47 protein-coding genes and 1 pseudogene (1 of these 48 running past the window's edge) are annotated in these 56,774 nt (G+C 73.4%); 19 read left to right on the plus strand and 29 right to left on the minus strand.

The annotated features are described in order from the left end of the window. The 5 genes and pseudogenes from ACFYWQ_RS33135 to tkt all read right to left on the minus strand — a co-directional run. A pseudogene (locus ACFYWQ_RS33135) lies at window positions 1-425 on the minus strand (glucose-6-phosphate isomerase); the annotation flags it as partial. A gap of 1 nt (window position 426) precedes the next feature. After that, complete coding sequence (gene opcA, locus ACFYWQ_RS33140) at window positions 427-1,353, minus strand: glucose-6-phosphate dehydrogenase assembly protein OpcA (RefSeq protein ID WP_389521636.1); 927 nt, start codon at window positions 1,351-1,353, stop codon at window positions 427-429. After that, on the minus strand, window positions 1,350-2,894 hold the full coding sequence (gene zwf, locus ACFYWQ_RS33145) for a glucose-6-phosphate dehydrogenase (protein ID WP_389521638.1): 1,545 nt from the start codon (window positions 2,892-2,894) through the stop codon (window positions 1,350-1,352). Before zwf ends, opcA begins: the two co-directional genes overlap by 4 nt. Next, the gene (gene tal, locus ACFYWQ_RS33150; protein ID WP_389521640.1) at window positions 2,891-4,036 is read right to left on the minus strand and encodes a transaldolase; all 1,146 of its coding nucleotides are present in this window, start codon (window positions 4,034-4,036) and stop codon (window positions 2,891-2,893) included. The genes zwf and tal overlap by 4 nt, the downstream gene beginning before the upstream one ends. Window positions 4,037-4,055: 19 nt before the next feature. Further along, window positions 4,056-6,149: a transketolase gene (gene tkt / locus ACFYWQ_RS33155; protein WP_389521641.1), complete on the minus strand. Its 2,094-nt coding sequence runs from the start codon at window positions 6,147-6,149 to the stop codon at window positions 4,056-4,058. Window positions 6,150-6,305: 156 nt separating this feature from the next. Here tkt and ACFYWQ_RS33160 point away from each other — a divergent pair, with 156 nt between their 5' ends. Next, window positions 6,306-7,217, plus strand: a complete 912-nt coding sequence (locus tag ACFYWQ_RS33160; RefSeq protein ID WP_389521643.1) for a helix-turn-helix domain-containing protein — start codon at window positions 6,306-6,308, stop codon at window positions 7,215-7,217. 55 nt (window positions 7,218-7,272) lie between these two features. On the opposite strand, the gene ACFYWQ_RS33165 is transcribed toward ACFYWQ_RS33160, so the two are convergent. Both ACFYWQ_RS33165 and ACFYWQ_RS33170 read right to left on the minus strand, forming a co-directional pair. Further along, window positions 7,273-8,679, minus strand: coding sequence for a glycoside hydrolase family 16 protein (locus tag ACFYWQ_RS33165; protein ID WP_389521645.1), 1,407 nt, complete (start codon window positions 8,677-8,679; stop codon window positions 7,273-7,275). Between the two features lie 221 nt (window positions 8,680-8,900). Then, entirely contained in the window at window positions 8,901-11,255 is a 2,355-nt protein-coding gene (locus ACFYWQ_RS33170) for an ATP-binding protein (RefSeq protein ID WP_389521646.1), read from the minus strand. 453 nt (window positions 11,256-11,708) lie between these two features. On the opposite strand from ACFYWQ_RS33170, the gene ACFYWQ_RS33175 reads away from it, so the two are divergent. After that, entirely contained in the window at window positions 11,709-12,392 is a 684-nt protein-coding gene (locus ACFYWQ_RS33175) for a DUF4232 domain-containing protein (protein WP_389521648.1), read from the plus strand. Between the two features lie 282 nt (window positions 12,393-12,674). Here ACFYWQ_RS33175 and ACFYWQ_RS33180 read toward each other — a convergent pair whose 3' ends face one another. The 3 genes from ACFYWQ_RS33180 to ACFYWQ_RS33190 all read right to left on the minus strand — a co-directional run bounded on the left by ACFYWQ_RS33180 (window position 12,675) and on the right by ACFYWQ_RS33190 (window position 15,615). Continuing rightward, complete coding sequence (locus tag ACFYWQ_RS33180) at window positions 12,675-13,976, minus strand: Ig-like domain-containing protein (RefSeq protein ID WP_389521650.1); 1,302 nt, start codon at window positions 13,974-13,976, stop codon at window positions 12,675-12,677. Between the two features lie 341 nt (window positions 13,977-14,317). Continuing rightward, the gene (locus tag ACFYWQ_RS33185) at window positions 14,318-15,076 is read right to left on the minus strand and encodes an IclR family transcriptional regulator (protein WP_389521652.1); all 759 of its coding nucleotides are present in this window, start codon (window positions 15,074-15,076) and stop codon (window positions 14,318-14,320) included. Between the two features lie 113 nt (window positions 15,077-15,189). After that, window positions 15,190-15,615, minus strand: coding sequence for a MarR family winged helix-turn-helix transcriptional regulator (locus ACFYWQ_RS33190; RefSeq protein WP_389522021.1), 426 nt, complete (start codon window positions 15,613-15,615; stop codon window positions 15,190-15,192). 244 nt (window positions 15,616-15,859) lie between these two features. Between ACFYWQ_RS33190 and ACFYWQ_RS33195 the strand changes: the two genes are divergently transcribed. The 4 genes from ACFYWQ_RS33195 (at window position 15,860) to ACFYWQ_RS33210 (ending at window position 19,743) form a co-directional block, all read left to right on the plus strand. Further along, a complete protein-coding gene (locus ACFYWQ_RS33195) occupies window positions 15,860-16,777 on the plus strand; it encodes an SDR family NAD(P)-dependent oxidoreductase (protein WP_389521654.1) in 918 nt (305 codons plus the stop codon). An 11-nt stretch (window positions 16,778-16,788) separates the two neighbouring features. Then, on the plus strand, window positions 16,789-17,664 hold the full coding sequence (locus tag ACFYWQ_RS33200) for an amidohydrolase family protein (RefSeq protein WP_389522022.1): 876 nt from the start codon (window positions 16,789-16,791) through the stop codon (window positions 17,662-17,664). Window positions 17,665-17,676: 12 nt separating this feature from the next. Next, entirely contained in the window at window positions 17,677-19,182 is a 1,506-nt protein-coding gene (menE, locus tag ACFYWQ_RS33205; protein ID WP_389521656.1) for an o-succinylbenzoate--CoA ligase, read from the plus strand. Window positions 19,183-19,287: 105 nt separating this feature from the next. Continuing rightward, entirely contained in the window at window positions 19,288-19,743 is a 456-nt protein-coding gene (locus tag ACFYWQ_RS33210) for a MaoC family dehydratase (RefSeq protein ID WP_389521658.1), read from the plus strand. Between the two features lie 37 nt (window positions 19,744-19,780). Here ACFYWQ_RS33210 and ACFYWQ_RS33215 read toward each other — a convergent pair whose 3' ends face one another. Continuing rightward, window positions 19,781-21,448 carry a PHP domain-containing protein gene (locus tag ACFYWQ_RS33215; RefSeq protein WP_389521660.1) on the minus strand — a complete coding sequence of 556 codons (1,668 nt, stop codon included), beginning with the start codon at window positions 21,446-21,448 and terminating at the stop codon, window positions 19,781-19,783. Window positions 21,449-22,032: 584 nt separating this feature from the next. Between ACFYWQ_RS33215 and ACFYWQ_RS33220 the strand changes: the two genes are divergently transcribed. Then, window positions 22,033-23,376, plus strand: coding sequence for a 6-phospho-beta-glucosidase (locus tag ACFYWQ_RS33220; protein ID WP_389521661.1), 1,344 nt, complete (start codon window positions 22,033-22,035; stop codon window positions 23,374-23,376). 80 nt (window positions 23,377-23,456) lie between these two features. Beyond that, a complete protein-coding gene (locus tag ACFYWQ_RS33225) occupies window positions 23,457-26,555 on the plus strand; it encodes an alpha-mannosidase (protein ID WP_389521663.1) in 3,099 nt (1,032 codons plus the stop codon). A 419-nt stretch (window positions 26,556-26,974) separates the two neighbouring features. Here the strand turns inward: ACFYWQ_RS33225 and ACFYWQ_RS33230 are convergent, their stop codons facing one another. Then, window positions 26,975-28,144 (minus strand): ATP-grasp domain-containing protein, encoded by a 1,170-nt coding sequence (locus ACFYWQ_RS33230; protein ID WP_389521664.1) that lies wholly within the window; start codon window positions 28,142-28,144, stop codon window positions 26,975-26,977. A 335-nt stretch (window positions 28,145-28,479) separates the two neighbouring features. Here ACFYWQ_RS33230 and ACFYWQ_RS33235 point away from each other — a divergent pair, with 335 nt between their 5' ends. Next, complete coding sequence (locus ACFYWQ_RS33235; RefSeq protein ID WP_389521666.1) at window positions 28,480-29,340, plus strand: metallophosphoesterase family protein; 861 nt, start codon at window positions 28,480-28,482, stop codon at window positions 29,338-29,340. Then, on the plus strand, window positions 29,337-30,026 hold the full coding sequence (locus tag ACFYWQ_RS33240) for a 4'-phosphopantetheinyl transferase (RefSeq protein ID WP_389521668.1): 690 nt from the start codon (window positions 29,337-29,339) through the stop codon (window positions 30,024-30,026). Before ACFYWQ_RS33235 ends, ACFYWQ_RS33240 begins: the two co-directional genes overlap by 4 nt. 41 nt (window positions 30,027-30,067) lie before the next feature. On the opposite strand, the gene ACFYWQ_RS33245 is transcribed toward ACFYWQ_RS33240, so the two are convergent. Continuing rightward, a complete protein-coding gene (locus tag ACFYWQ_RS33245) occupies window positions 30,068-30,307 on the minus strand; it encodes a hypothetical protein (RefSeq protein WP_389521669.1) in 240 nt (79 codons plus the stop codon). Between the two features lie 238 nt (window positions 30,308-30,545). On the opposite strand from ACFYWQ_RS33245, the gene ACFYWQ_RS33250 reads away from it, so the two are divergent. Next, window positions 30,546-31,571 carry an alpha/beta fold hydrolase gene (locus ACFYWQ_RS33250; RefSeq protein ID WP_389521671.1) on the plus strand — a complete coding sequence of 342 codons (1,026 nt, stop codon included), beginning with the start codon at window positions 30,546-30,548 and terminating at the stop codon, window positions 31,569-31,571. A 158-nt stretch (window positions 31,572-31,729) separates the two neighbouring features. Here ACFYWQ_RS33250 and ACFYWQ_RS33255 read toward each other — a convergent pair whose 3' ends face one another. Together ACFYWQ_RS33255 and ACFYWQ_RS33260 are read right to left on the minus strand one after the other, a co-directional pair. After that, a complete protein-coding gene (locus ACFYWQ_RS33255) occupies window positions 31,730-32,272 on the minus strand; it encodes a toxin-antitoxin system, toxin component (protein WP_389522024.1) in 543 nt (180 codons plus the stop codon). 32 nt (window positions 32,273-32,304) lie between these two features. After that, window positions 32,305-32,955, minus strand: a complete 651-nt coding sequence (locus ACFYWQ_RS33260; protein WP_389521673.1) for a helix-turn-helix domain-containing protein — start codon at window positions 32,953-32,955, stop codon at window positions 32,305-32,307. Window positions 32,956-33,184: 229 nt separating this feature from the next. Between ACFYWQ_RS33260 and ACFYWQ_RS33265 the strand changes: the two genes are divergently transcribed. After that, window positions 33,185-33,853, plus strand: a complete 669-nt coding sequence (locus ACFYWQ_RS33265) for a hypothetical protein (protein ID WP_389521675.1) — start codon at window positions 33,185-33,187, stop codon at window positions 33,851-33,853. Between the two features lie 53 nt (window positions 33,854-33,906). Here the strand turns inward: ACFYWQ_RS33265 and ACFYWQ_RS33270 are convergent, their stop codons facing one another. From ACFYWQ_RS33270 to ACFYWQ_RS33285, 4 genes are all read right to left on the minus strand, one after another. Further along, complete coding sequence (locus tag ACFYWQ_RS33270) at window positions 33,907-34,794, minus strand: ABC transporter ATP-binding protein (protein WP_389521677.1); 888 nt, start codon at window positions 34,792-34,794, stop codon at window positions 33,907-33,909. Between the two features lie 61 nt (window positions 34,795-34,855). Then, entirely contained in the window at window positions 34,856-35,635 is a 780-nt protein-coding gene (locus ACFYWQ_RS33275) for an ABC transporter permease (protein WP_389521679.1), read from the minus strand. Then, window positions 35,632-36,405, minus strand: a complete 774-nt coding sequence (locus ACFYWQ_RS33280) for an ABC transporter permease (protein WP_389521680.1) — start codon at window positions 36,403-36,405, stop codon at window positions 35,632-35,634. The genes ACFYWQ_RS33275 and ACFYWQ_RS33280 overlap by 4 nt, the downstream gene beginning before the upstream one ends. Next, the gene (locus tag ACFYWQ_RS33285; RefSeq protein ID WP_389521681.1) at window positions 36,402-37,373 is read right to left on the minus strand and encodes an ABC transporter substrate-binding protein; all 972 of its coding nucleotides are present in this window, start codon (window positions 37,371-37,373) and stop codon (window positions 36,402-36,404) included. Before ACFYWQ_RS33285 ends, ACFYWQ_RS33280 begins: the two co-directional genes overlap by 4 nt. A gap of 133 nt (window positions 37,374-37,506) precedes the next feature. Between ACFYWQ_RS33285 and ACFYWQ_RS33290 the strand changes: the two genes are divergently transcribed. Further along, on the plus strand, window positions 37,507-38,373 hold the full coding sequence (locus ACFYWQ_RS33290; protein WP_389521683.1) for an IclR family transcriptional regulator C-terminal domain-containing protein: 867 nt from the start codon (window positions 37,507-37,509) through the stop codon (window positions 38,371-38,373). Here the strand turns inward: ACFYWQ_RS33290 and ACFYWQ_RS33295 are convergent. From ACFYWQ_RS33295 to ACFYWQ_RS33305, 3 genes are read right to left on the minus strand one after another with little or no spacing between them, the layout of a single operon-like run. After that, window positions 38,288-39,238 (minus strand): PDR/VanB family oxidoreductase, encoded by a 951-nt coding sequence (locus tag ACFYWQ_RS33295; protein ID WP_389521685.1) that lies wholly within the window; start codon window positions 39,236-39,238, stop codon window positions 38,288-38,290. The genes ACFYWQ_RS33290 and ACFYWQ_RS33295 overlap by 86 nt on opposite strands. Continuing rightward, entirely contained in the window at window positions 39,235-39,405 is a 171-nt protein-coding gene (locus ACFYWQ_RS33300; RefSeq protein ID WP_389521686.1) for a hypothetical protein, read from the minus strand. The genes ACFYWQ_RS33295 and ACFYWQ_RS33300 overlap by 4 nt, the downstream gene beginning before the upstream one ends. Then, complete coding sequence (locus tag ACFYWQ_RS33305) at window positions 39,402-40,469, minus strand: Rieske 2Fe-2S domain-containing protein (protein ID WP_389521688.1); 1,068 nt, start codon at window positions 40,467-40,469, stop codon at window positions 39,402-39,404. Before ACFYWQ_RS33305 ends, ACFYWQ_RS33300 begins: the two co-directional genes overlap by 4 nt. 226 nt (window positions 40,470-40,695) lie before the next feature. Here ACFYWQ_RS33305 and ACFYWQ_RS33310 point away from each other — a divergent pair, with 226 nt between their 5' ends. Then, entirely contained in the window at window positions 40,696-41,154 is a 459-nt protein-coding gene (locus ACFYWQ_RS33310; RefSeq protein WP_389521690.1) for a hypothetical protein, read from the plus strand. Here ACFYWQ_RS33310 and ACFYWQ_RS33315 read toward each other — a convergent pair. The 3 genes from ACFYWQ_RS33315 to ACFYWQ_RS33325 all read right to left on the minus strand — a co-directional run bounded on the left by ACFYWQ_RS33315 (window position 41,093) and on the right by ACFYWQ_RS33325 (window position 44,614). Beyond that, window positions 41,093-42,922, minus strand: coding sequence for an FUSC family protein (locus ACFYWQ_RS33315; RefSeq protein WP_389521691.1), 1,830 nt, complete (start codon window positions 42,920-42,922; stop codon window positions 41,093-41,095). The genes ACFYWQ_RS33310 and ACFYWQ_RS33315 overlap by 62 nt on opposite strands. 71 nt (window positions 42,923-42,993) lie before the next feature. Further along, on the minus strand, window positions 42,994-43,755 hold the full coding sequence (locus ACFYWQ_RS33320; protein WP_389521693.1) for an IclR family transcriptional regulator: 762 nt from the start codon (window positions 43,753-43,755) through the stop codon (window positions 42,994-42,996). 94 nt (window positions 43,756-43,849) lie between these two features. After that, window positions 43,850-44,614, minus strand: coding sequence for an SDR family NAD(P)-dependent oxidoreductase (locus ACFYWQ_RS33325; protein WP_389521694.1), 765 nt, complete (start codon window positions 44,612-44,614; stop codon window positions 43,850-43,852). A gap of 259 nt (window positions 44,615-44,873) precedes the next feature. Here ACFYWQ_RS33325 and ACFYWQ_RS33330 point away from each other — a divergent pair, with 259 nt between their 5' ends. From ACFYWQ_RS33330 to ACFYWQ_RS33350, 5 genes are all read left to right on the plus strand, one after another. Continuing rightward, the gene (locus tag ACFYWQ_RS33330) at window positions 44,874-45,620 is read left to right on the plus strand and encodes an SDR family NAD(P)-dependent oxidoreductase (RefSeq protein WP_389521695.1); all 747 of its coding nucleotides are present in this window, start codon (window positions 44,874-44,876) and stop codon (window positions 45,618-45,620) included. A gap of 166 nt (window positions 45,621-45,786) precedes the next feature. Next, entirely contained in the window at window positions 45,787-47,139 is a 1,353-nt protein-coding gene (locus ACFYWQ_RS33335; protein ID WP_389521697.1) for an MFS transporter, read from the plus strand. 42 nt (window positions 47,140-47,181) lie between these two features. Then, the gene (locus tag ACFYWQ_RS33340; RefSeq protein ID WP_389521699.1) at window positions 47,182-47,475 is read left to right on the plus strand and encodes a YciI family protein; all 294 of its coding nucleotides are present in this window, start codon (window positions 47,182-47,184) and stop codon (window positions 47,473-47,475) included. A 201-nt stretch (window positions 47,476-47,676) separates the two neighbouring features. Next, window positions 47,677-48,483, plus strand: coding sequence for an IclR family transcriptional regulator (locus tag ACFYWQ_RS33345; protein WP_389521701.1), 807 nt, complete (start codon window positions 47,677-47,679; stop codon window positions 48,481-48,483). 457 nt (window positions 48,484-48,940) lie between these two features. Continuing rightward, window positions 48,941-50,680 (plus strand): FAD-dependent oxidoreductase, encoded by a 1,740-nt coding sequence (locus ACFYWQ_RS33350; protein ID WP_389521703.1) that lies wholly within the window; start codon window positions 48,941-48,943, stop codon window positions 50,678-50,680. 108 nt (window positions 50,681-50,788) lie between these two features. Here the strand turns inward: ACFYWQ_RS33350 and ACFYWQ_RS33355 are convergent, their stop codons facing one another. The 4 genes from ACFYWQ_RS33355 to ACFYWQ_RS33370 form a co-directional block, all read right to left on the minus strand. Beyond that, on the minus strand, window positions 50,789-51,352 hold the full coding sequence (locus ACFYWQ_RS33355) for an ABC transporter substrate-binding protein (protein WP_389521704.1): 564 nt from the start codon (window positions 51,350-51,352) through the stop codon (window positions 50,789-50,791). Window positions 51,353-51,583: 231 nt separating this feature from the next. Continuing rightward, window positions 51,584-52,960, minus strand: a complete 1,377-nt coding sequence (locus ACFYWQ_RS33360; protein WP_389521706.1) for an MFS transporter — start codon at window positions 52,958-52,960, stop codon at window positions 51,584-51,586. 330 nt (window positions 52,961-53,290) lie between these two features. After that, window positions 53,291-54,964 carry a PucR family transcriptional regulator gene (locus tag ACFYWQ_RS33365; RefSeq protein WP_389522025.1) on the minus strand — a complete coding sequence of 558 codons (1,674 nt, stop codon included), beginning with the start codon at window positions 54,962-54,964 and terminating at the stop codon, window positions 53,291-53,293. 544 nt (window positions 54,965-55,508) lie between these two features. Beyond that, window positions 55,509-56,774 carry the end of a CHAT domain-containing protein gene (locus ACFYWQ_RS33370; protein ID WP_389521708.1) on the minus strand. 2,256 nt of this gene lie beyond the right edge of the window, so the window shows 1,266 of its 3,522 coding nt (coding positions 2,257-3,522); its start codon lies beyond the right edge, outside the window — the gene reads right to left on this strand; the stop codon is at window positions 55,509-55,511.

The following is a 56,774-nucleotide window of genomic DNA, read 5'->3' on the forward strand; positions in this document are numbered from 1 at the left end:
GTGTGCCCGGTCCAGGCACCCGAGCGGACCCGGCCGGCGAAGTCCGCCATCTTGTCCAGCACCGCGTGCACCGCGGGGACCACGTTCTCCCCGTCGACCTCGACCACCGCGTCCCGCGGGGCCCGCAGCGCGGTGTGCAGCACCGCCCGCCGCTCGGTGGTGTTGATCCGCTCCCCGCGGAACATGGCGTCCCGCAGGCCGAACACACCGGTCGCGGCGGCGAGTTCCCGCAGCAGGGCGAGGGTCTCGTCGGTGATCAGGTTCTTGGAGTAGTCGATGCGCAGGTCACCGACGCGCACGACGTAGCGTTCCGCGCGCCCGGGGTCGGCGGCGAACAGTTCGCGCAGGTGCGGCAGCCCCTGGGCGCGGTGGTCCGCCAGGGCGGTCCACTCGGGCCGGCGGGTGAGCCGGGGGGTGTCGGACATCTCAGCCGTTCTCCTTGGTGCCCTCGCCGCGCAGGGCGACGGCGTACATCTCGTCCGCGTCGAGGCGCCTGAGCTCCTCCGCGATCAGTTCGGAGGTCGAGCGGATCTTCAGCGCGAGGGTGCGCGGGGGCTGGCCGGGCAGGGTCAGCGTGGCCAGCGGGCCCTCGGGGCGGTCGATGACGATCTCGCCGTTGTCGGTGCCGAGCCGTACGGCGGTGACGACCGGGCCCGCCGTCTCGACCCGCTCGACGGGGACGCCCAGCCGCGCCTCCAGCCAGCGGGCGAGCAGCTCCGCGCTCGGGTTCTCGGCCTCGCTCTCGACGGCCCCCGAGGTGATCGGCAGCCGCGCCTGGTCCAGGGCCGCCGCCAGCATCGAGCGCCAGGGCGTCAGCCGGGTCCACGCGAGGTCGGTGTCGCCGGGCGCGTAGGACTGCCGCCGGGCCTCCAGCGCGGCCAGCGGCCGCTCCACGGCGTACATGTCGGTGATCCGGCGCTGGGCCAGCGCGCCGAGCGGGTCCTTGGCGGGGTTCTCGGGCGCGTCCACCGGCCACCACACGACGACCGGCGCGTCCGGCAGCAGCAGCGGCAGGACGACGGAGTCGGCGTGGTCGGACACCTCGCCGTAGGTCCGCAGGATGACCGTCTCGCCGGTGCCGGCCTCGGAGCCCACCCGCACCTCGGCGTCCAGCCGCGACTGCGTGCGCTCCCGCGGGGTGCGGGCGTGCCGCTTGATGACGACCAGGGTGCGCGAGGGGTGCTCGTGCGAGGCCTGCTCGGCGGCCTTGTAGGCGTCGTAGGCGTTCTCCTCGTCCGTGACGATGACCATCGTCAGGACCATGCCCACGGCCGGTGTGCCGATGGCGCGGCGGCCCTGCACCAGCGCCTTGTTGATCTTGCTTGCCGTGGTGTCGGTCAGGTCGATCTTCATGGCCTGCGCCAGCTCCGTCCGTCTCGTGCGAGCATCTCGTCGGCTTCCTCGGGGCCCCAGCTGCCCGCCGGGTACGTGGCCGGCCTGCCGTGCGTGGCCCAGTGGTCCTCGATCGGGTCGAGGATCCTCCAGGACTCCTCCACCTCCTGGTGGCGCGGGAACAGGTTGGCGTCACCGAGCAGCACGTCCAGGATGAGGCGTTCGTACGCCTCGGGGCTGGACTCCGTGAAGGACTCGCCGTACGCGAAGTCCATCGTCACGTCCCGGATCTCCATCGAGGTGCCCGGCACCTTGGAGCCGAAGCGGACGGTGACGCCCTCGTCGGGCTGGACGCGGATGACGATGGCGTTCTGGCCGAGTTCCTCGGTGGCCGTCGTGTCGAACGGGGAGTGCGGCGCCCGCTGGAAGACGACCGCGATCTCGGTGACGCGGCGGCCCAGGCGCTTGCCGGTGCGCAGGTAGAACGGGACGCCCGCCCAGCGGCGGTTGTCGACGTTCAGCCGGACGGCCGCGTACGTGTCCGTCGTGGAGGCGGGGTCGATGCCGTCCTCCTCCAGGTAGCCGCGCACCTTCTCGCCGCCCTGCCAGGCGCCCACGTACTGCGCCCGCACGGTGTGCTCGCCGAGGTCCTCCGGGAGCTTCACGGCCTTGAGGACCTTCAGCTTCTCGGTGAGCAGCGAGTCCGCGTCGAAGGAGGCGGGCTCCTCCATCGCGGTGAGCGCCATCAGCTGGAGCAGGTGGTTCTGGATGACGTCACGGGCCGAACCGATGCCGTCGTAGTAGCCCGCGCGGCCGCCGATGCCGATGTCCTCGGCCATCGTGATCTGCACGTGGTCGACGTACGAGCGGTTCCAGATCGGCTCGAACATCTGGTTGGCGAAGCGCAGCGCCAGGATGTTCTGGACGGTCTCCTTGCCCAGGTAGTGGTCGATGCGGAACACCTGGTCGGGCTCGAACACGTCGTGCACGATCGCGTTCAGCTCCCGGGCGCTCGCCAGGTCGTGGCCGAACGGCTTCTCGATGACCGCCCGCCGCCACGAGCCCTCGGGCGCGTTGGCCAGGCCGTGCTTCTTCAGCTGCTCGACGACCTTCGGGAAGAACTTCGGCGGCACGGACAGGTAGAAGGCGAAGTTGCCGCCGGTGCCGCGCGAGGCGTTCAGCTCCTCGACCGCGTCGCGCAGCTGCTTGAACGCGGTGTCGTCGTCAAAGTCGCCGGGGATGAACCGCATGCCCTCGGCGAGCTGCTGCCAGACCTCCTCGCGGAACGGCGTCCGCGCGTGCTCGCGCACCGCGTCATGGACGACCTGCGCGAAGTCCTGGTCCGCCCAGTCGCGGCGGGCGAATCCGACGAGCGAGAAGCCCGGCGGCAGCAGACCCCGGTTGGCGAGGTCGTAGACGGCCGGCATCAGCTTCTTGCGGGACAGGTCGCCGGTCACGCCGAAGATGACGAGCCCGGACGGTCCGGCGATCCGGGGCAGGCGCCGGTCGCGGGGATCCCGCAGTGGGTTCACCCAGGTACCGGCGGTGGGTGCCGTGCTCATTCCGCGTCAACTCCCTTGCTGTTCAGCGACTTCGTGACCGCGTCCAGAAGGTCCTGCCACGCGGCCTCGAACTTGGCGACACCCTCGTCCTCCAACCGGGTGACCACCTCGTCGTAGGAGATGCCGAGCTTCTCCACCGCGGCGAGGTCGGCGCGGGCCTGGGCGTAGCCGCCCGTCACCGTGTCGCCGGTGATCGCGCCGTGGTCGGCGACGGCGTCGAGGGTGGCCTCCGGCATGGTGTTCACGGTGCCGGGGGCGACCAGGTCGTCCACGTACAGCGTGTCCTTGTACGCCGGGTCCTTCACCCCGGTGGACGCCCACAGCGGACGCTGCTTGTTGGCCCTGGCTCCGGCGAGGGCCGTCCAGCGGTCGCCCGCGAAGACCTCCTCGTACGCCGCGTAGGCGAGGCGGGCGTTGGCGAGCGCCGCCCGGCCCTTCAGCGCCAGGGCCGCGTCGGTGCCGAGGACCGTCAGACGCTTGTCGATCTCGGCGTCGACGCGGGAGACGAAGAAGGAGGCGACGGAGTGGATCGCCGACAGGTCCCGGCCCGCCGCCTGCGCCTTCTCCAGACCGGCCAGGTAGGCGTCCATGACCTCGCGGTAGCGCTCCAGCGAGAAGATCAGCGTGACGTTGACGCTGATGCCCAGCCCGACGACCTCGGTGATCGCCGGGAGGCCGGCCTTCGTCGCCGGGATCTTGATCATGACGTTGGGGCGGTCGACGAGCCAGGCGAGCTGCTTGGCCTCGGCGATCGTGGCCGCCGTGCGGTGGGCGAGGCGGGGGTCGACCTCGATGGAGACCCGGCCGTCCCGGCCGCCGGTGGCGTCGTGCACCGGACGCAGGACGTCGGCGGCCGCGCGTACGTCGGCGGTCGTCATCATCCGTACGGCCTCGTCGACGGTGACGCCCCGCTCCGCCAGCTCGGCGAGCTGCTCCTCGTAGCCCTCTCCGGAGCCGATGGCGGCCTGGAAGATGGACGGGTTGGTGGTGACGCCCACGACGTGCCGGCCGGCGACGAGTGCGGCGAGGTTGCCGGACGTGATCCGCTTGCGCGACAGGTCGTCCAGCCAGATCGACACGCCTTCGTCGGAGAGGCGCTTGAGTGCTCCCGCGGAGGCGGATGCTTCGGTCACAATGATCATCTTCTTTCTGGCGATCGGATCAACCACGCGCGGCGGCCGGCTCGGTAGTTGAATTGAATACAGCCGTGGCTGCTGCGGCGACGTTCTCGGCGGTGAAGCCGTACTCGGCGAACAGGGTCCCGGCGTCGGCGGAGGCGCCGAAGTGCTCCAGGGAGACGATGCGGCCCGCGTCCCCCACGAATCGGTACCACGTCAGGGCGATGCCCGCCTCGACGGCGACGCGGGCCTTCACGGACGGCGGCAGGACGCTGTCGCGGTAGGCGGCCGGCTGCTCCTCGAACCACTCCACGGACGGCATCGACACCACCCGGGTGCCGATCCCCTCGGCCTCCAGCAGCTCACGGGCCGCGACGGCGAGCCGCACCTCGGAGCCGGTGGCGATCAGGACGACGTCCGGGGTGGCCGTCGAGGACTCGGCCAGGACGTAACCGCCGCGTGCCGTGTCCTCGTTCGGCGCGTAGGTCGGCACGCCCTGCCGGGTGAGGGCGAGGCCGTGCGGGGCGGGCTTGGTGGAGTGGCGCCGGAGGATCTCGGCCCAGGCGATCGCGGTCTCGTTGGCGTCGGCCGGGCGGACCACGTTCAGGCCGGGGACGGCGCGCAGGGAGGCGAGGTGTTCGACGGGCTGGTGGGTGGGGCCGTCCTCGCCCAGGCCGATGGAGTCGTGGGTCCACACGTAGGTCACCGGCAGCTGCATCAGCGCGGACATGCGGACCGCGTTGCGCATGTAGTCGGAGAAGACGAGGAAGGTGCCGCCGTAGACGCGCGTGTTGCCGTGCAGGGCGATGCCGTTCATCTCCGCGGCCATCGCGAACTCGCGGATGCCGAAGTGGACGGTACGGCCGTAGGGGTCCGCCTCGGGCAGCGGGTTGCCGGCCGGGAGGAACGACGACGTCTTGTCGATCGTGGTGTTGTTCGAGCCCGCGAGGTCGGCGGAGCCGCCCCACAGCTCGGGGATCACCGCGCCGAGCGCCTGGAGCACCTTTCCGGAGGCGGCGCGGGTGGCGACCGGCTTGCCGGGCTCGAAGACCGGCAGCTTCTCCTCCCAGCCCTCCGGGAGCCGGCCCGCGACGACCCGGTCGAACAGCTCCGCCCGCTGCGGGTGGGCGTCGCGCCAGGCGGCGACCCGCTTGTCCCAGGCGGCGTGCGCCTCGGCGCCCCGGTCGAGGGCGGCCCGGGTGTGGGCGAGGACCTCGTCGGCGACCTCGAAGGTCCGCTCCGGGGCGAAGCCGAGGACGCGCTTGGTGGCGGCGACCTCCTCCTCGCCGAGCGCCGAGCCGTGGGAGGCCTCGGTGTTCCGCGCGTTCGGGGCCGGCCAGGCGATGATCGTGCGCATGCCGATGATGGAGGGCCGCCCGGTCTCCGCCCGCGCCGCCTCCAGCGCCGTGTACAGGGCGTGGACGTCGATGTCGCCGTTCTCCGCGGGCTCGATGCGCTGGGTGTGCCACCCGTAGGCCTCGTACCGCTTCAGGACGTCCTCGGAGAAGGCGGTCGCGGTGTCGCCCTCGATGGAGATGTGGTTGTCGTCGTAGAGGAGGACGAGGTTGCCGAGCCGCTGGTGGCCGGCGAGGGAGGAGGCCTCGGCGGAGACGCCCTCCTGGAGGTCGCCGTCGGAGACGATCGCCCAGACGGTGTGGTCGAAGGGCGACTCGCCCTCGGCGGCGTCCGGGTCGAACAGGCCGCGCTCGTAGCGGGCGGCCATCGCCATGCCGACGGCGTTGGCCAGGCCCTGGCCCAGCGGGCCGGTGGTGGTCTCGACGCCGGCCGTGTGCCCGTACTCGGGGTGACCGGGCGTCTTCGACCCGTGCGTGCGGAACGCCTTGAGGTCGTCCAGCTCCAGCTCGTAGCCGGCCAGGTAGAGCTGGGTGTAGAGGGTCAGCGAGGTGTGGCCCGGGGAGAGGACGAAGCGGTCACGTCCCGTCCACTCGGGGTCCGCCGGATCGTGCCGCATCACCTTCTGAAAGATCGTGTACGCGGCGGGCGCCAGGCTCATGGCGGTGCCGGGGTGGCCGTTGCCCACCTTCTGCACGGCATCCGCGGCCAGCAGGCGCGCGGTGTCGACGGCACGCCGGTCGAGTTCGGTCCATTCGAAGCTGTCCGGTGTCTGCGTGCTCATCTTCAAGAAGTCCTCGGTCCGAGCGAAGCTGCTGGTCTGACGCGTTCAAAAGTAAAAGTCTGACTTTTTCGACGGAAGGTCCCTGTGTGTCAGGCTGTGGTGAAAGTGGGACACCCCGGTGGGTCCGGGGCGCGGACGAGGTGGCACGGGACGGACATGGCGGACACAACGGTCCAGGACGGCGGTGGGATCGGCGGTGGGGCCGGCGGCGGGATCAGGACCTTCCCCTTCCCGGTCGACCGCAGCGTCGGCGGGGTGGGCATGCAGGTCGGCCCGATGGGCACCGGCCGCACCTGGCACGCCGACGTGCCCCTGGACCGGGTGCACCGGATCGACTTCCACGTCGTACTGCTCTTCACCGACGGTCCCGTCCGTCACATGGTCGACTTCACCGAGTACGAGGCGGCGGCGGGTGACGTGCTGTGGATCCGCCCGGGTCAGGTCCACCGCCTCTCGAAGTCGAGCGAGTACCGCGGAACCGTCCTCACCATGCAACCCGGCTTCCTGCCCCGCGCCACGGTCGAGGCCACCGGCCTGTACCGCTACGACCTGGCGCCCCTGCTCCACCCCGACGCGGCCCAGTGGGACGGCCTGCGCGCGGCCCTCGCCCAACTGCGACGCGAGTACGAGGACGACTCCACCCTGCCCCTGAGCCTGCACACCGCGGTGCTGCGGCACTCCCTGACCGCGTTCCTGCTGCGCCTGGCGCATCTGGCGGCCAGCTCCGCGGAGGCGGCCCGCCGCCGGGCGGACACCACCTTCACCCTGTTCCGGGACGCCGTGGAGCGCGGCTTCGCCACCAACCACAGCGTCAGCGCCTACGCCGACGCGCTCGGCTACTCCCGCCGCACCCTGGTGCGGGCGGTCCGTGCCGCGACCGGCGAGACGCCCAAGGGCTTCATCGACAAGCGGGTCGTCCTGGAGGCGAAGCGGCTGCTGGCCCACACCGAACTGCCGATCGGCCGGGTCGGCGCGGCGGTGGGCTTCCCCGACCCGGCGAACTTCTCCAAGTTCTTCCACCAGCACACGGACACGACTCCGGCGGCGTTCCGCGCGGAACTGCGCTGAACGCCGCCGGGCCGGTCCCTCCGCGGCCGCCGCGGTCCCGCCGGCCGCCGTGCTCTCAGTGGCCGAAGTCGAACCAGTTCACGTTGACGAAGTCCGACGGCTGACCGCTGGTGAAGGTCAGGTAGACGTCGTGGGTGCCGGTGACCGAGGTGATGTTCGCCGGGACGGTCCGCCACGACTGCCAGCCGCCCGTGGAGGCCACCGCGAAGCTGCCGACGGGCGCGTTGCTCCGGCTGTCCAGGCGTACCTCGACCAGCCCGCTCACGCCGGCCGCCGCGCCGCTCGCGACCCGGCCGTAGAACTGGGTGGCCGCCGTGGAGCCGAAGTCCACGCCCTGGAAGAGCGCCCAGTCGCCGTTGGCCAGGGAGCCGATGTTCTGCCCGCCGCCGGTGTCGGTGGTGGTCTCGGTGCTCACGCCGGACTGGCCGTCGTAGGACTCGGCCTGGATGGCGGCGTAGGCGTCACGGCCGCCGGTCGGGGGAGGCGTGGTGCCGCCGCCGTCGCCCGAGGCCTGGAGCACCTGTACGTAGTCCACCACCATGGGGACGCCGGAGCGGGTGTCGGCGTCGAGGCCACCGCCGAAGGCGTCGGGGAAGCCGCCGCCCATCGCCACGTTCAGGATGATGAAGAAGCCGTGGTCGGTGGCGTTGTTCCAGGTCGTGGCGTCGACCTGGTTCGCGGTGACGGTGTGGAAGGTCACGCCGTCGACGGAGAAGCGGATCGCCTCGGGGGTCACCGAGCGGTCCCACTCCAGCGTGTACGTGTGGAAGCCGGACTGGCAGGTGGTGTTCGGACACGCGGTGGTGTTGCCGATGCCGCTGGTCTCGTTGCACGGGCCGCCCGGGCTGGTGCCGCAGTGGATCGTCGACCACACCTGGTTCAGGCCCTGGACGTTCTCCATGATGTCCAGTTCACCGACGGACGGCCAGTTCTGGTAGTTGCCGCGGTAGGGGGCGCCCAGCATCCAGAACGCCGGCCAGTAGCCCTCGGCCGCCGTGCCGGTGACGTTCGGCATCTGCAACCGGGCCTCCACGCGCAGCTTGCCGCCGGACGGGGGCTGGAAGTCGGTGCGGTTGGTCTCGATACGGCCCGAGGTCCAGTTGCCGGCGGAGTCGCGCAGCGGCGTGATGCGCAGGTTGCCGTTGCCGTCGAGCGAGACGTTGCCCGTGCTGTTCGTCATCGTCTCGACCTCGCCGGTGCCCCAGTTGGCGGGGCCTCCCGGGTACGAGGTGCCGGTGGCGTACTGCCAGTCGGCGGTGTCGACGCCGGTGCCCGCGGCGCCGTCGAAGTCGTCCAGGAAGACCTGCGTCCAGCCCGAGGGGGGTGTGGGCGCGGAGGCGTTCGCGGACGGGGAGGCGACCGTGGCCGCGGCCGCCGCGAGGGCGAGCGTGCCGACGGCGGCGACGAGCGCCCGCCGGAGCGGGCGCCGTCGTCTGCGGGGGGTGCCGGAGGTGTCACTCATGGGTGTGCCTCTCGGGTACGGAGTGGGGTGTGCGGGGGCTTCGGGCAGCGCTCCGGGGACCGTCTGAGAGCGCTCTCAAAGTGGCCCCCAATGTGCTCCCGGGCACTCCGGCCGTCAAGAGGTGAAACAGGGAAAGTCCGTTGCCCGTCAGTGAGTTCACTCCGTGAATGGGGGCGAATCGGCCGGGCGTCGCGACGGCGCGGAGATCCGTCAGAGGCGCCCTAGCCGGGCCGGCCGGTGGTCAGTTCGTCGAGTGCCAGCAGTGCGGCGGCGGCGTCGCCCTGGAGCGGACTCCTCAGCGCGGCGAGGGCGTCCCGGGCCGCGAGCAGTGTCCGGCGGGCCTCCGGATGACGCAGCGCGCTCAGCACACGGCCCAGGTCGAGCCGGGCCGGTTCGGTCCAGGTCGGGCTCTGCGCGGCCTCGAAGTGCGCCAGGGCCCGGCGCAGCGGCGCCTCCGCCTCGTGCCATCGGCCCAGGGCCGCCAGGTCGTTCCCGATCTGCTGGTGGGCGACGGCCTGGTACATCGCGGCCAGCTCGTCGGGCAGCCCCGAGGTGCCGGCCTCGCAGAGCCGCGCACTGCGGCGGTGGATGTCCAGCGCCTCGTCCGCCCGGCCGGCCTGGCGCAGGTAGGTGCCGAGGGAGTTGAGGACCGTGAGCTCGGCCAGCCGGGCCTGCGGGGAGGACTGCGCGCCGAAGCAGCGGGCGGCCTCGCGCAGGCGCGCATGGGATTCCTCCGCCCTGCCCAGCCGGTGCAGGGCGCCGGCGCCGTAGCCGAGCGCCCAGCCCACCTGGAGTTCGTCCTCGCCGGCACGGGCCGCCACGAGCGCGGCGTCGGCGGTCGTCAGGGCGGCGTGGGAATCCTGGACGCAGAGGTTGTAGGCCCAGGCGAGGTAGTTCAGGTGGACCGCCTCCTCCCGTGTGCTGCCCAGGGCGCGGGCCGCGTCGGCGGAGCGCCGGAACACCTCCACCCACAGCTCCCAGTGCTGGTTGAGGTCGGAGAACCAGTGCATCGCCTCCGCCGTGTCCACGACCTGCCGGTGGTCACCGGCGTCGTGAGCACGACGCAGCGCGGCGAGCCACTGGAAACGCTCGGCCTCCAGCCAGGCCCGCGCCTCCTCCCGGCCGACGGGCGCTCCGGCGGGGTCCGGGTCGCCGTGCGGGGCGTCCTGGTGGTGCTCGGCATCGAAGCGGAGGGCGGCGGCGGTGGCCCGGCGCAGCATCCACCGGGCGGCCCGGTCCAGCGCGGCCTCCCGCTCCGACGGGCCGTCCTCGGCTTCCGTCAGCTCGGCGGCGTACAGCTTGAGCAGGTCGTGGAACCGGTGGCGTTCGGCGACGGGGTCGCTCTGCAACAGCCCGGCGTCGGTCAGTTCCTCGGCGCAGGCGACCGCGTCGGCGTGGGGCAGGCCGGCCAGGAGTGCCACGGTCTCGGGGCTGAAGTCGGGTCCGGCGGCCAGCGAGGCGCGGCGCAGGAAGGTCCGTGTCCGCGGCGGCAGCTGACGGTACGACAGCGCGAAGGCGGCGCGCACCCGTAGGTCCCCGGCCTCGAGGCCGTCCAGGCGCCGCCCCTCGGCGGTGAGCCGGGCGACGAGCTTGCCGAGGCGCTCGTGCGGCCTGCTCAGGAGTCGCTGGCCCGCGATCCGGACGGCCAGCGGCAGGTGTGCGCACAGGTCGGCCAGGTCGCGGGCGGCCTGGGCCTCCGCCCGGACCCGTTCCGGGCCGACGATGCGGGTGAGGAGTTCGACCGCTTCCTCGCGCCGCAGCAGGGCCAGGTCGGTCCGGTGCACCGATTCCAGGCCCGGCAGGGCGTTCCTGCTGGTGACGATCGTCAGCGACGGGCCGTCGCCGGGCAGCAGGGGACGGACCTGGGACTCGTCGGCGGCGTTGTCCAGGAGCAGCAGCACCCGCCGGTCACCGGCCACGGACCGCCACAGGCCGGCCCGGTCGTCCGTGTCGGCCGGGATCGCGGCGTCGGCGACGCCCGACGCCCGCAGCAGCCTGGCGAGCGCGTCGCGCGGTGTGGTCGGCTCGGGATCCATGCCGTGCAGGTCGAGGGCGTACTGCCCGTCCGGGAAGCGCGGCGCGAGCCGGTGCGCGGCGTGCACCGCGAACGCGGTCTTGCCGAGACCCGGCTGGCCCGCGACCACGTTCACGACCGCACGGGTGGGGCCGGCGTGTTCGGCCAGGTCCAGGAGGCGGGCGAGGGCGGTGCCGCGGGCCGTGAAGTCATGGATGTCGCGCGGCAGGGCCAAGGCGGTGTGGACGGCCGGTGCGGAGGCCGGTGCGGAGGCCGGTCCGGAGGCCGGTGCGGAGGCCGGTCCTGAGGCTGTCCGAGGACGGCCCAGGGCGGCGGCCTTCTCCAGCCGTTCGGCGGTGGCGTCGTCCAGTCCGAGCCCTTCGGCCAGTGCCTGCACGGTGCGGCGCTGCGGTCCGCGGGTCCGCCCCCGTTCCATGTCCGCCAACGCGCGCACGCTCACGCCGCAGACGTGGGCCAGCGCCTCCTGGCTGAGTCCGGCGCGCGTCCGCAGGGCGCGCAGCTGCTGCCCGAAGTCCCCCGTGGCGGGTGTGCCACTCCACACAGTCGATGTCCCCGATCCCCGGACCCGTCCGCACGCGAGCCCCGGCAGAAGTATGGCCGACGGTACTTCTGCCGGTTGAACCGCCTGGGCCGCCGACCCGGGGCGTGATCGACTGAAGGCGGGCGAGGGACGGACCGATGCGCTCCCGCCCCATGTGGTCCGCGTCCGCGCGGACCGCTGGCCGTCACACGGGGGATCTCACATGAACAGCACCACGGAGCGGTTCTCTGCCCTACGGGAACGCCGACGGCGTGCAGCCGCGTGGCCTGCCGGCCGATGAACGACGGCGCGCACTCCGACGCGCGTCTCCACCCCGTCCGCACGTTCGTTTACACGCCGGCGCCCGGTCATCGTCCGGGCAAGGGCGGCCGCGAACCGAGGAACGGCGGCAGCTCGACAGACGGCCGACGGCAGCACGCCGCGGCCCCGCACCACTGACAGGGAACCATCTCCATGAACGCACTGCGTCACCGCTCCGCCCTGCTCGCCGCCGCGGGCACGGCAGTCCTCGCGCTGTCCCTGACCGCCTGCCAGGACGACACGGACGCCGCGTCGGCGTCGGGGGCGACTGCTTCGGCGGCAGCCGGGGCGGCTCAGGGACAGGCGACCGGCTCCACGGCCGCGGCCGGCTCGGCGGAATCCGACGGGTCCTCCGACGCCGAGGGGTCCACCGGCGCGAGCGGCTCCGGCACGACCGACGCACAGGCCTCCACCAGCACCCCGGTCTGCACCGCGGGCGACGTCGCCGTCACCGCCGCCCTCCAGGACGGCCCGCCCTACACCCACATCGTCCTGACGGCGAAGAACACCTCCGGCGGCTCCTGCCGGCTGACGGGCTTCCCGCACATCCAGTTCCTGGAGAGCCACAAGCAGGACGTCCCGGAGGTGGCCAAGAGCAAGCCGGCCGCGCCGGTCGTCCTCCAGGCGGGCGAACCGGCCTACGCCCTGGTGAAGCTCTCGGACGGCGGCACCGACGAGGAGAACGAGCCCGTCTCGGCGTTCTCCGTCCAGCTCGACGGCGACTCCACCGTCATCGCCGTCACCGCGCCCGGCAGCGAGGGCATCGCCGTCGACCCGGCGGCGGCCCTCACCGGCTACTGGACGCCCGAACTGCGCAACGGCGCCGACGACTTCTAGGGCCTGTCGTTCGGATCAGGTCGCGGGACGCCGACGGTGCCGTGTCAATCGGGCGAGCGGGGTCTGGTGCGTGCGGCTGCAAGGCGGAGGAGGGCGTCGACGCGATGGGGGTCCCTCCCGCGCGAGCGCAGCCGAGCGTGGGGGAGTCGGCAACCGACGACAACGCCGCAGACGTGCGTGCCAGACCCCGCGTCCGCGGCATGATCCGAACGACAGGCCCTAGGTCCCGCTGCCACCTTCCCGTCCTCGCCCGCCGGCGTGGACGGGAAGGTCACGACGGGTCTAGAGCGCGCTGCCCGCCTTCCAGTCGGCCCAGGACATGTTCCAGCCGTTGAGGCCGTTGCCCGGATCGACGGTGGACCTGGTCGAGTTCTCGACGACCACCACGTCGCCGAGCATCGAGCTCTCGTAGAACGCGTAGCCGGCCACGGAGCCGTCGGCCGCGCCCTGCGCGTCCCGCAGGCCGATGCAGCCGTGGCTGGTGTTCTCGCCGCCGAACACCGAGGCCGACGCCCAGTAGTTGCCGTGGATGAAGGTGCCGGAGGAGGTCAGGCGCTGGGCGTGCGGCACGTCCTCGATGTCGTACTCGTCGCCGAGGCCGATCGTGGAGGACTCCATCCGGGTCTCCCGGAACCGCTCGCTGATCACCATGATCCCGGACCAGGTGGGGTGCTCGGCGTCACCGCCGCTGACGGGATAGGTGGCGACGGTCGCGCCGCCCCGCCGCACCACCATCTCCTTCGCGGCGAGGTCCACCGTGCTGATCTGCTCGCGGCCGATGTGGAACGTGACGTCCTTCGACTGGGTGCCGTAGACGCCGCTCGCGCCCTCGACGTCCTTCAGCCGCAGGGAGAGCGTGACGGTCGTGCCGGCCGCCCAGTACGTCTCCGGGCGGAAGTCCAGCCGGGTGTCGCTGAACCAGTGGCCCACGACCTCGACGGCCGGGGAGGCGGTCACCGTGATCGCCTTCTGCACGGCCGCCTTGTCCGTCACGGCGTGCGTGAAGTTGACCGAGACCGGCATGCCTACGCCGGAGGTGGAGCCCGCCTCGGGGGTGAAGGCGCCGATGAAGGTGGCGCCGGGCGACTTGGTCTTGAAGGTCGTCGTCTGCGCCTCGGCGCCGTCCGCCTGCGCGGTGACCGTGTACTTGGTGCCCGAGGAGGGGTTGCGGGCCGACGTCCACCGGGTGCGGGTGTCGTCGTAGGAGCCCGTCAGGGTGGAGCCGTCGTTGCCGGTCACCGTCACGGAGGTGAGGGTGCCGTCCGTCACGGTCACCTCCACCGGGCTGGTGAAGGCTGCCTTCTTCGTGCCGTCCGCGGGGGAGACCGAGATCACCGGGGGCCGCGCGGCGGAGACCTGTGCGGTCGGGGTGGCCGTCGCCCGGGCCGCCTCCGTCTGCGCCGCCGTCTGCTGGGTCACCTGGGACGCCCGCGATCCGGCCGTCGTCCCGGGGGTGCCCGCCGACGCCGTGCCGCAGCCGGCGAGCGCGACGGCCGGTACGGCACCGAGCGCGGCCAGCACACCACGCCGCGACCACCTCCCCGGCTGCTGCTCGGACCGGTTCGATATGTGCGGGACGCCCACGACACGCCTTCCTCAGATGTCCATCTTTGCGCCTGCATCATGCGACTTCTTCCTGGGTGAATCCTTTGAATCGTCGGTAAGGAATCTGAGATTCCGGTGAGGACGGCTGCCGGAGGGGCGATCGGGAGGGGCTGCCGGAGGGTCGAGCAGGACTGGCTGCCGGAGGGTGGACCGGGAGGGGCTGCCGGGGGGTCGAGCAGGAGCGGCCGCCGGAGGGTGGACCGGGGCGGGCTGCCGGAGGGTGGACCGGGACGGGCCGCCGGAGGTCCGACCACGACCGGCCGCCGGAGGGCCGGCCGGGGCGGGATGCCGGAGGCCCGCCCGGACCCGGTCGCCCGGTGTCACGGGGCGGCCGGGTCCGGCTGCCAGCCCAGTGCGCGGGAGATCCCGCGCGCCGCGAGCCGCACGGCCGGCACCAGCACCGGCACCCGCGCGTCCGCGTAGGGCACGACCACCGACACGGCGGCGGTCACCGCGCCGCCCGGGCCGCGCACCGGGGCGGCCACCGATACGGCGTCGTCGGTGACCTGGCGGCTGCTCACCGCCACCCCGGAGCGCCGGACCTCGGCCAGCACCCGGCGCAGTCGCGCCCGGTCGGTGATCGTGTGGCCGGTGTAGGCGCACAGCGGTGACGCGCAGTAGGCCTCCTGGAGGTCCGGTCCGCCGTGCGCCAGCAGGACGAGACCGACGCCGGTGACGTGCAGCGGCCAACGGGCGCCGACGCGGATGCGGACGCCGACCGCCGCACGGCCGGAGAGCCACTCGGTGTAGACGACCTCGGTGCCGTCCCGCACCGCCAGCTGCACGTTCTCGTGCGTGGCCTCGTACAGGTCCTCCAGGTAGGGGAGCGCGACCTGGCGCAGGGCGAGGCCGCGCGGGGCGAGTGCCGCGACCTCCCACAGGCGCAGCCCCACGTGGTAGGCGCCGGACCCGTCCCGCTCCAGGGCGCCCCAGCCGGTGAGGGCGGTCACCAGGCGGTGGGCGGTCGTCAGGCTCAGCCCGGCCCGTCGGCTGATGTCGGTGAGGGACAGCGCCGGGTGCGCGTGGTCGAACGCGGCGAGCACGGACAGCAGCCGGTCGGGCGCGGAGCGGGCGGTCATGGCCAGGGGTTCCTCGACTTCACTGTCACGGTGCCGGACTTGTCACGGTGCCGGATCCCGGTCTCCGGTGAAGTTAGGCAGCCGCCGCCCGCCCGTCAATCGTGGGCACGCCCTCAGCCCAGGCCGTCCTCCGCGACGCGCAGCAGCAGGGCGTGCAGCGTCTCGCGTTCGGCCGGGCCGAGCGCGGCCAGCAGGTCGTTGGTGACCCGCAGGCCCGCCTCGTCGGTGCCGCGCAGGAAGGCGCGCCCGTCCTCGGTGAGGACGACGATCCGGCTGCGGCGGTCGTCCGGGGCCGGGCGCCGCTCGGCGAGGCCCAGCTTCTCCAGGTCGTCCACCAGGCCGACGATGGCGCTCGGGTCGTAGCCGAGCCGTGCGCTCAGTTCGCGCTGGAGCGCGCCCTCGGTGCCGGCCAGGAACCGCAGCACCGCGTAGTGGCGCAGGCGCAGCCCCGACTCGTGCAGGAACGTGTTGAACAGCTGACCCGAGCGCAGGCCCAGGCGGTAGAGCAGGTAGCCGGTGTCCGCGTGCAGCCCGCGCATCCACGGCTCGTCGGCGTCGATCGGTGCGGCGTTCACGGCGTCGGGCTGGCGGGCGATGGCGGGCTCCCCGGTGTCGGGCCCCGGACGGGGCGGTGCGTCGTGCGCAGTCCAGCATGGCCCACCCGCGGGGAGACAACAACTATTGACGACAACAATTATTGCTCTTAGCTTCGATCTCGAAGCCGCACCCCGCGTCTCCGAGCAGAGCAGAACCTCCCGTGTCACCGCGTGAAGGGACTCACCCGTGCCCAGCATCGATCTCACCGGCAAGGCCGCCGTCGTCACCGGCAGCGGCCGGGGCCTCGGCCTCGCCTACGCGCACGCCCTGGCCGCGCACGGCGCGTCCGTGGTCGTCAACGACGTCGACGAGGCGGTCGCCGAGCAGGCCGTGAAGTCGATCACCGAAGCGGGCGGCACCGCCGTCGCCGAGGTGGTCCCGGTCGGCACCGCCGAGGCCGCCGACCGGCTCGTGAACCGTGCCGTCGAGGAGTTCGGCCGGCTGGACGTCCTGGTCACCAACGCCGGCATCCTGCGCGACAAGGTGCTGTGGAAGATGACCGACGACGACTTCGACGCCGTGATCGCCACTCACCTCAAGGGCACCTTCACCTGCGCCCGCGCCGCCGCCGTACGGATGCGCGAGCAGGGCGAGGGCGGCACGCTGATCCTGGTCGGCTCCCCGGCCGGCCAGCGCGGCAACTTCGGCCAGACCAACTACGCCGCCGCCAAGGCCGGCATCGCCGCGTTCGCCCGCACCTGGTCCATGGAGCTGGGGCGCGCCGGCATCACCGTCAACGCCATCGTCCCGGTCGCCGCAACCGCGATGACCGAGACCATCCCCGCCTTCGCGCCGTACGTCGAGGCGATGCGCCACGGCGAGCCGCTGCCGGACTTCCTGCGCAAGGGCGAGGGCTTCGGCACGCCCGAGGACTGCGCCGCCCTGGTGCCGTTCCTGGCCTCCGAGGCCGCCCGCGGGATCACGGGCCAGGCCATCGGCATCGGCGGCGACAAGGTGGCACTCTGGTCGCACCCGCAGGAGATCCGCGCGGCCTACGCCGACGGCGGCTGGACCCCCGAGACGCTGGCCGACGCCTTCCCCACGTCGGTGGGCGCCGAACTCCAGACGGTCGGCATCCCCGCGCCCAAGGTTCCGGGGGCGTGATGACCCACTCCCTGAACGTCGACGAACTGGTCGCCATCGACGTCCACACCCACGCGGAGGTCTCCTCGAAGGGGCACGCCTCCCTGGACGACGACCTCCACGAGGCCTCCTCCGCCTACTTCAAGGTCGAGGGCAAGCGGAAGCCGAGCCTCGAGGAGACGGCCGCCTACTACCGCGAGCGGAACATGGCCGCCGTGATCTTCACCGTGGACGCCGAGTCCGCGACCGGCACGGCCCCCGTCCCCAACGAGGAGGTCGCCGAGGCGGCCGCAGCCAACGCCGACGTCCTCATCCCCTTCGCCTCCATCGACCCCTTCCGGGGGAAGGCGGGCGTGAAGCAGGCCCGGCGCCTGGTGGAGGAGTACGGGGTGAAGGGCTTCAAGTTCCACCCCAGCATCCAGGGCTTCTTCCCCGACGACCGGTCGGTGGCGTACGGCCTGTACGAGGTGATCGAGGAGACCGGCACCATCGCCCTGTTCCACACCGGCCAGACCGGCATCGGCGCCGGCGTGCCCGGCGGGGGCGGCATCCGGCTGAAGTACTCCAACCCGCTGCACGTCGACGACGTCGCCGCCGACTTCCCGCACCTGAAGATCATCCTGGCGCACCCGTCGTTCCCCTGGCAGGACGAGGCCCTCGCAGTCGCCACCCACAAACCCGGCGTGCACATCGACCTCTCCGGCTGGTCGCCGAAGTACTTCCCCCCGCAGCTCGTGCAGTACGCCAACACCCTGCTGAAGGACAAGGTCCTCTTCGGCTCCGACTTCCCCGTCCTCACCCCCGACCGCTGGCTCGCCGACTTCGCCAAGCTGACGATCAAGGACGAGGTCAGGCCGAAGATCCTCAAGGAGAACGCCGCCCGCCTGCTCGGGCTGACCACACCGTAAGGGGCGTCACCGATGCGCAACGAGGGACTGGGATCGTGGCCCGCACGCCGGGCCCGCAAGACCCCCCACCGCACCGCCCTGGTCCACGGCGAGCGGTCGACCGACTACCGCACCCTGCACACGCGTACCACCCGGCTGGCCCACGCCCTGCGCGCCCGGGGCGTGCGCCGCGGCGACCGCATCGCCTACCTCGGCCCGAACCACCCCTCCTACCTGGAGACCCTGTTCGCCGCCGGCACGCTCGGCGCGGTCTTCGTCCCCCTCAACACCCGTCTGACCGGCCCCGAGATCGCCTACCAGCTCGCCGACTCCGGCGCCAAGGCCCTCCTCCACGCCCCCTCGCACACCGGCCTGGTCGCCGGACTGCCCGGCAGCACCGACGTACGGACGTACCTCGAGGTCGGCGCCGAGTACGAGGCGGCGCTGGCGTCGGCCGCCGAGGAGCCGATCGACGAGCCCGTCGGCGCCGACGACACCTGCATCATCATGTACACCTCGGGCACGACCGGCCGGCCCAAGGGCGCCATGCTCACCCACGGCAACCTGATCTGGAACGCCGTCAACGTCCTCGTCGACACCGACCTGATCGCCGACGACCGCGCCCTGGTCTCCGCGCCGCTGTTCCACACGGCCGGCCTGAACATGCTGACGCTGCCGGTGCTGCTGAAGGGCGGCACCTGCGTCCTGGTCGAGGCGTTCGACCCGGAGACCACCTTCGACCTCGTCGAACGGCACCGCGTCACGTTCATGTTCGGCGTGCCGACCATGTTCGACCGGATCGCCCGCCACCCGCGCTGGGCCGACGCCGACCTGTCCTCCCTGCGCATCCTCACCTGCGGCGGCTCCCCGGTCCCCACCCCGCTGATCGAGGCCTACCAGCGCCGCGGCCTCACCTTCCTCCAGGGCTACGGCATGACCGAGGCCGCCCCCGGGACCCTCTTCCTGGACGCCGAGCACGCCGTCGCCAAGGCGGGCTCGGCGGGCGTGCCGCACTTCTTCAGCGACGTCCGGGTCGTCCGGCCCGACCTGGCGCCCGTCGAGCCGGGGGAGACCGGCGAGGTCGTCGTGCGCGGACCGCACGTCATGCCCGGCTACTGGGGCCTGCCCGAGGAGACGGCCGCCTCCTTCACCGACGGCTGGTTCCGCAGCGGGGACGCCGCCCGGGTGGACGACGACGGATACGTCTACGTCGTCGACCGCATCAAGGACATGATCATCTCGGGTGGGGAGAACGTCTACCCCGCCGAGATCGAGGACCTGCTCCTCGCCCACCCCGACATCGTCGAGTGCGCGGTCATCGGCGTGCCCGACGAGGAGTGGGGCGAGGTGCCGCGCGCGGTGGTCGTCCCCCGCGAGGGCGCCGCGCTCGACCCCGACGAGGTGCTGGCCGGCCTCTCCGGCCGGCTCGCCAAGTACAAGATCCCCAAGTCGGCGGTGGTCGCGGACGCACTCCCGCGCACCGCCTCCGGCAAGCTCCTGAAGTCCCGGGTGCGCCGGCGCTACGGCGACGGCTCCTGACGACTCCTCACTCCTCCTCCCACCTCTCGGCCCTTCCCGGCAACTCCCACCGACTCCCACCGACTCCCACCGACTCCCACCGACTCCTGACGAAGGAACGATTCCATGAGCATCACCGTCGACGGTCTCGACGCACTGAAGAAGCTGGCCGGCAGCGACCTGGGCACCAGCGAGTGGATCGAGGTCACCCAGGAACGCGTCGACACCTTCGCCGACGCCACCGGCGACCACCAGTGGATCCACGTGGACCCCGAACGCGCCAAGGACGGCCCGTTCGGCGCCCCCATCGCGCACGGCTACCTCACGCTCTCCCTCTTCATCCCGCTCTTCACCGAACTGCTCGACGTCCGCGGCGTCACCACGAAGGTCAACTACGGCCTGGACAAGGTGCGCTTCCCGTCCCCCGTGACGGTGGGCTCACGCGTACGCCTGGCCGCCCGGCTGACCGAGGTCGCGGACGTGCCCGGGGGCGTGCAGATCACCGTCGACGGCACGATCGAGATCGAGGGCGGGACGAAGCCGGCCGCGGCGCTGCGGAGCCTGTCCCGCTTCTACGCGTGAGCCCGCTTCTACGCGTGAGCCCTCCCGGCGGGCGCGCTCAGCCCACGACGTCCACGAAGACCGGGTTGGAGTAGAACCAGGTGTCGGCCCACGGGTCGCCGTCCCCCGGCGTGTGCGGGACCGGCCCGTGCGGGTCGACGGCGGCGCCCAGGTACCCGGCGCCGTGCCGGTTGCCGTCGCTGCCGCGCAGCCGTACGTAGAAGGACTCGTCGCCGGCGGTCAGCGGGACGCGCAGGGTGTACCTCCCCGTACGGCCGCCGACGTCCCGGGTCGCGACGACCCTGGTGTCCGGCGCCCGCCAGGCGTCGCGGTCGGCGGCCGGGCCGCGCACCGCGCCGCGGATGACGTCCACGTGCGCCAACTCCGGCAGGATTCCCTGCGGGTTGGGCCGGGAGGCGGTGGTGACGGTGACGCTCAGGGTGAGCCGCTCACCCCTGCGCACCCGCAGCCGGCCGCCGAGGGTGACGCCCCGGCCGTGGTCGCGCTCGCGCGTCAGCCGCACCTCCAGCCCGTCCAGCAGGTGCCCGTGGTCCACCCAGACCCGGCCCGCGCGCAGGCCCGCCATCACCGGGCGGTAGCCGTGCCGGGTGACGCCGACGTGCGTGCGGCTGAACTGGCCGGGCCAGAAGTCGCTGCCGGGCTGCGCGGTGCCGGTGTCCACCGGGTCCGGCAGCCGGCCGGTGTCGTCGAAGGTCCGGCCCGCCGGCCAGTCGCCGTTGCGCAGGGTGTCGAAGACGACCCGGTGCGCGTCGGAGTTCGAGGTGACGGAGAACAGCCCGCCCTCGGCCAGCAGCGCGTCCCACAGCCCGCCGACCGTCGCCGTCGCCCAGTCGAACCCGCCGTAGGTGAGGTAGGCGTCCGCCGGGTAGCCCGCCCAGGACTGGGCGGAGGGCTTGTTCTCGTACTCGCCCCGGACGGAGGCGGTGCCGCGCAGGCCCGGGATCGCCGCGCCCTGGGCGCCCGGCGCGCCCTCCATGCCGATCACGATGCCGGGGGCCGCGTCCCGCCAGCCGCGGATCTCGTGCGGGGAGTCGATGCCCAGGCGCATCGGATGGTTGGCGAGCACGAGGACGTCGTCGACGTAGCCGGTGCGCCGCTGCTCGGCGAGCCAGCGGAGGGCCGCGACGGCGTGGGCCTCGTAGCGGGCGGTGTCCGCGGCGCCGGCGGCGCCCTCCGTGTACCCGAGGAGCTTGCCGTCGTAGGCGTTCTCGAACCGGGTGAGCAGGTCGACCTCGTGCGGACCGGGGGCGGCGAAGACCGTGGCGTGCTCGGCGGCCGGGATGTACCACTCCAGGCCCTGGAAGATCAGCTGGCGGGGGTTCTCCGCGCGGGCCCTGACGATGTCGTCGTGCTCCAGCGGCGCCCCGTACCGGGCGTGCCCGACGTTGGAGTGCTCGGTGAACACCATCCAGTCGAGCCCGTACCCGGCGCCCGCCGCGGCCAGCTGCGAGAACGTGTACTTGGCGTCGTGGCTGTAGACGGAGTGGACGTGGTGGTCGCCGACGAGGTAGGCCAGCCGCGGGTCCTCACCGCCGAGGTGCCGTCCGGCGGCCGACGCGGGCGCCGCGGTGGCCGACCCGAGCGCGAACGAGGCACCGAACAGGCCCGCGGCCCGCAGGAGCCGGCGCCTGGAGGCGCCCTGCGGGTCGAGGGCGGCGGGGGAGACGGACGGGTCGGCCCAGACGGGCAGCTGCTGCTCGGTCATGACTCTCTTTCGACATGCGCGGGGGCGCCGACGGCGGTGCCACGGCCGTCGGGGAGCCCGGCGGCTCCGTACCCGGCCGGTCGTCCGTCGTGCACATGCCGGAGGATCGCCCGGCACCGGAACTCCCCGGTGAACCCACCCTGAAGCCCCGGCATGGCAGAGAAGGCGGCCCGGCGACGGTGACCATGGCCCTGACCGGGGACAACGAGTAGCGTTCACGGCGTGCCGGTGGAGCGACGCCGCCACCGATCCGTCCTGCGAGGGGTCGTAGACGTGGAGGTTCGGCTGGAGTGGTCTGGGCCGGTCGGCCTGGCTGTGGTGGCCCGGACTGGTCGGTTTGGCTGTGGTGGCCAGGGCCCGGCGGTGATCGCCGCGCCGGTGGGCGGTCGTGGTGGCCTGGCGGATGGTCGTGGTGGCCGGGCGGATGGACGTGGCGCGCGGCCCCTTCCCGGCGGCCGCTGATGGACGCGGCCGCGCGGCCCCCTCCCCGGCGGCTGGCGACGAACGAGGCGAGCGGCCCCCTTCCGGGCGGCCGGTCATGGCGAGGCGGGGTGCGAGGTGCTCCCGGTGGGAAAGGTGCAGGCGTGAAACTGACGATTCTGGGCGGTGGCGGGTTCCGCGTGCCGCTCGTGTACGGAGCGCTCCTCACCGACCGCGCCGAGGGCCGGGTCACCGACGTCGTCCTGCACGACCTGGACGCGGGCCGGCTGCACGCGGTCGCCCGGGTGCTGGCCGAGCAGGCGGCCGGTGTGCCGGACGCCCCCCGCGTGACCACCACGACCGACCTGGACGAGGCCCTGCGCGGCGCCGCCTTCGTCTTCTCCGCGATCCGCGTCGGCGGCCTCCAGGGCCGCGCCGACGACGAACGCGTGGCCCTCGCCGAGGGTGTCCTCGGGCAGGAGACGGTCGGCGCCGGGGGCATCGCCTTCGGCCTGCGGACGGTCCCCGTCGCCGTCGGCATCGCGCGGCGCGTCGCCCGCCTCGCCCCCGACGCCTGGGTCATCAACTTCACCAACCCGGCCGGCCTCGTCACCGAGGCCATGTCCCGTCACCTGGGCGACCGCGTCATCGGCATCTGCGACTCCCCGGTCGGCCTCGGCCGCCGTCTCGCCCGGGTGCTCGGCGCGAACCCGCGCGACGCCTTCGTCGACTACGTCGGCCTCAACCACCTGGGCTGGGTGCGCGGCCTGCGCGTGGCCGGCCGCGACGAACTCCCGCGGCTGTTCGCCGACCCCGACCTGCTCGGCTCCTTCGAGGAAGGCAGACTGTTCGGCGCCGACTGGCTCCGCTCGCTCGGCGCGGTCCCCAACGAGTACCTGCACTACTACTACTTCAACCGGGAGGCCGTCCGCGCCTACCGGGAGGCCGAGCGGACCCGGGGCGCCTTCCTGCGCGACCAGCAGGCCCGCTTCTACGAGGAGATGCGCGACCCGGCCGCGGCCGCGCTGCCCGCCTGGGACCGCACCCGCGCCGAGCGGGAGGCCACCTACATGGCCGAGAACCGGGAGACGGCCGGCGCGGGGGAGCGCGAGGCCGACGACCTCTCCGGCGGCTACGAGAAGGTGGCCCTCGCCCTGATGCGGGCCATCGCCCGCGACGAGCGCACCACCCTGATCCTCAACGTCCGCAACCGGAACACGCTCGCGGCGCTGGACTCCGAGGCCGTGATCGAGGTTCCCTGCCTGGTCGACGCCAACGGGGCGCACCCGGTGGCCGCGGCCCCGCTGCCCGGCCACGCCACCGGCCTGGTCTGCTCGGTGAAGGCGGTCGAGCGGGAGGTGCTCGCCGCCGCGGAGTCCGGCTCCCGGGCCACCGCGGTGAAGGCCTTCGCGCTGCACCCGCTGGTCGACTCGGTCGGCGTGGCCCGCCGGCTCGTGGACGGATACACCGCCGTACATCCGGGCTTGGCCTACCTTAGGCACCGGTAGGGAAAGCGCTTTCCCCTCCGGGCTCGCCCTTCGTGCCTCCCTACGAGCCGCCCTCCGCCCGCTCCCTCCCTGGAGACCCCATGCACGACGAACGCCGCCGGATCGAGGACCGCGTCGAACGCGCCCACACCCAGCGCATCCAGCCCGCGCTCTACGCGGCCGCCGTTCCCCTCGACGTCGAGGCCTGGCAGGCGCCCGGGGAACCGGTGCCCTTCGAGGAGGCCGCGGCCGCGCCGTACGCACCCTTCGCCATGGACACCCCCTGGGGCCCGCCCTGGGGCACCACCTGGTTCCGCATGCGCGGCCGGGTGCCCGCCGAGTGGGCCGGGAGGCGGGTCGAGGCGGTCATCGACCTCGGGTTCACGGGCGGCTGGCCCGGCAACCAGGCCGAGGCGCTGGTCCACCTGCCCGACGGCCGGCCCCTGAAGGCGGTCAACCCCCTCAACCGGTACGTGCCGGTCGCCCGCCCGGCGGCCGGCGGGGAGCGGGTCGACTACCTGGTCGAGGCGGCCTCCAACCCCGACATCCTGGCCGCCGGCTTCGCGGCCCCGACCCCGCTCGGCGACGTCCTGACGGCGGGCGACCGCCCGCTGTACACCTTCCGCCGCGCCGACCTCGCCGTCCTCGACGAGGAGGTCTTCCACCTCGACCTCGACCTCCAGGTCCTGCGCGACCTCATGGCCCACCTCGGCGAGCACGAGCCGCGCCGTCACGAGATCCTGCACGCCCTCGACCGGGCCATGGACGCCCTCGACCTGGACGACGTCCCCGGCAGCGCCGCGGCCGTCCGCGCGGTGCTCGCCCCCGTCCTGGCCCGCCCCGCCCACGCCGGCGCGCACACCCTGTCCGGCGTCGGCCACGCCCACATCGACTCCGCCTGGCTGTGGCCGATCCGCGAGACCAAGCGCAAGACGTCGCGCACCTTCTCCAACGTCACCGCGCTCGCCGACGAGTACGACGACTTCGTCTTCGCCTGCTCCCAGGCCCAGCAGTACGCGTGGGTGCGCGACCACTACCCGCACGTCTGGTCCCGCATCCAGGAGTCGGTGAAGAAGGGCCAGTGGGCGCCGGTCGGCGGCATGTGGGTGGAGGCCGACGGCAACCTGCCCGGCGGCGAGGCCCTCGCCCGCCAGCTCGTCCACGGCAAGCGGTTCTTCCTCGAGCACTTCGGCATCGAGACCAAGGGCGTCTGGCTGCCGGACTCCTTCGGCTACACCGCCGCCTACCCGCAGCTCGCCCGGCTCGCCGGCAACGAGTGGTTCCTCACCCAGAAGCTCTCCTGGAACCAGACGAACACCTTCCCCCACCACACCTTCTGGTGGGAGGGCATCGACGGCACCCGCATCTTCACCCACTTCCCGCCCATCGACACCTACAACGCCCGCTTCAGCGGCGAGGAGATGGACCGCGCGGTGCGCAACTACGCCGAGAAGGGCGCCGGTACGCGCTCGCTGGCGCCGTTCGGCTGGGGCGACGGCGGCGGCGGCCCCACCCGCGAGATCATGGAACGCGCGCGCCGGCTCGCCGACCTGGAGGGCTCGCCCAAGGTCGTCGTCGAACACCCCGACGACTTCTTCGCCAAGGCCCGCGAGGAGTACCCGAACGCCCCCGTCTGGAACGGCGAGCTCTACCTGGAGCTGCACCGCGCGACCTACACCTCCCAGGCCCGCACCAAGCAGGGCAACCGGCGCAGCGAGCACCTCTTGCGCGAGGCCGAGCTGTGGGCGACCACGGCCGCCCTGAACGCGCCGGGCTACGCCTACCCGTACGGGACGCTGGACCGCCTGTGGAAGACGGTGCTGCTGCACCAGTTCCACGACATCCTGCCGGGGTCGTCGATCGCCTGGGTGCACCGGGAGGCGGAGGCCGAGTACGCGCGCGTGGCCGAGGAACTGGAGGCGCTGACGGCCGAGGCGGTCGCCGCGCTCGGCGCCGGCGGGCCACGGGTGTTCAACACGAGCCCGTACGACCGCGCCGAGGTGGTCCGCACGGCCGACGGCACACCGGTCCACGTGGCCGTGCCCGCGGGCGGCAGCGCGCCCCTCACCGACGCCGGACCGCCGCACCCGGTCACGGTCGACGGGCGCGTCCTCGACAACGGCCTGGTGCGGGTGGAGGTGGCGGAGGACGGCACCCTGGCGTCCGTGTACGACCTGCGGGCGGACCGCGAGGTCCTCGCCGGGCCGGGCAACCTGCTGCGCCTGCACACCGACCTCCCCAACCACTGGGACGCCTGGGACATCGACCGGCACTACCACAACCGCTACACCGACCTGCTGGCGGCGGACTCGGTGACCGTCACCGACGACGACCCCCTCGTCGGCGCGATCCGCGTCACCCGTTCCTTCGGCAAGGGCTCGACGATCACCCAGACCGTCACCGTCCGCGCGGGCAGCCCCCGCGTCGACATCGCCACCGACATCGACTGGCACGAGACGGAGAAGATCCTCAAGGCGGCCTTCCCCGTCGACATCCGGGCCGCGCACTCCTCCGCCGAGATCCAGTTCGGCCACGTCCAGCGCCCCACCCACACCAACACCACCTGGGAGGCGGCCCGTTTCGAGGTCTCCGGCCACCGCTGGGTGCACCTCGGCGAACCCGGCTACGGCGTCGCGGTGATCAACGACTCGACGTACGGCCACGACGTCTCCCGCACGGTCCGCGAGGACGGCGGCACCACCACCACGGTCCGCCTCAGCCTGGTCCGCGCCCCGCGCGTCCCGGACCCCGGGGCCGACCAGGGCCGGCACCGCCTCACCTACGCGCTGCTGCCCGGCGCGAGCATCGAGGACGCCGTCGCCGAGGGCTACGCCCTCAACCTCCCGCTGCGCGTGGCCGACGCGGCGGGCGCGCCCGCGCCGGTCGTCTCCGTGGACGGCGCGGGCGTCACCGTGGAGGCGGTCAAGCTCGCCGACGACGCGTCGGGTGACGTGGTGGTGCGGCTGTACGAGTCCCGCGGCGGCCGCGCCCGGGGCGTCCTGCGCACCGGGTTCCCGCTGGCCGGCGTCGAGGTCACCGACCTGCTCGAACGGCCGCTCGACGACGCGCCGGGCGGGACGGAGGCGGAGGTGAAGGCGGAGGCGGAGGTGCGGGCCGGAGCGGACAGCGCGGGCGGCACCGTCGCGGTCGCCCTGCGGCCGTTCCAGATCCTGACGCTGCGCCTGAAGAGGCGCTCCTGAGTCCGCGCGCGGCGGCCCGAGTCCGCATGCTCGGGCTCAAGTCCCCACGCGGAGGCCGGAGTGAGGTCGTGTCGGCCCGGGGCCGCCCACATCGGCCCCGGCGCCGTACGCATCGGGCCGGTCGGTCGCTCCCCGTGACAGCGGCCGACCGACCCGTCCCCCGTTCCCCCGGGGATCCCCCGTCGATCCCCGATTTCCCCCGTAGGTTCCCGATTCCCCCGTCGGTCCCCTTGCTCCCACGGAGCCCCCGTGCTCCCCGTCGTTCCTCCGTGGGCCTTCGGTGTTACACCGTTAAGAGCACGCGACCCGGGCCCTGATACACCCCGAGCGGAAAAAAATCCCCCGGATCCGAGTCCGGGGGATTTCCGCTGTACGCCCCCGCCGTGTGACCTCGGCGCGTGACGCTCGGTCCTGCGACGTCAGAGCGGCAGAGCCTCCGCCGCCGCCGATGCCGCAGCTGCCGCGGGCGCCGTCGACGCCGGGGTCTGGTCCCCGACGGTGCCGACCGGTGCGGGCACCGTCGGAAGCAGCGTCTCCGTGTCCTCGACCCGCTGCTGCGGGAGCGAGACCGGCCGCAGCGGGCGCGGGCCCGACACCACCGTGTAGTCCTGCCCCAGGAACGGCGGCACGATGTCCCCGGGGTCCTCGCCGAGCGCCAGCTGCACGGCGGCCCACGGGGCGTTGACGCCGCAGAGGGAGAGCTGGTGCAGCCCCCCGGCCGGACGCGTGTTGACGTCCATCAGCACCGGCCGCTCGCCGAACATCCGGAACTGGATGTTGGACAGGTAGTGCAGCCCGAAGCCCTCGGCGATCAACCGGGCCGGCTCCAGCCACTGGTCCTGGAGAGTGAAACCGCGGCGGCGGCCGTTCTTGGTGCGGCCGATGGCGAGACGGACCAGGTTGTCGGGGCCGGTGAGGCAGTCCACGGACACCTCGGGCTGCTCCAGCCGCGGCATGACCAGCCAGTCCACCGGCTCGTCGGCCTGCCGGAGCGCCTCGACGACCATGTCGAGCTGCACGTACGGCGTCGGGAAGCCGCTGAGGTGCATGAGGGAGAAGGGGGCACGCGTGATCACGCGGAAGCCGACCCCGCCCGCGCCGGAGGCGGGCTTGAAGCACGCCTTGTGCCCGGCCGCCTCCAACTCCTCGACGGCGGCGAGGAGTTGGTCGGCGGTCCGCACCCGCCACCACGGCGGCACGGGGACGCCGATCGCCTGGACGGCCTCGTAGGCGACCACCTTGTCCTCGAAGACGGCCACGGCCTCGGGGGTCGGCGCCAGCAGCGCCGTACCGGCCGCCGCGAAGTCGGCGCGGTGCGCCACGATCGCCGCCTGGTGCAGCCGGGGCACGAACACGTCGATGCCGCGGCGGGCGCACTGGTCGAGCGCGTACTCCACGTACGCGGCCGGGGACAGGCCCTCCGGCTCCAGGTCGGCGGTGTCGGCGGCGGCCAGCACGGGGGAGTCGGCGTCCCCGTGCGTGGCGTGGATCTCGACGGCCCGATCACTGGGATTTCGCCGCAGCTGATCCATGAAGAACACGTTCTCCGCGTACGTGCGGTTGAGCCAGACGCGTACGCGAGAGACCATGCGGGCCGCCTTTCACGGTTCGCGGGCAGGGCGGAGCGGGCCCGTGCCCGGGCAGGGTGGAGGGAGGGACACCAAAGCGCCCCGTGCGAAGGGGCGTTCAAAGCGGAGGTGTTGGGGCGATCATACGGCTTCCCGAGGGTGCGGCGTGCAACGCGCGTGTTACGGATTTTCCGATCATGTTCACGTTCGCGGCCCGGTCGGGTAAGGGGCGCGCCGGGCCGCCGGCCGGGCCGCCCGCCGGGGTGTCCTTGTCCCGCGCGCGCGAATGTGCTGTCGTGGTGGCGTTCGCGCGTCCGCCGGGGGCGCGCGTGCCCGAGCGGGACGGGGGGTCGGACGTGACGTCGACGGCCGGTGGTGCCGGACAGCTGCTGGCCATCAGTGATCTGCACATCGGGTATCCCGAGAACCGGGCCCTGGTCGAGCGGATGGTCCCGGACTCCGACGACGACTGGCTGATCGTGGCCGGGGACGTCTCGGAGAGCGTGGCCGACATCGGCTGGACGCTCAAGACGCTCGCGAGCCGCTTCGCCAAGGTCGTCTGGGCCCCCGGCAACCACGAACTGTGGACCCATCCGAAGGACACGGTCACCCTCCGGGGAGTGGCCCGTTACGAGCACCTGGTGGACCTCTGCCGCGAGCTGGGCGTGACGACCCCCGAGGACCCGTACCCGGTGTGGGAGGGCCCCGGCGGCCCGGTGGCGGTCGCCCCGCTGTTCCTGCTGTACGACTACTCGTTCCTGCCGCCCGGCTGCGCCACCAAGGAGGAGGGCCTGGCCTACGCGCACGGCACCGGCGTGGTGTGCAACGACGAGTACCTGCTGCACCCCGATCCGTATCCGACCCGGGAGGACTGGTGCCGGGCGCGGGTCGCCGAGACCGAGCGACGGCTCGCCGCCCTCCCCGAGGACCTGCCGACGGTCCTGGTCAACCACTATCCGCTGGACCGGCACCCGACGGACGTCCTGTACTTCCCCGAGTTCGCCATGTGGTGCGGCACCCGGCTGACCGCCGACTGGCACCGCCGCTTCCGCGTCGAGGCCATGGTCTACGGCCATCTGCACATCCCGCGGACCACCTGGCACGAGGGGGTCCGCTTCGAGGAGGTGTCGGTGGGCTACCCCCGTGAGTGGCGCAAGCGCGCGCAGCCGCCGGGCCGGCTCCGCCGCGTCCTGCCCGCCCAGGACGGTGCCGTGTGATCGAGGAACTGCTGCCGGACACGGTCGTCGCCGTGGAGGCCCACGGCGACGAGGGCGTCGCCGAGTTCGGTCACGGGCCGCTGTACCCGGAGGAGGAGGCGGTCGTGGCGCGGGCCGTCGCCAAGCGCCGCCGCGAGTTCACCGTCGTACGCTCCTGTGCGCGGCGCGCCATGGAGAAGCTCGGTGTGTCCGCGCAGGCCGTGCTGCCCGGCGAGCGGGGTGCCCCGCGGTGGCCGGCCGGTCTGACGGGCAGCATGACCCACTGCGACGGCTACGGCGCCGCGGCCCTGGTGCGCGTCGCCGACCTGGCCTCGCTCGGTATCGACGCCGAGCCGCACCAGCCGCTGCCCGAGGGCGTGCTGTCCGCCGTCGCCCTGCCCGCGGAGGCGGAGCGGCTGCGCCGGCTGGCGGCGGACCGGCCCGAGGTGCACTGGGACCGGCTGCTGTTCAGCGCCAAGGAGTCCGTCTACAAGGCGTGGTTCCCCCTCACCCGCGAGTGGCTGGACTTCAGCGAGGCCGACATCGAGATCGACGCCGGCCTCGAGGACGGCGCACGGGGCACCTTCCGGGCCCGGCTCCTGGTCCCCGGCCCCGTGGTCGGCGGCCGCCGGCTGGCGCACTTCGACGGCCGCTGGGCCGTGGGGCGCGGGCTGGTGGCGACCGCGATCACGGTGCCGCACGCCTAGGGCGGCGGCCCGCGGCCCCGGCGCCGTCCGCGCCCGCCCGCTCACCTCTCGGGGCACCAGCTGTGCAGCAGCCGGAAGAACTCCTCCTCGTTGCCCGTCAGACCGGCGGCCCGCAGGGCCTGTTCGGCCTCGGCCAGGACGGCGGGCGGGACGACGGGCGGCAGCCGGTCGTGCGGCGGGCCGGAACCGTCGTCGTCGAAGGCGGCCCGGACGGTGTGCAGCAGCCGCAGATAGGCCTGGACGGCGGTGCGCTCGCGGTCGGTCAGTACGGCAGTGGGCATCGGTCGGCTCTCCCCGCGTCGGCGTCGTCTCCCCCGCGCCCTGACGGCGCGTACGCCCCCGTGCGGCGGCGCACCCCCCAGCTTGCCGTCCACCACTGACAATGCGGTCCCGTCCCGCGCCGGTTCGCCCGCTTAGCGGAGGTGAAACCTCGGCGTAACCCCCCGGGGAAAACGGCTCCTACGCTGGAACGGAGGGCTGTGGGCGACCGCCGGCGGCCAGGGCGAGGGGAGGCGGCCGGTGACCGACGTCCCGAGGCGCCGGCCGGCGCACGGCACACGGCTGCGCCGGGTGGGCGACGGCGAGCCGGGCGTGCACCACCGTGTCGTGCACGGCTACCGGCGGGCCTTCCGCATGGCGGGCGACGGTCCGGCGCTCGTCCTGATCCACGGCATCGGCGACTCCTCGGCGACCTGGGCCGACGTGCTCCCCGGCCTCGCCCGCACCCATACCGTCATCGCCCCCGACCTGCTCGGCCACGGCGCCTCCGACAAGCCGCGCGCCGACTACTCGGTGGCCGCGTACGCCAACGGCCTGCGCGATCTGCTCACCACCCTCGGCGTCGACTCGGCGACCCTGGTCGGCCACTCGCTCGGCGGGGGCGTGGCCATGCAGTTCGCCTACCAGTTCCCGGAGCGCACCGAACGCCTCGTCCTCGTCAGCGCGGGGGGTGTGGGCCGGGAGGTCAACCCCGCCCTGCGGCTGGTCTCGCTGCCCGGCGCCCCGCTGGCGCTGTCCGCGCTGCGGCTGCCCGGGATGCGCCTTCCGCTGGGACTCGCCGTCCGTCTGCTGAGGCTCCTGGACACCGGTCTGGGCCAGGACGCCCCGGAACTGCTCACCCTCGTCGACGCCCTGCCGGACGGCACGTCGCGCGACGCGTTCGTACGGACCCTGCGCGCGGTGGTCGACTGGCGCGGCCAGGTGGTGACGATGCTGGACCGCTGCTACCTGACCGCCGGTCTGCCGACCCTGCTGCTGTGGGGCGACCGGGACAGCGTGGTACCGGTCCGGCACGCCCACCGGGCGCACGAGGCGATGCCGGGCAGCCGGCTGGAGATCTTCGAGGGCGCCGGCCACTTCCCGTTCCACACCGACCCCGCCCGGTTCCGCTCCGTCGTCGAGGAGTTCACCCGTACCACCGCCCCGGCCGACTGGAGCCGCGACCGCTGGCGCGCCCTGCTGCGCGGGGGCGGGTTCGGCGCGGACCCGTCACTCGCGGCCGACGGCCGTCGGGTGCGGGAGGCCGGCGACCGCGGTGCCACCTGAGGGCCGGACACCGGTCCGCGGGGGAGCCCCGTCGGAACGCGCCGCGCCGTGCCGACGGATCGACTCATCGGGGCGGCGCGCCGGGCCGTCCGGTCCGGCTCCTCGGAGCGCGCCGGGCCGCCCCGCTCAGGCTCCGCCCGGCTCAGGCTCCGCCCGGCTCAGGCTCCGCCCCGCTCCTGCCGTCCCAGGTAGCCCAGCGACGCCCCGATCCGGCCCGCCAGGTGGTCCCGCCGGGCCCGCTCGTGCGCCACCGGGCCCGCGAGCCACGTACGGCACTTGCTGGCCAGCAGCAGGCCGAAGCGTTCGGCGTCGCGCTCGTCGGCCAGGTCGAAGCGGGTACGGGCGGCGACCTTGTGGACCGTCGCCTGGAGGTCCGCGCCGTCGTGGAGCAGCCGGGCCGCGACGGCGGCGCCCTCGACGTGGTGGCTGCAGTGACCCGCCTTCATGTGCCACAGCTCATGGCCGAGGATCACCAACTGGTGGTCGGGCGCGGTGCGTTCCTCGATGACGACGAGGTCCTGGTCGGCCATGTCGAGCCACAGCCCGCTGGCGGTGCCGGGCGGGAAGGCCGCCGTACGGAAGTGGACGGGGCGGCCGCGGCGTCTGCTCATGCCGTCGCACAGGGCGGTGTACAGGTCGGCCGGTGCGGCGGGGGCCGGGAGGGTGAGCTCCCCGACCAGCTCGTCGCGCAGGCGGCGCATGTCCTTGCCGATGCCCACAGTTATCCCCCGGATCACGACTCGGGCCGCTTCACGCTCTCCAGGAGCATGTCCAGCCACTCGGCGACCTTGTCGCGGTGCTGGTCGGTGGGCAGCTGCGCGGCCCGCCAGGCGATTCCGCGCACGCCGTGGTCCTGAAGCAGCCGCTCCAGCGGGTCCTGGGCGGCCGCGGCCGCCTCCCGGGCGGCGAGCTTCTGCAGCAGTTCCTGCTCGACGTGCTGGAGGGCGCCCGCGAGTGCCTCGGGGTCCTCGGCCGTGAGGAAGCCGGCGTGGACGCGGAAGAAGCGCTGGAGGGCGTCGCAGTGCTCCATCGTGGGGCGGCGGTCGCCGTTGATGAGGGCGCCCGCCTGCTGCCGTGACATGCCGGCGCCGTCGGCGATCTCCTGCTGGGTGTACTTGCGCCCGTTGGGCTTGAGCCGGGTGCGGCGCAGCAGGTCCAGGCGTTGCAGGAAGCGGGCCTGCACATCCGGTTCGCCGGCCGGCCGGCCGCTCAGCAGGGCCTTGACCACGGACTCGGGGACCCCGGAGGCGATGGACAGCCGTCCGGTGTCGAAGACCTCCGGGTACGGCACGCCCAGCCGGTCGGCGAGTGCGGTGACACGGGCGACGACGGCCGACAGCAGCACCGTCGCCGTGGCGCCCGGAACCTCGAAGCCATCCGTCACCGACAGGTCTCCTACGTCTCTCCGACCCCTTCACAGGCATTACACGATCGCCGTGAACTGACCGGAGGGTAGCGGGTTCTTCGAACTCTCATCCAGGTCTCGCCACAACTGTGGCCAATTTCAGCCGTCAACGAGCGTGGAATGCCACGATAGTTGACATGCGTCGCGGCGGGGTACCAGGATCAGGGCGCCGCGTGCAGGCGGCACAGGCAAGAGGGGTGACCTCCCGATGGCGTATCAGGCAGGTGGGCAGCGGTCGGTACCGCGGCCCGTCCCCGACGGTTCCGAGACCCAGGCCTACCTCCAGGACTACGCCGGGTACCTGGAAGCCGTCCCCTTCCCGTCCGTCGTCCTGGACCACCGCTGGGACGTCGTCCTGGCCAACACCGCTTTCCGGACACTCTTCCGGGAGATGGGCCCGCACCCGACGGCCCTGCCGGGCGACAACTTCCTCCGGTTCGTGCTCTTCCACCCCGACGCGCCGTCGGTCCTCGGCGACCACGAGTCCAGCTGGTGCCTGCCGATGATGGCCCGCTTCTCGGCGGCCGTCGAACGGTACGGCCATGACCACGGGCTCCAGGCGATCCGCCGGGAGATCGCGCAGGACCCGCTCATGGAGGCCGCCTACCGGGAGGGCCTGCCGCACTGGATCCGCGCGGTCGGCGAGGAGGCCGTCGAGCACGACGGAGCGGTCCGGCCCCTGCTGCACCCGGACCCGCGCTGGGGCGCCACCCAGTGCCGTATCGTCGCCGACACCCCCAGGACGCTTCAGGACCTGGGGTACACGCGGCTGACGATGGTGCTGCGCGAGGCGCCCGCGCCCACGCCGCGCCGGGCACGCCGCCGCCCGCGCCGGAGCGCGGCGCACCTCAGCGTGGTTCCCGCCCCCGAGGTCTGACCGGGCACCGTCGGCGTTCAGGTCGCCGACGGCGCTCCGGTCCGCCGGCCGGCTCAGTGCGGTGCCGGAGGCGGGTCCGCCGGGACCGTGCCCTTGGCGAGCGGGTCCGCCGGAGCCGCGCCCTTCGCGAGCGGTACGGCCGGGGCGGTGTCCTTCGCGTCCGGCCGGCCGGACGCCCCGCGCTTCGCCGCCTGGATCTGCTCCCACACATGGGTGCGCAGCTCGGCGAAGCGCGGGGCGACGCGGGTGTGCAACTGGTCGCGCTCCGGGGGCAGATCGACCTTCAGCTGCTCCTGGACGACGGTCGGCGAGGCGGACAGGACGACGACCCGCTCGCCCAGGTAGACGGCCTCGTCGATGTCGTGGGTGACGAACAGGATCGTGATGCCGCGCTCCCGCCACAGGCCCCGCACGAGGTCCTCCAGGTCGGCGCGGGTCTGGGCGTCGACGGCCGCGAACGGCTCGTCCATCAGCAGCACCCGGGGCTCGTAGGCGAGCGCCCGCGCGATCGCCACCCGCTGTTGCATGCCGCCCGACAGCTGCCAGGGGTACGCGGAGGCGGCGTCCGCCAGCCCGACCGACTCCAGCGCGTCGGCCACCAGCTCCCGCCGCCGCGCCTTGCCCAGCCCCTTCTGCTTCAGCGGGAGTCCGACGTTCTCGCCGACCCGCATCCACGGGAAGAGGCTCCGCCCGTACTCCTGGAACACGAACGCCATCCCGGGCGGCGGCCCGGTCACCTTCCGGCCCTCCAGGAAGACCTCGCCGGACGTCGGCGTCATCAGGCCGCCCATGCACTTCAGCAGGGTCGTCTTGCCGCAGCCCGACGGGCCGACGAGACAGACCAGTTCACCGTCGGCGACGGTGAAGGTGAGGTCGCGCACCGCCTCCACCCGCCGCCCGGAACCCTCGTAGACCTTCTTCAGGCCGCGTACGTCGAGCATGCCCTGCCCTTTCGAACCGTTCGAGGACGGCACCGTCCGAGGACGTCACCGTTCGAGGACGTCACCGGGAGCGCCGGGTGGCGGCGCGCAGACCGTGGTACCAGCCGAGCATCCGCCGCTCGACCAGCTGGAAGAGGACCGACAGGACGAAGCCGAGCAGGCCGAGCAGCAGGATCCCGGTCCACATGTCCGGGATGGCGAAGCCGCGCTGGAACTGCACGATGGTGAAGCCGAGGCCGTTGCTGGCGGCGAACATCTCGCTGATGACCATCAGGATGATCCCGATGGACAGCGCCTGGCGCAGGCCCGCGAAGATCTGCGGACTCGCCGAGCGCAGCACCAGGTCCCGCAGCCGCGCCACGCCCGTGATGCCGTACGAGCGGGCCGTCTCCGCCATCACCGGGTCCACCGCCCGCACGCCCTCGACGGTGTTGAGCAGGACCGGCCACACGCAGCCGGCCGCTATCACCACGACCTTCATGGTGTCGCCGATGCCTGCGAACAGCATGATGACCGGCACCAGGACCGGCGGCGGCACCGCCCGCAGGAACTCCAGGACCGGCTCGCACACCGCCCGCACCCGCCGGTAGGACCCGATGACGGTGCCCAGCGCGACCCCCGCCACGGCCGCCAGCGCGTAGCCGCCCGCCAGCCGCAGCACGCTCGGCAGGACGTCCGCGCGCAGCCGCTCGCCCGTCCACACGTCGGGGAAGGTCTCCAGGATCGTCCGCAGGGGCGGCCAGTACACGTCGGTGCTGTGCGCGGACGCCGCCCACCAGACGGCGACCAGCACGGCCGGCAGGGCGAGCACCAGCACCGGCCGGAGCAGCAGCCGTCTCACACCGCCACCTCCCCGCGCACCGACTGGTGCCAGCCCAGCGCCCGGCGCTCCACCGCTCGCGCCCCGACGTTGATCAGCAGGCCGAGCAGACCCGCGACGACGATCAACGCGTACATCTCGGGCACCGCCTGCGAGGTCTGCGCGACCGCGATGCGGGCGCCCAGTCCCGGTGCGCCGATGACCAGTTCGGCGGTGACGGCGAGGATCAGCGCGACCGCCGCCGCGAGCCGCACCCCGGTCATGACGTAGGGCAGCGCGGTCGGCCACAGCACGTGCCGCACGCGCGCCCAGGGGCCGAGGCCGTAGGAGCGGGCCGTCTCCTCGGCGACCGGGTCGACGTCCTGGACGCCGTACAGGACCTGGATGAGGACCTGCCAGAAGGAGGCATAGACGACCAGGAGGAGGACCGAGCGCAGTTCGGTGCCGTACAGCAGCACGGCCAGCGGGATCAGGGCGACGGACGGGATCGGGCGCAGGAACTCGATCGTCGAGGCCGTGCCCTCGCGCAGGTACGGGACGACGGAGATCACCACCCCGGCGACGACGCCCGCGGCGACCGCGAGCGCCAGGCCCAGGGCCCAGCCGGTGAGGGTGTCGCCGAGGGCCGTCCAGAAGGCGCCGTCGGCGAGTTCGTCACCGAGGGCCGCGAGGATGCGGCTCGTCGGCGGGAAGTAGGCCTCCTTGACCAGGCCGAGCCGCGGCACCGCCTCGCCCAGGGCGAGGAAGGCCGCGAGCCCGGCCGCGCCGAGCGCGGCGTTGCCGCCCCTCACGGAAGCAGCTCGTCCAGGTCGGGGTCCGCCTTGAACAGGCCGTCCTCGTCGCCCAGTTCCTTCAGCGCCTCGATGGAGGAGCGGTTCGCCTCGGCGGGCCACTTCGGCAGCGTCACCTGCTCCAGCACCGCGGCCGGGATCTTGGTGTACGTGGTGACGATCTGCCGGACCTCGTCCGGGTGGGCGTCGGCGTAGGCGAGGGACTCGGCCGTGGCCTGCTGGAACTTCTTCACCACGGCCGGGTTCTGCTGCGCGTACTGCGCCGAGGTGAAGTACATGGCGACGGTGAGGTTCGCGGCGACGTCGACCAGGGGCGAGGCGATCTCCACGCCGCCCTGGCTCTTGACGGTGGCGAGGGCGGGCTCGACCACCATCGCGGCGTCGATCTGCCCGCCGTCGAGGGCGGCCGGCATCTGGTCGAAGGGCAGCTCGACGAACTTCACCTTGTCCGGATCGCCGCCCGCGGTGCGCACCGAGGCGCGTACCGCGGTCTCGTTGATGTTCTTCAGGGTGTTGATGGCGACCTTCTTGCCCTCCAGGTCCTTCGCGGACTTCAGCGCGCTGCCCTTCTTCACCGTGATCGCGCCGAAGTCGTTCCCCTGCACGCCGGTCGAGGCGATGCCGTTGGCGACGGCCTTCACGGGCACGCTGTTGGACTGCGCGACCATGAGGGAGGTCATGTTGCTGAAGCCGAACTGGAACTGGCCGCTGACGACGCCCGGCACGATCGCCGCGCCGCCCTGCGCGGTCGTGATCGACAGCTTCAGGCCCTGCTTCTCGTAGAAGCCCTTCTGCACGCCCAGGTAGACGGGTGCCACGTCGACGATGGGAATGAGACCGAGCTTGACGGTGGTGGTGCCCCCCGACGACGTGCCCTTGTCCGACGGACCGGAGTCGTCGGACGAGCCACAGGCCGCCGTGGCGAGCAGGAAGGTGCCGGCCGCGAGACCGGCGAGCAGACGACGCATGGCTCCTCCTGTGCAGACAAAGGTGTTCCGACAGGCTGTGCGCACCCCGCACAGTAGTGCTCAACTGGCGTGCAGGGAACGTAGAACCACGCGTTCGACCGGGTCAATGGGTTGGCTGACGAAATCGTTGACAATGTGGAGGCGCCGGTTGTCCAGCACTGGCCGCGCAGCGCACTTCGTGAGGTCCTTCGAGCGGGGCCTCGCCGTCATCCGCTCCTTCGACGCCGAGCACCCCGCGCGCACGCTCAGCGAGGTCGCCCGCGCCTGCGGCCTCACCCGCGCCGCCGCCCGCCGTCTGCTCCTCACCCTCGCCGACCTCGGCTACGTCCACTGCGACGGCCGTCTCTTCCGGCTCACCCCGCGCGTGCTGGAACTCGGCTACGCCTACCTCGCCGGCCTGACGCTGCCCCAGCTGTGCCTGCCGCACCTCGAACAACTCGCCGCGGACGTGGGGGAGTCGTCCTCGCTGTGCGTCCTCGACGGCGACGACGTCGTCTACGTCGCCCGGGTCCCCACCCGCCGCATCATGTCCGCGACGATCACGGTGGGCACCCGCTTCCCGGCCCATGTCACCTCCGTCGGCCGGGTGCTACTGGCCGCCCTTCCCGACGAGGAGCTCGACACCCGCCTCGCCCGCGCGGACCTCAGCCCGCTCACCCCGCGCACCCTCGTCACCCCCCGGGCCCTGCGCGCGGAAATCCTGCGCGTACGGCGGCAGGGACACGCCCTCGTCGACCAGGAACTGGAGGAGGGGCTGCGCTCGGTGGCCGCCCCGGTGCGGGACCGGGACGGCACGGTGGTGGCCGGTGTGAACATCGCGGTGCACGCCGGCCGTACCTCGGTGGAGTCGGTCCGCCGGGACCTGCTGCCGCGGCTGCGGGCGGCGGTGGCGCGGATCGAGGCCGACCTGTCGGTCACAGATCCAGCACGAGCCTGCGCCCCCGGCACCGGGACACACAGATCATCATCGTCTCCCCGGCCTCCCGCTCCGCGGGGGTGAGCACACTGTCCCGGTGCTCCGGCACGCCCTCCAGCACGTCGGTCTCACAGGTCCCGCAGGTCCCCTCGGCGCAGGAGAACAGCACCTCCACCCCGGCGGCCCGGACGGCGTCCAGCACGGAGACGTCCGCCGGGACGGTCAGCGTACGGCCGCTGCGCGCGAGCTCGACCTCGAACCCGGCCCGCGCCCCGCCGCCCCGCCCCTCCTCGGGCCGGAACCGCTCCACGGACAGCGCACCGGGCGGACACCGCTCGGCGACCGCGTCGAGCAGCGGGCCCGGTCCGCAGCAGTACACCAGGGTCCCCTCGGGCAGCCCGGCCAGCGCGGAGTCCAGGTCGAGCAGCCCCGTCTCGTCCTGCGGGGCGAGGGCGACCCGGTCGCCGTAGCGCGCCAGTTCACCGGTGAACGCCATGGAACCGCGCGTGCGGCCGCCGTACAGGAGCCGCCAGTCGGCGCCCGCCGCCTCGGCCGCCGCGAGCATCGGCAGGAGCGGGGTGATGCCGATGCCGCCCGCGACGAAGCGGTAGCCGGGCGCGGGCCGCAGCGCGAAGCGGTTGCGGGGGCCGCGGACCCGCACGGTGTCGCCCGGCACGATGTGCTCGTGCACATACGCGGATCCGCCCCGCCCCGCGGGCTCCCGCAGGACCGCGATCCGCCAGCCGGCCCGGTCGGCCGGATCGCCGCACAGCGAGTACTGGCGCTCCAGTCCCGGCCCGAGCAGCAGGTCGACGTGGGCGCCCGGCTCCCAGGCCGGCAGCGGTTCGCCCCGCGGGTGGCGCAGGGTGAGCGCACGGACCCCGTCGGCCGCCGGTTCCGCGCCGGCGACGACGAGTTCGGCTTCGTACACGGTGTCGTACGCGGTCATGAGGCCTTTCCTCGCGGCTCGTGGCCCTCGGGGTGGGCGAGCATCCACCCCCACATCTCCACCGGGTCCTCGGCGCTGTGCTCGGCCCCGCAGTGGCAGGTGCCGTGCAGGACGTCGGTGCCCGGCAGCCAGTCGACGCGGTAGACCTCGCCGGTGGCACCGCTCACCGGGCCGCCTCCACCGGCTTCTCGCCCTCCTCCACGAGCCGGGCGAGGATACGGCGGGCGGCCAGACCGCCGGTGTCGATGTTGATGCTCAGCTCCTGGTAGCCGGCGCGTTCCGAACCCAGCGTGCGCTGGAGCAGGTTGAGCGCGTCGACGTCCTGCATGACGACCGTGTGGTTGTTGGCGCGCAGGAACTCGGTGACCTCGGCGTCGTCCGTCGCCCAGTCCCGCGAGACCATCCAGAAGTCGTACACCGTGCCGTCCGACGACGGGGTGATCGCGTACGTGATCTCGGTGTGGAAGCCGCCCGGATCGCTGCCGTCCGCCTCCGGCAGCACGCCCACCGGGGCGATCCGGCTGTGCAGCAGGTACAGACAGGGCGCGTGGTACTCGATGTCCTGCCAGCGCGTGATCCGGCCCTCGATGCCGGTCGAACGGGCGTAGAACGGCGGGCACTCGGCGTCGTCCATGCGCCGGCTCACCCGGACGATCCCCGCCCCCTCGTCCACCTCGGTGGTGATCGGCGTCTCCGCGACCTCGGGGGTGCCGATGTAGCCGCCGTGCAGATACGTCTCGTGGGACAGGTCCAGCAGGTTGTCCACGAGCAGCCCGTGGTCGGCGTCGATCGGCTCCATGCCGCGGACGGTGGTCCAGCCGGGCGAGTCGAGATGGCGGGCGCGCGGGATCGCCCCCGGGTCGGCCAGCGCCGGGTCGCCGATCCACACCCACACCAGGGAGTCCTGCTCGACGACCGGGTAGGAGGCGACACGGGCGGTGCGCGGCACGCGTTTCTGCCCCGGCACGTACACGCACGTCCCCGTCGTGTCGTAGGTGAAGCCGTGGTAGCCGCACACGATGCGGTCCCCGTCCCGGCGGCTCTCGGAGAGCGGGTAGCGCCGGTGCACACAACGGTCGTGCAGCGCGACGGGCGTCCCCTCCTCCTCCGTCCGGTAGAGGACGAGGGGCTCCCCGAGCACCGTCCGGCCGAGCAGCCCCTCACGCCCGACCTCGTGGCCGTAGGCGGCGACGTACCACTGGTTCCTGGCGAAGGCGGTGATGTGCGGCATGGCGTTCGGCTCCCGTCGTTGGGTCGTGGCGACATGGTCGGGACGGGCGCCGGGGGTGCGCAAGAAGGCTTCCGTGACACGGAAGACCAGCCGGAAAGTGCCTGGTGAGAGGCGTGACGCAGCGGAATTTTCAAGGACGGTGAGGGGCCGGACGGCACGTCTCGAAGGTCGAGGCGGGCAAGGCCGGCTCACCGTCCGGCAGGTCGCTGCGGCGCCCGCGGTCGACGTGCGCGCCAACGGCACCCCGGTGGTCGAGGACCCGGCCAACCCGGACGAAGCCAAGGCCGAGGTACCGGCCGGAACGGTCCGGGCCGACGTGGTGCCGCCCGGCACGGACACCGTCGCCATCGGGCCCGCCGACCTGGACCTCGCCGCGGACACCAGCACGGTCGCCTACGCCTGGGGCAGCGCCGACGACAGGAGTCGCCGGCTGAAGATACAGACGTTCGACGAGCAGCCCGCCCGCCCCGGCCGGCGCGCCCGCGGAGCGGAGTGCCTGCCGGGACCCCGGGCGACGACACTCGCGGTGCGGCCCGCCCCCCGGCGGGCGCGCGACGACGGATCGCGGGACCTGCTGGGGGACCGCATCGCGGGCGGCACGGGATCGACGGCCCCACGCGGTCTCAGTCAGACGGGCCACAGGGCGTGGAGGGAAGGGACATCCTCCGCCTGTGCATCGTCGTAGGGCCGGAGGAGAGGGTGTCGCGGGTCTTTGCGACGGTGGCCACCACGCAGGCCGCGTGTACCGGGTCGGTGGCTCGGGGCTCGGGCTTCCACCGGGTGAGCAGCAGCACGTCCCGCGCGGCACCGGCGGACAGGGCCGTGGCGGCATCGGGGTGCCAGACCGCGGCCAGCGCGTCGTGGGCCAGGTCGCCCACGGCCCGGTCGACGGGCAGCCAGGCAGCCAGCGCCGGGTCGTCGGAGAGTGCGCGGATGAGCATCCCGTTGTGCCGTTCGCGTTCGTAGGCGACGTCACGGCGGGCCTGGCGAGCCTCGGAGGAGGCCGGTTCGCCCTGGTCGACGCAGGCCAGCAGCCGGGCAATGGCGTCCACCGTGCGGTGGTACTGGCGGACCTGGGCGGCCCGGGGCCCCCGCCGTCCGGTGGTCCACAGGACGAGCAGCGCCACACCGCAGCCGGTCAGGGTCTCGACGACGCGGTCGGCGAACAGGTCGCCGACCGCCGGGTCGGGTGAGGAGGCGGTGTTCGCCATCATCGCCATCGCTGTCACCGCTACGACGGCGAGCGTGTACTGCCGGCTGAGCAACAGGTTCATCCCGTACACACCGATCAGCAGGATGACCACTTGCCCGGACCTGGTCGGGCCCAGGGACCAGACCCCGGCCACCACGAGGACCCCGAGCAGGGTGCCGAGGACGCGGTGCAGGACCCGTTCGAGGGTGAAGTCCCGGGCGGCGCCGGAGTGCAGCACGACGGCCGAGGAGAGCACGGCCCAATAGGGGTGCCCGATCCCCAGGAACTGGGCGATCAGCACAGCGGCACCGGCGGACAGGGCGGTGCGGCCGGCGGTGAGGCGGGCCGGGGAGTGCCGGTCCAGGGCGTGCCCGAGCAGCCGGCGCGGCGCCGGCCGCCCGACGTGACTGTCTCGCGTCTCCGCGTATCCGGCGACGGTTCCGGGAAAGTGGTCGGCCACCAACCGGTGGGCCAGTCTCGACTCGATGTGCAGCAGGTCGTCGGCGAGCGCGCGGTGCGCGGCGTTGCGGGCGTGCCGCGCGGCGTGGAGCACACCCCAGGCCCGGCGGACGGCACTGGTGGCGTGGTCGCGGGCGGTGAGCAGGGGCTCGTCGGCCCGGCGGTCGGGGCGTCCGGGCATTCCGGTGCCGTCGGGGTGCGCGGGCATCCCGACGTAGAGGTCGACGGCGTCCCGGGCGGCAGCCACCGCGCTCCGCTCGGGGTGGCCAGGACGCACCGCCAGGTCGGCGAAGCTGAGCAGGCCCGTCAAGAGGGCGGAGCCGAAGGTGACAAGAACGATCTGCCATGCCTTGTCCGTGTGGCTGCCCAGATAGGCGCCCAGGGCGCAGGCGAAGAACGTGTTCAGCGGCCCGGGACCCGGCTCGACCACGAGGGCGTGGTACAGGGTGACGGCCACCAGGGTGACGGCGGCCAGGGCCGGGGCCATCAGCCGGGGCAGGGGCGAGATCAGCACTCCGAGCGCCATCGAGCCGGGCAGGACGCAGGCCACGACCGAGAAGGTGCGGATTCGGGAGCGGAGCGGCCGGCCGGTGTTCCACAGGGCGATCAGGGAGCCGAACAGGGCCATCGGACCCACGTCCAGGCCCGCGATCGCGGTGATCACCAGGATGGGGACGGCCATCACCAGCGACGTGTACAGGGCCGTACGCCACTGCCCCGGAGCCGGTGCCGGTGCGCACCGGAAGAAGGCGACGACGTGGGCGTGTGTCCCGCTGGTGGCCTGGGCCGAGCCGGGCGGCATGGGGGAGGGTCTCCTTCGGGTTGCTGTCGGGTGCCGGCCACCGCGGGGGACGACGTCGGGCGCCTCGCGGGTCAGGTGGCCGACGGGCGCAGGAGTCCGGCGGCCCCGCGCAGGGCCGCGGCGTGCCGGGCCCGCTCGGGGTCGCCGCCCCGGTCCGCGGGCATGGATGCCATCAGGGCCAGCCGGTCCCGCCAGCTGTTGCCGGTCAACGGCACGGCGACGGCGTTCATGCCCGGCACCGACTCGCCGACGCTGTCGGCATGGCCGAGTGTGCGGATGCGGGCCAGTTCGGAGAGCAGGGCCGTGCGGGAGACCACGGTGTGCTCGGTGACGCCGGTCAGCCGCTCACGCGGGTAGAGGGCGCAGACCTGTTCGGTCGTGAGCTGTGCGAGCAGCACCTTGCCGGCCGACGTGGCGTGCGCGGGGTGGGCGCGGCCGATCTCCAGGACCGCGCGCACGGGGTGGGGCGACTCCCGGCCGTCGGTGATGATGACCTGGTCGCCGATGAGGGCGGCGGTGCTGATGGTCTCACCGGTGGCGGTGGCGGCCGCGTCCAGGACCGCCTGGAGGCGGGTCCTGGTCTCGGGGTCGTAGCCGGCCGGCCGGCCGAGCGTGACCAGTTCGGGCCCCGCCGAGTAGCCGCGTCCCGAGGCGTCACGGGCAGCGAAGCCGCGGGCCTCCAGGGTGCTGAGCACCCGGTGCGCGGTGGAGCGGGCCACTGCCAGTTCCCTGGCGGCCTCGGTGACCGAGAGGGTGTCATGGGTGAGGAACAGCCGCATCATGCGCAGTCCGGTGTCCAGTGACTCGATGACGTAGCTCTTGGTGTCGGCCACGGTGTCCTCTCGGTGGGCTACGGGTGCCGGGTGCCGGGTGTTGCCGGGTCGGTGGGGCGGCACCCTGCACCCGGCACCCATGATCCCGGGCCGGTCACACGGCGGTGTAACCACCGTCCACCACCAGCTCGGTGCCGGTGACGAAGCGGGACTCGTCCGAAGCCAGGTAGAGGACGCCGTACGCGATGTCCTCGGGGGTGCCGCGGTGGCCGACCGGGGTGCCGTCCAGCATCCGCCGGGCGTAGGCGGCGGCCTCGGGCGACGGGTCGGCGGAGAGCGACTTGCTCAACTCGGTCTCGATCGAACCGGGGTGGACGGAGTTCACCCGGATGCTCGCCTTGGCGTAGGTGGCGGCGTCCGCCTTGGTCATCAGCCGGACCGCGCCCTTGGCCGCGTGGTACAGCGGGATACGGGCGCCGCCGACCAGTCCGTAGATCGACGACATGTTGATGATGCTGCCGCCGCCCTGCTCCAGCATGTGCCGCACGGCGTGCTTGGTGCACAGCCAGACGCCCTTGACGTCGACGGCGAAGAGGAGGTCGAACTCCTTCTCCTCCACCTCGTGGGAGGGCTTGATCGGGCCGGGCACACCGGCGTTGTTGACCAGAACGTCGATCCGGCCGTAGGTGGCGGCGATGTCGTCGAACGCGGTGCGCACCGACCTCTCATCGGTGACGTCGACCTGCCGGTAACCGGCAGGGCCGCCCCCGGCGGACGCGGGAACGCCGTCGGCGGGGGCGAGGTCGGCCACCACGACGGTGGCGCCTTCCGCGGTGAGGACCTTGCCGATCTCCGCACCGATGCCGCGCGCCCCGCCGGTGATGACGGCGACCTTGCCGTGTACGCGTCCGTTTGCCATGGCCGTGTGCTCCTTCATGTGCTCTTGAGCCTCGCACCCAGTCCAAAAATCGTCCTGCTGTGCGGGACAGTTTTGCGAAGGGAATCCATGAGACTGTGAACCGAACTCCTTTTTCGCAGCCTACACCTCGACGGCAAGCGTCCGTCCATGTCGATAGCTGTCCTGCCTGTCGGGACAGGGGCGTATTGACTGACGGTCTGCAAAAGGATTCGATGCCAGTCCCGCCCCTCCCCCCTTCCCCCCGACCCTGGGAGCAGCGTTGTCCACCCCTGAACCCTCCCCCCGCGTTCTCGTCGTCACCGGAGCCGCGTCCGGCCTCGGGCGTGAGATCGCCGCCCAGGCCATCGCCCTGGACTGGACCGTCGCCCTGCTGGACCGGGACGCGCGGTCCGTCACCGCCGCCGCCGACGAACTGGGCGCCCTGGCCGTCCCCGCGGACGTCACCGGCCCGGCGGAACTGGGCACCGCCTTCGCGACCGTCGTCGAGCGACTGGGCCGGCTCGACGGCCTGGTCAACAGTGCGGGGCTGACCCGGCCCGGCCCCTCCAGCACCTTGCCGGAGACGGACTGGCGGACCGTGGTCGACGTCGACCTCAACGGCACCTTCTACGCCTGCCAGGCCGCCTTTCCGCACTTCGCCCCCGACGCCGCGATCGTCAACCTGGCGTCGATCGCCGCCGCCCGGGGCCTGCCGGAGCGCACGGCGTACTCCGCGGCGAAGGCCGGCGTGGTGGGCCTCACCCGGTCCCTGGCCGCCGAATGGGCGCCCCGCGGACTGCGGGTCAACGCCGTGGGCCCCTCCTGGGTCGACACCCCGCTGATCCGGCGGATGACCGAGGAGGGTGCCATCGACCTGAAGGAGATGACCGACCGGGTGCCGCTGGGCCGGCTGGGCACCCCGAGGGACGTCGCCGAGGCCGTGCTGTTCCTCCTGGACCGGACCCGTGCGGGCTACATCACCGGACAGACGCTGTACGTGGACGGCGGCTTCACCTGGGCCGGCTGACCGGGGCGGACGAGGCGGAAAGTATTCCATTGGACGGAATGGCTGTATCGCGGACCGTGTGGCTGAGGCCACGCTCATCCCCCGTCGCATGCGAACCGCACAGGAACTCTCTCCTCGCGTGTGAACCGCACAGGAACTCTCTCCGCGAGCCGCGTTCGGAGGATCCATGTCCGCTCACTTCCCGTCCCCGACGGCCGCCCACCCGGCCGTCCTTCCCCCCGCCCCGCAGGCCCAGCCCAGGAAGGCCGCGCTCGCCGCGTTCCTGGGCAGCATGCTGGAGTACTACGACTTCTTCATCTACGGATCGGCCGCCGCCCTGGTCTTCCCGACGCTGTTCTTCCCCTCCGGCAACCAGACCGTCGGCACCGTCTCCGCCCTCGCCACCTTCGGCGTGGGCTACGCCGCGCGTCCCCTCGGCGGCATCGTCCTCGGCCACTTCGGCGACAAGGTGGGCCGCAAGAAGGTCATGGTCTTCACGCTGCTGCTGATGGGCCTCTCCAGCCTCGTCGTCGGCCTGCTGCCCACCTACGAGCAGGTGGGCATCGTCGCACCGGTCCTGCTGGTGCTCGCCCGCCTCGGCCAGGGCATCTCCGCGGGCGGTGAGGCGGCGGGCGCCAGCACCCTGACCCTGGAACACTCCCCCGAGGGACGCCGGGGCTTCTTCACCAGCTTCGCGATGTCCGGCACGATGGCCGGCATCCTGCTGGCCGGCTTCGTGTTCATCCCGGTGGCGGCCCTGCCGGAAGCTCAGCTGATGTCCTGGGGCTGGCGGGTGCCGTTCTGGCTCAGCATCGTCATGATCGTACTGGCGTACCTCGTCCGCCGGCGTCTGGACGAGACCCCGGCCTTCGAGGCGGTGGCGGCCGGGGAGGAGGCCCCGCCGCTCCCCCTGGCACATCTCTTCCGCACCCAGTGGGCGGACGTCCTCAAGGTCATGTTCGCCTCGCTCTTCGCGGTGTTCCAGACCGTTTTCATGGTGTTCGGCCTGGCCTACGCCACCTCCGACGCGGTCGGACTGGAGCGGTCGACCATGCTGTGGGTGTCGGTGGCCGCGAACGCGGTGGCGGTGGTGGCGGTGCCCGCCTCGGCGGCGCTCTCGGACCGCGTCGGCCGCCGGCCGGTGTGGATCACGGCCGCCCTGAGCTGCGCCGTCCTGGTCTGGGCGTACTTCTGGGCGGTGTCCACCGGCAGCCTGCCGTTGATCGTCCTGGTGGCCGTGCTGCTCAACGGCGTCGCCTACTCGGGCATGAACGGCCTCTGGCCCGCGTACTTCTCCGAGCTCTTCGCCGCGCGGGTGCGCTACTCCGGGTTCGCCACCGGCAGCCAGTTCGGCTTCCTGCTCGCCGGGTTCGCCCCCGCCATCGGCTTCGCGATCATGGGGGACGGCGTCACCGGCTGGGTGCCGGTCGCGGCCTTCGCCGCAGTCTGCGGCGTGGTCTCGGCGGTCGCCGTCCTGACGGCCCGCGAGACCCACCGGGTCCCCCTGGCCGAGCTGGGCAAGCCGCTGCCCCGCCACTGAACGGCTCGCACCTCCGCCCACCCACGGAACGAAGGAACCCCCATGCCGGTCTACACCGTCACCTACACCTACACCGACGACAGCGCCGGTCGCGACGAACACCGCCCCGCCCACAAGGAGTACCTGGCCGGGCTCGGCGACCGGGGCGTCAACCTCTGCTCCGGGCCGTTCGGCCCCCAGGAGGCCCCCGGTGCCCTGCTCCTGATCCGGGCCGACAGCAAGGAGGAGGCCGTCCGGTACACCGAGGACGATCCCTTCCGGCGACATGGGCTGGTCGGCGCCGTCGCCGCCCGGGAGTGGCTCCCCATGCTGGGACGGCTGGCCGCGGAGATCTAGGGCGCTTCTGACGGATCTCCGCGGCGCCCTAGCCAGCGCCTGTCCGGCGGCGTCATGCCGCGGACGCGGGGTCCCGCACCCCCGTCCGCGGCGTCGCCGGCCCGCGCCGGCGCTCCGGGCGCCCCGGCACCCCGCGGCGGTCCTCGGCACGCTGGTGCGCCCACGAGACGTATGCCAGTCTGGAACGGAAGGTGACCGTACATGGCCAGGTCCAGCGCCGGTGAGTCGGTGCTCAGCCGCGCGATGCGCGTCCTGCGGCTGTTCACGGCCGACTCGCCCGCGCTCACCGTGTCGGAGATCGCCCGCCGGGCCGACCTCCCCATCGCGACGGCCCACCGCATCGTGGGAGAGCTGGTCGCTCTCGGAGCCCTCGACCGGGCCGAGGGCAAGCAGGTGCGCATGGGCTACCAGCTCTGGGAACTGGCGTCCCGATCGTCCCGGGTCCTCGATCTGCGCGAGGTCGCGATGCCGTTCATGGAAGACCTTCAGGCGGTGGTACGGCACCACACGCAGATCGGTGTGCTGGAGGGCACTGACGTGCTGTACCTGGAACGGCTCTCCGCCCGTGGCGCGGTGCGGAACATCACCAGGATCGCCGGCCGGCTGCCGATCCACGCGACCTCGGCCGGCCTGGTGCTCCTCGCCCACGGTCCGCTCGAACTCCAGGAGGAGGTCCTGTCGCGGCCGCTGCGGCCGTACACGGCCCGGACGGTCACCGACCCGGTGCGGCTCCGCTCGCTGCTGGCACAGATCCGCCGTGAGGGATTCGTGGTCGCGGCCCAGATGATCAGCGAGGCGGGCACCGGCGTCGCGGCCCCCGTCCGGGACGCGGGCGGCGAGGTGGTGGCGGCCCTCTCCGTCGTCGTCCCGGCCGCCGACCCGAGCCCCCACACCCTGGTGCCGGCGCTGCTCGCGGCCGGCCGCGGCATCTCCCGCGCCCTGGGCGCTCCCACCGCCGACGAGGACCTGCTGCGCAGCCACGGCCCCCGGCTGCCGGGCGACAGATGACGACGGTTCTCCCATTGGGCGGAAAGCGTGTTGTGGGCGCCCCCGTCCGCGTCGCACGCTGGTCGCACCGCTGGTCGCACCGCTCGAAGGACCTGGCAGGGTCCCATGGCCGGGACCGACGGCCGGGCCCCGGACCGGAAGCCGGCGATCCGCTCCGTGCCTGCCTCCGTGCCTGCCTCCGCGTCCGCCGCCGAGCCACCTGACCCTCCTGCCCGCCACGAGTGTCGGCGGGCGTGTCCGCCAGGAGCGCAGCCGCCACGAGGGCATCGAACGCCGTCACGGTGGGGACAGCCGGCGCGCGTCGACCGCCCGTCGCCGACCGCCCGTCGCGCCCGCCTCTGCCCCCGCACGTGGTGCTCAAGGACCTGATCGCCCTTCAGCTCACCGCGGGCCGTACCTCCGTGACACCACCGACCATCTGACCGAACCGCATTCAGAGCCGCGAAAGTTGGACAGCATGAGCGACACGACCTACCAGTGCGACGTCCTCGTCATCGGTTCCGGCGCCGCCGGGATCTCCGCCGCCCTCAAGGCGAAACAGCAAGGCCTCGACGTCCTGGTCGTCGACAAGGAGCCGTACCTGGGCGGCACCACCGCCATCTCCGGCGGCTGGCTGTGGGTGCCCGGCAACAAGCAGGGCGTCGCCGAGGGCGACACCCGCGAGGAGGCCGAGACCTACATCAAGGCACTCGCCGGCGACTCCTACGACCCGGCCGCCGTGAAGACGTTCCTCGACCTGGTGCCGGAGGCACTGGACTTCTTCGAGAACGACGCCGATGTCGCGTTCCACTACCCGGAGATGGCGCCCGACTACCAGATGGACACCCCCGGTGCCCGCAAGTCCGGCCGGGCCCTGACGGTGAAGAAGGCCAGCGGCCGGATGCTCAAACGGGACCGGCTGCGCGTCCAGCCCTACCTGTACACGTACACGGTGTTCGGCTACATGCCGGAGATCGGCCCGGACATCGCCACGTTCATCAAGGCCAACCGCTCCCTCAAGGCGTTCCTCTACGTCGGGAACCGGTTGGTCAAGACATGGGCGGAGCGCGTCCTCTTCCGTCGCGCCTTCACCCGCACCAACGGCAACGCGCTGATGACCCGCATGCTGGCGAGCGCCGGTGCCATGGGCATCCCGATGTGGACCGGTACCAAGGTCACCGAGGTCCTCAAGGGTGCCGACGGCGTGGTGAACGGCGCGCTGATCACCGGCACGCGCTCCGGCACGGTCCGGGCCCGGCACGGCGTGGTCATCGCGGCCGGCGGCTTCTCCGGCAACACCGCGCTGCGTACCAGGGCGTTCGGGCACGACCCGCGCGGGGACAACCACTTCACGCCCACCATCGGCCACCAGGGCGACAGTTACTTCCTGGCCGAACGGCACGGCGGGGTTCTCGACACCCGACCGCACCAGCCCGCGTCCTGGGGCCCGGTCACCGTCTGGAAGAACCTGCGCGGACAGGACCGGATCTTCCCCCACCTGCGCGCGTTCGGCCTGCCCGGACTGATCGCGGTCAACCGCAGGGGCGAGCGGTTCGCGAACGAGTCGTACTCCTACCACGATTTCGGCGTCGAGATGATCAAGGAGAACGCGGACGAGCGGGACACCTACGGCTGGATCATCGCGGACAAGAAGGCCATGCACACCTACGGCATCGGCTACGCCAAGCCCTGGCCGCTGCCCACCTGGTACTACAAGAAGGTCGGTTACCTCGTCGAAGGCTCGTCCGTGGAGGACCTGGCCGCGAGGATCGGTGTGCCGGCGGCCGGCCTCAGGCGCACCCTGGACGAGTTCAACGCCGACGCCGCCCTGGGCCGCGACCTGAGGTTCCACCGCGGCTCGAACTGGTTCCACCACTTCAAGGGCGACATGGAGCACCAGCCCAACCCCAACCTCGCCCCCATCGACAGGGCGCCGTACTACGCCGTGCAGATCCAGATGGGTGACCTGGGCACCTACGCGGGCCTCGCGGTGAACGACCGCAGCGAAGTCGTCGACTCCGCCGGTGCGGCGGTGCCGGGCCTGTACGCCGTCGGTACGGCCGCCGTCAGTGTCTTCGGCGGCGGATACCCGGGCTACGGATCCAACATCGGCCCCGCGATGGTCTTCGGCTACCAGGTCGGCCGGGACATCGCCGCCCACGCCGCGGAGCGCGCGAGCGGACCGCGGAGGACCGAAAGCCGGAGCGGAGGGCGTTGAGACACCATGGGCCGGTTTGCGGCCCTGTAGCGCGATGTGCCGGGTCAGGGGGCGACGTTCCGCCCGCCTCGACCAGCAGACGCCGGGGGGCGTGGGACGCGCGTTCCCTCATCCCCTGCCGATGCCGGCGTCGCGGGCCACGAAGCGCACGGTGCCGTCCGTCACGCGGTGCAGGAACGCGCCGCCGCCCGCCTTCGCGTCGAAGAACTGGTCGCCGGTGTCGAAGACCGTACGGCGGGTGATGCCCTGCCAGGGGCGCCGCAGGAGTTCCGCGCGCAGGGCGGCGCGGCCGTCGGCGCCCGCGGCGGTGAGGCCGTGGGCGGCGAACCGGACGGCGTCGTAGGCCTCGGCCGCCCAGGGGGCCGGGGCGTGCCCGTGGCGGTCGCGGTACGCGGCGGCGAACGCCTCGGTGCGGGGGTCGGCGTCCGCGTCGGTGTAGCGGCGAGGGAACGGACGAACGCCACCGCCTCCGTCCGCGGCGCCCGGTCCTCGGCGAGCGTGTAGGCACCGCTCGACGACGACGGCGACGCCGTGGGGGAGGAGGGGCTCGGACCCCGCGTCCCGCCCGCACTCGCCGACGGCGTCCCCCGCGCCGTACGCCCGTCGTCGGTGCCGTCGGTGCACCCCGGCAGCAGCAGTGTCCCCGCCACCACCGCCAGTGCTGGTCTCCACCCGGCCATCGTCACTCCCCACCCGTGCGGCCGCGCTCCTGGGTGCCGTGCGCCGCATGGTAGTCCCGGAGGGCGCCAACTCGCCGTGGGAAAACGTCACTTGATGGGGCGGGGTGGACCGTCGGGGGCCGGTGAGGGGTGCGCCGGGCCGCTCCCGTCCTCGCGGGGAGGATCGGACGGGGAGCGGCCCGGGCGGTCAGATCGCGTCGGGCGGTCAGATCGCGTCGGGCGGTCAGATCGCGTCGAGGTCGCGCCGGCCGGTCTCCGGCAGGGCGAGGACGCAGAGCAGCGACAGCAGGGCCATGCCGCTCATGAACCAGCCGCCCACCACGGGGCTGTAGTTCTCGGCGAGCGCCGTCACGATCAGCGGGGCCGCGGCGCCGCCGAGCACGCCGCCGAGGTTGTACGAGAACCCGGCGCCGGAGTAGCGCATGCGCGTGCCGAACAGCTCGGGCATGTAGGCGCCCGCGGGGCCGTAGATGATGCCCATGCAGAGCAGGGCGCCGCTCAGCGCGATCGCGATGAGGACGTAGTTCTCCGTGTCCAGCAGGGGGAAGAGGACCGCGCCCCACACCACGCCGAAGGCGGCACCGGCGATGATCAGGCGACGGCGGCCGACGCGGTCCGACCAGCGGGCGACCAGGAAGGTGGACAGGCCGAGGACCACCACGGCGACCAGGGTCAGCATCAGCATGTCGTTCTTGGGGATGCCGAGTTCACCGGTGGTGTACGTCATGCAGTAGGTGGCCGCCGTGTAGAACATCACGTACACGACCGTGATCATGCCGGCGCCGAGCAGCATCTCCTTGGGGTGCACCCGGAACGCCTCCAGCAGCGGTGCCTTGGCGGTCTCCCGCTCGGCGGTGACCTTCGCGAAGGCCGGCGTCTCCGAGATCCGCAGGCGGATGACCAGACCGACGGCGACCAGCACGAAGGACACCAGGAACGGGATGCGCCAGCCCCAGCTGCCGAAGGCCTCGTCGCTGAGCACCGACGACATCAGCAGGAACGTACAGGTGGCGGCGAAGTAGCCGACGGGGGAGCCCATCTGGGGGGCCGCGGCGTACAGTCCCCGCTTGCCCTTCGGGGCGTGTTCGACGGCGAGCAGCGCGGCGCCGCCCCACTCGCCGCCCAGGCCCAGCCCCTGGATCAGCCGGAGCACGACCAGCAGGATCGGGGCCGCGACGCCGAGCGTGTCGTAGCCGGGCAGCAGGCCGATCAGACCGGTGGACAGGCCCATCATCAGCAGCGAGACGACCAGGACGGCCTTGCGGCCGACGCGGTCGCCGAAGTGTCCGAAGATCGCGGCGCCGAGCGGGCGCGCGGCGAAGCCGACCGCGAAGGTCGACAGGGTGGCCAGGGTGCCCGCGGTCTCCGACAGGTCGGGGAAGAACGCCTCGTTCAGGACGAGGGCGGCCGCGGTTCCGTAGATGTAGTAGTCGTAGAACTCGATGGCCGTGCCGATGAAACTCGCCGTGGCGACGCGGCGCAGACCGGCCGGCGATCCCGACGCGGACTCGGACTCGGACTCGGACTCGGACGCGGCCGCGTCGGGGGCGGGGGCAGGGGTGCCCGGCTCGGGGGCGCGGCTGGGCGCGGAAGAAGGCATGGCTGGACTCCGGAGCGGAGGAGGACAAGGACGCCGTCGCAGAACGCGAACAGGATGTGAACGTAAGCCGACAGCCGTGCCCCGGCCGTTGTCCGCTCGGACAGCGATGCGCGGGCCACGCTGTCCGGGAGGACAGCCCGCGTCACCTGCCCGTGCTGTTCGGACGGACAGTGGTGACACCTCTCCGCGCTGTTCCGGCGGACAACGCCCGTCGTCCGCCCGGTGCCCGGGCCGGGCCGGGGGAGTGGGAGGTGTCCTTCCGGCCGTCCCCGCCGGTGGGCGGGCCTGCCGCCGTGCGGCGGCCGCCGCCGCCGCGTCCGGGGCGCGTCCTCAGCCGGCCGGGAACGCCGTGTCCGTCCGGTCCGGTACGCCGAGGTCGAGACGGAGCTGGAGCGTCGCCGCCAGCCGGTGCTCGGGGTCCTCCAGGTCCAGACCGGTCAGCGCCACCGCCCTGCGCACGCGGTGGCGCAGCGTGTTGGGGTGCACGTTGAGGCGCTTGGCCACCACGGCGACGTCGCCGAACGCGTCCAGGTACAGCAGCAGCGACCGCGCGAGGTCGGTGCCGTGCGCGCCGTCGTGCCCGACGAGGGCGGCCACCGCCGGGAACCGTACGCCGGGCGCCCCGTCCAGGAGGTCCAGGGTGTCGCGGACGACCAGCGCGGGCGTGAGCCGGGCATGGGTCTCGACGGTCACCTCGGGGCTGCGGGTGAGCAGGTGCAGGGCGCGGTGTCCGCGCAGCTTCACGGACGGGATGTCCGCGAGGCGCTCGGCCCGTCCGGCGACGACCGCCTGCACCCCGGTGCCGGTGAGGCGCCGCAGGGTCGCCACGAGCTGCTCGGCCCAGCGGACGAGGGGCGCGTCACCGACCGGCGGGTCGGCCACGGGCTCGGGCAGGACGGCGTAGAGCTGGCCGCACGCCTGCACGACGAGCGCGTTGTCCCGGTGGGCGGCGGCGTGCACCGACATGATCCCGGTGGCCTCCGCACGCCGGGCGTCCGCCCGCACCGCGTCGCCGCTCCCGGCCGGGTCGCGCAGGTCCACGGCGACCACATGGGCGGCGGCCGCCGGATCCAGACCCAGGTGCGCGGCGAGCGCGGGCGCGTCGAAGCGGCCGGTGAGCAGCCCGTGACTCAGTTCCTCGCGGGAGGCGAGCCGGGCCGTGGCGTCGCCCTGGAAGTAGTGGTCCACCAGTTGGGCGGCGGCCAGCCGCGCCGCCCCGCGCAGCATCTCGGGCGTCCGCTCGGCCAGCGGGCGTGAGCCTTCCTGCACCCAGATCGTCCCCAGCGGCCGGCGCCCGGCGTTGATCCCGATCACCAGCCGCCGCCGCGCGCCCATCTCCGGCTGCTCGTCGACCGGGACCACCTCGTCGCCCGCCCGCACCCGCTGGTACACGCCGAGCCGGCGCAGCAGCGCGAGGTACGACTCCGGGCAGCTGCGGCCCAGGATGGAGCGGCGGCGCAGCTCGTCCGCCTCGTCGCCGGAGCCCGCGTAGGCCACCACCCGGTGCGCCGCGTCCTCGACGCTGACCACGCCGTGGGTCAGGGTGGCCACGGTCTGGGCGAGGGAGAACAGGTCACCGCCCCGGTCCGCCGGCCGCTCCGCGCGTCCCCGGGCGAGCGCGGCGCGTATCCCGGCCTCCGCCCGGTCCCACCGCAGCCCGGCCGGCACCCCGAGCACGGCGATGCCCGCGTCCTCGGCCGCCGACCGCACCGCCGCCGGCAGCCCGTCGTCCGCGATCCGTACGGCGACGGCGGCGGCCCCCGCCGCGGCCGCCCGGGTCACCATCGCCACGGCCTCGTCACCGCGCGCCCCGACCGCGAGGACCAGGGCGTCGGACAGGGAGTCGAGGGGTTCGCCGGGACCGGCGATGACCACGTCCTCGATGCCGGTGTCCGCCCGGCCGCACCAGTCGGGACCGGGTTCCAGGAGGTCGGCGAGACGGCGCACCACGTCGCCCAGGGAGGCGCCGCCCGGCAGGGGCGGGAGGGAGACGCCGAGAGGCATGTCGTTCACCCGAGCAGGGTACGTGCGACGCCCCCCGACGGAGGGACCGCCGGGACGTGCCGGTGCGGTGCCCTGAGCGGGGCAGGTCCGGTGCCCGGCGGGAACGCTGCGTCGGCGGCCCGGACTGCGCGTCGGCGGCCCGGACTCCGCGTCGGCGGGCAGGACTCCGCGTCGGCGGGCAGGACGACGGCACCGGGAGGCGGTCCGTGCCGGCCGTGCCGGCCGTGCCGGCTGCGTCGTGCCATGCCGCGTCGTGTCGTGTCGTGCTGCGCGTGTCGTGTCGTGCTGCGCGTGCAGTGCCGTGCCGTGCCGCGCTGCGACGCGTCGTGCCGCGCCGCGCCGCGCGTTGTGCTGCGGGCGTGCCGCTCCGTGCGGCACCGCGACCGCCGACCGGCGCGCGGGCTACGTCACGACGTCCCGCCGCCCTGTCGGAGGCGGCGGGGCGTGGGCGGAGGCGGCGCGGCAGCCCCGGCGACGACCCGTGACGGCCGTGAGACCGGGCGGGCGGCCGGTCGCCCGCCCGCCCGGTCTCACGCGCCCGGTCTCACGCGCCGTGGTGGACGTACGGCGCCCACAGTTCGGGACTGCCCGGGTAGCGGTGGCGCAGGGCGAGCACCGCGTGGTGCAGGGCGTGCGGGACGCGGGACGGGACCAGCCGCCCGTCCTCGGCCGCGTGGGCGTAGAAGGCGTCCGCCACCCGGGCCGAGGCCAGGTCCGGGACGCTCCACAGGCTGCCGACGACCTGCGGGTACCCGGCGACCTGGAAGCCGGAGGCCAGGTGCACCGACTCGTCGGCCAAGGAGATCCGCGTCTCGCTGGTGCCGCACGCCGACAGATAGGCGAGTGCCGCGCCCCGCAGATCCAGCCCGGCCACCGCCGCGACCGTCAGGGGAACGCCGTCGGCGTCGGCCAGCAGGACGCCGTTGCCCGCCGGGGACACCGTGTCGCCCGCCCCGTGGCAGGCGAAGTGCGCCACCGCGTGCCGGGGCAGCGCGGCCAGCACCGACGCCCGGTCCGCCTCCGCCGCGCACAGCAGCCGCGCCCCGTGCAGCCGGCGGGCCACCCCCTCCGCCTCCCGGACCGCACCGGGCAGCGGGCCGAGGTACGCCGACTCCGGCTCCGGCACGGCGACGACCAGCGCGCCGCCGTCCGCCGCGGACACCCGGGAGCGGGCGTACGCCAGGGCCCGCAGGGTCGGCGTGTACGACGACACCACCCGGTCCAGGACGCCGACGGCGGGATCCGCGTCGTACCGGCCGGCCGCGTGCAGCGGCAGCAGCGCCAGCGCGCCCGTCGGGCACCACCACAGGCGGGAGCCCGGGGCCGGGTCGAGGGCGGTGAGCACCGGCCCGGCGACCGCCTCCCACAGCCACGCCAGGAGCGCGAGCAGCTGCCCGCGGTCCAGCGGCTCGCCCCTGCCGAGCGGCTCCCGCAGACGGGCCGCCCAGCCGTGCGCGGCGCCCGGCGTCAGCGCGGGCAGCGGGACCACCGTCACCCCGTCGGCGTCGGCGTCGGCGCCGGTGCCGGTGCCGGTGCTGGTGCCCCGGCCGGCGGGTGGGGCGCCGACGACCAGGGCGTGTCCGCCCGCCGGGCCCTCGACGACCATGACGACCGGTCCGTCCGCCGCCGACGCCACCAGCTCCGGCAGCGCGGGCGGGCGCAGGAAGTCCGCGAGACCGGGGACGCGCCGGATCCGCTCCAGCAGGTGCCCCCAGCGGGCGGCCAGCACACGGCGCCGCTCGCCCTCCGCCAGGACGCCCAGCCGGTCGTCCGGCGGACCGTGCGCCCACCGCGGCGGTACGGCGAGCAG

Source organism: Streptomyces sp. NPDC003247, assembly GCF_042888135.1.
Classification (GTDB): domain Bacteria; phylum Actinomycetota; class Actinomycetes; order Streptomycetales; family Streptomycetaceae; genus Streptomyces.

What these genes read in the sequence shown, in the direction of transcription:
- opcA (WP_389521636.1), bottom strand. Translation starts at nt 1,353, where the DNA reads ATGAAGATCGACCTGACCGACACCACGGCAAGCAAGATCAACAAGGCG.
- zwf (WP_389521638.1), bottom strand. Translation starts at nt 2,894, where the DNA reads ATGAGCACGGCACCCACCGCCGGTACCTGGGTGAACCCACTGCGGGAT.
- tal (WP_389521640.1), bottom strand. Translation starts at nt 4,036, where the DNA reads ATGATCATTGTGACCGAAGCATCCGCCTCCGCGGGAGCACTCAAGCGC.
- tkt (WP_389521641.1), bottom strand. Translation starts at nt 6,149, where the DNA reads ATGAGCACGCAGACACCGGACAGCTTCGAATGGACCGAACTCGACCGG.
- ACFYWQ_RS33160 (WP_389521643.1), top strand. Translation starts at nt 6,306, where the DNA reads ATGGCGGACACAACGGTCCAGGACGGCGGTGGGATCGGCGGTGGGGCC.
- ACFYWQ_RS33165 (WP_389521645.1), bottom strand. Translation starts at nt 8,679, where the DNA reads ATGAGTGACACCTCCGGCACCCCCCGCAGACGACGGCGCCCGCTCCGG.
- ACFYWQ_RS33175 (WP_389521648.1), top strand. Translation starts at nt 11,709, where the DNA reads ATGAACGCACTGCGTCACCGCTCCGCCCTGCTCGCCGCCGCGGGCACG.
- ACFYWQ_RS33185 (WP_389521652.1), bottom strand. Translation starts at nt 15,076, where the DNA reads ATGACCGCCCGCTCCGCGCCCGACCGGCTGCTGTCCGTGCTCGCCGCG.
- ACFYWQ_RS33190 (WP_389522021.1), bottom strand. Translation starts at nt 15,615, where the DNA reads ATGCGCGGGCTGCACGCGGACACCGGCTACCTGCTCTACCGCCTGGGC.
- menE (WP_389521656.1), top strand. Translation starts at nt 17,677, where the DNA reads ATGCGCAACGAGGGACTGGGATCGTGGCCCGCACGCCGGGCCCGCAAG.
- ACFYWQ_RS33210 (WP_389521658.1), top strand. Translation starts at nt 19,288, where the DNA reads ATGAGCATCACCGTCGACGGTCTCGACGCACTGAAGAAGCTGGCCGGC.
- ACFYWQ_RS33215 (WP_389521660.1), bottom strand. Translation starts at nt 21,448, where the DNA reads ATGACCGAGCAGCAGCTGCCCGTCTGGGCCGACCCGTCCGTCTCCCCC.
- ACFYWQ_RS33225 (WP_389521663.1), top strand. Translation starts at nt 23,457, where the DNA reads ATGCACGACGAACGCCGCCGGATCGAGGACCGCGTCGAACGCGCCCAC.
- ACFYWQ_RS33230 (WP_389521664.1), bottom strand. Translation starts at nt 28,144, where the DNA reads ATGGTCTCTCGCGTACGCGTCTGGCTCAACCGCACGTACGCGGAGAAC.
- ACFYWQ_RS33245 (WP_389521669.1), bottom strand. Translation starts at nt 30,307, where the DNA reads ATGCCCACTGCCGTACTGACCGACCGCGAGCGCACCGCCGTCCAGGCC.
- ACFYWQ_RS33255 (WP_389522024.1), bottom strand. Translation starts at nt 32,272, where the DNA reads ATGCGCCGCCTGCGCGACGAGCTGGTCGGGGAGCTCACCCTCCCGGCC.
- ACFYWQ_RS33265 (WP_389521675.1), top strand. Translation starts at nt 33,185, where the DNA reads ATGGCGTATCAGGCAGGTGGGCAGCGGTCGGTACCGCGGCCCGTCCCC.
- ACFYWQ_RS33270 (WP_389521677.1), bottom strand. Translation starts at nt 34,794, where the DNA reads ATGCTCGACGTACGCGGCCTGAAGAAGGTCTACGAGGGTTCCGGGCGG.
- ACFYWQ_RS33285 (WP_389521681.1), bottom strand. Translation starts at nt 37,373, where the DNA reads ATGCGTCGTCTGCTCGCCGGTCTCGCGGCCGGCACCTTCCTGCTCGCC.
- ACFYWQ_RS33290 (WP_389521683.1), top strand. Translation starts at nt 37,507, where the DNA reads ATGTGGAGGCGCCGGTTGTCCAGCACTGGCCGCGCAGCGCACTTCGTG.
- ACFYWQ_RS33295 (WP_389521685.1), bottom strand. Translation starts at nt 39,238, where the DNA reads ATGACCGCGTACGACACCGTGTACGAAGCCGAACTCGTCGTCGCCGGC.
- ACFYWQ_RS33305 (WP_389521688.1), bottom strand. Translation starts at nt 40,469, where the DNA reads ATGCCGCACATCACCGCCTTCGCCAGGAACCAGTGGTACGTCGCCGCC.
- ACFYWQ_RS33315 (WP_389521691.1), bottom strand. Translation starts at nt 42,922, where the DNA reads ATGCCGCCCGGCTCGGCCCAGGCCACCAGCGGGACACACGCCCACGTC.
- ACFYWQ_RS33325 (WP_389521694.1), bottom strand. Translation starts at nt 44,614, where the DNA reads ATGGCAAACGGACGCGTACACGGCAAGGTCGCCGTCATCACCGGCGGG.
- ACFYWQ_RS33335 (WP_389521697.1), top strand. Translation starts at nt 45,787, where the DNA reads ATGTCCGCTCACTTCCCGTCCCCGACGGCCGCCCACCCGGCCGTCCTT.
- ACFYWQ_RS33340 (WP_389521699.1), top strand. Translation starts at nt 47,182, where the DNA reads ATGCCGGTCTACACCGTCACCTACACCTACACCGACGACAGCGCCGGT.
- ACFYWQ_RS33345 (WP_389521701.1), top strand. Translation starts at nt 47,677, where the DNA reads ATGGCCAGGTCCAGCGCCGGTGAGTCGGTGCTCAGCCGCGCGATGCGC.
- ACFYWQ_RS33350 (WP_389521703.1), top strand. Translation starts at nt 48,941, where the DNA reads ATGAGCGACACGACCTACCAGTGCGACGTCCTCGTCATCGGTTCCGGC.
- ACFYWQ_RS33360 (WP_389521706.1), bottom strand. Translation starts at nt 52,960, where the DNA reads ATGCCTTCTTCCGCGCCCAGCCGCGCCCCCGAGCCGGGCACCCCTGCC.
- ACFYWQ_RS33365 (WP_389522025.1), bottom strand. Translation starts at nt 54,964, where the DNA reads ATGCCTCTCGGCGTCTCCCTCCCGCCCCTGCCGGGCGGCGCCTCCCTG.